The sequence below is a fragment of the Proteus columbae genome (assembly GCF_009914335.1).
Classification (GTDB): domain Bacteria; phylum Pseudomonadota; class Gammaproteobacteria; order Enterobacterales; family Enterobacteriaceae; genus Proteus.
The window spans coordinates 57,672-115,342 of sequence record NZ_CP043925.1; the positions used below are offsets into that span (position 1 = coordinate 57,672).

50 protein-coding genes (2 of these 50 cut by a window edge) are annotated in these 57,671 nt (G+C 37.3%); 16 read left to right on the top strand and 34 right to left on the bottom strand.

The annotated features are described in order from the left end of the window. The 12 genes from trmL to cpxR form a co-directional block, all read right to left on the bottom strand. Window positions 1-272 carry the 5' portion of a tRNA (uridine(34)/cytosine(34)/5-carboxymethylaminomethyluridine(34)-2'-O)-methyltransferase TrmL gene (trmL, locus tag F1325_RS00260; RefSeq protein WP_160229854.1) on the bottom strand. Its footprint begins 232 nt before the window's first position, so the window shows 272 of its 504 coding nt (coding positions 1-272); its start codon is at window positions 270-272; its stop codon lies beyond the left edge, outside the window. An 11-nt stretch (window positions 273-283) separates the two neighbouring features. Next, the gene (locus F1325_RS00265; RefSeq protein WP_160229855.1) at window positions 284-1,450 is read right to left on the bottom strand and encodes a nucleotide sugar dehydrogenase; all 1,167 of its coding nucleotides are present in this window, start codon (window positions 1,448-1,450) and stop codon (window positions 284-286) included. Window positions 1,451-1,505: 55 nt separating this feature from the next. Further along, on the bottom strand, window positions 1,506-2,624 hold the full coding sequence (locus F1325_RS00270) for a glycosyltransferase (RefSeq protein ID WP_160229856.1): 1,119 nt from the start codon (window positions 2,622-2,624) through the stop codon (window positions 1,506-1,508). An 11-nt stretch (window positions 2,625-2,635) separates the two neighbouring features. After that, on the bottom strand, window positions 2,636-3,703 hold the full coding sequence (locus F1325_RS00275; RefSeq protein WP_160229857.1) for a hypothetical protein: 1,068 nt from the start codon (window positions 3,701-3,703) through the stop codon (window positions 2,636-2,638). After that, a complete protein-coding gene (locus tag F1325_RS00280; RefSeq protein WP_160229858.1) occupies window positions 3,693-4,754 on the bottom strand; it encodes a glycosyltransferase family 4 protein in 1,062 nt (353 codons plus the stop codon). Before F1325_RS00280 ends, F1325_RS00275 begins: the two co-directional genes overlap by 11 nt. After that, the gene (locus tag F1325_RS00285) at window positions 4,751-5,908 is read right to left on the bottom strand and encodes an O-antigen ligase family protein (RefSeq protein WP_160229859.1); all 1,158 of its coding nucleotides are present in this window, start codon (window positions 5,906-5,908) and stop codon (window positions 4,751-4,753) included. The genes F1325_RS00280 and F1325_RS00285 overlap by 4 nt, the downstream gene beginning before the upstream one ends. Before the next feature lie 12 nt (window positions 5,909-5,920). Then, window positions 5,921-7,162, bottom strand: coding sequence for a glucosamine inositolphosphorylceramide transferase family protein (locus tag F1325_RS00290; RefSeq protein WP_160229860.1), 1,242 nt, complete (start codon window positions 7,160-7,162; stop codon window positions 5,921-5,923). Then, window positions 7,149-8,384, bottom strand: coding sequence for a hypothetical protein (locus tag F1325_RS00295; RefSeq protein ID WP_160229861.1), 1,236 nt, complete (start codon window positions 8,382-8,384; stop codon window positions 7,149-7,151). Before F1325_RS00295 ends, F1325_RS00290 begins: the two co-directional genes overlap by 14 nt. After that, complete coding sequence (locus F1325_RS00300) at window positions 8,375-8,893, bottom strand: hypothetical protein (RefSeq protein WP_160229862.1); 519 nt, start codon at window positions 8,891-8,893, stop codon at window positions 8,375-8,377. Before F1325_RS00300 ends, F1325_RS00295 begins: the two co-directional genes overlap by 10 nt. Continuing rightward, on the bottom strand, window positions 8,886-9,929 hold the full coding sequence (locus F1325_RS00305; RefSeq protein ID WP_160229863.1) for a GNAT family N-acetyltransferase: 1,044 nt from the start codon (window positions 9,927-9,929) through the stop codon (window positions 8,886-8,888). Before F1325_RS00305 ends, F1325_RS00300 begins: the two co-directional genes overlap by 8 nt. A gap of 369 nt (window positions 9,930-10,298) precedes the next feature. Beyond that, on the bottom strand, window positions 10,299-11,690 hold the full coding sequence (gene cpxA / locus F1325_RS00310) for an envelope stress sensor histidine kinase CpxA (RefSeq protein ID WP_160229864.1): 1,392 nt from the start codon (window positions 11,688-11,690) through the stop codon (window positions 10,299-10,301). Window positions 11,691-11,702: 12 nt separating this feature from the next. Beyond that, window positions 11,703-12,401, bottom strand: a complete 699-nt coding sequence (cpxR, locus tag F1325_RS00315; protein WP_023583423.1) for an envelope stress response regulator transcription factor CpxR — start codon at window positions 12,399-12,401, stop codon at window positions 11,703-11,705. A gap of 198 nt (window positions 12,402-12,599) precedes the next feature. Here cpxR and cpxP point away from each other — a divergent pair, with 198 nt between their 5' ends. Beyond that, window positions 12,600-13,163: a cell-envelope stress modulator CpxP gene (cpxP, locus tag F1325_RS00320; protein WP_160229865.1), complete on the top strand. Its 564-nt coding sequence runs from the start codon at window positions 12,600-12,602 to the stop codon at window positions 13,161-13,163. Between the two features lie 231 nt (window positions 13,164-13,394). Here cpxP and F1325_RS00325 read toward each other — a convergent pair whose 3' ends face one another. Both F1325_RS00325 and fabG read right to left on the bottom strand, forming a co-directional pair. Continuing rightward, a complete protein-coding gene (locus F1325_RS00325) occupies window positions 13,395-14,519 on the bottom strand; it encodes a glycosyltransferase family 9 protein (protein ID WP_160229866.1) in 1,125 nt (374 codons plus the stop codon). A 214-nt stretch (window positions 14,520-14,733) separates the two neighbouring features. Further along, on the bottom strand, window positions 14,734-15,489 hold the full coding sequence (fabG, locus tag F1325_RS00330; protein ID WP_109373408.1) for a 3-oxoacyl-ACP reductase FabG: 756 nt from the start codon (window positions 15,487-15,489) through the stop codon (window positions 14,734-14,736). Window positions 15,490-16,021: 532 nt separating this feature from the next. Between fabG and pfkA the strand changes: the two genes are divergently transcribed. After that, window positions 16,022-16,999 (top strand): 6-phosphofructokinase, encoded by a 978-nt coding sequence (pfkA, locus tag F1325_RS00335; protein ID WP_075673000.1) that lies wholly within the window; start codon window positions 16,022-16,024, stop codon window positions 16,997-16,999. A gap of 257 nt (window positions 17,000-17,256) precedes the next feature. Next, a complete protein-coding gene (locus F1325_RS00340; RefSeq protein ID WP_160229867.1) occupies window positions 17,257-18,258 on the top strand; it encodes a sulfate ABC transporter substrate-binding protein in 1,002 nt (333 codons plus the stop codon). A 100-nt stretch (window positions 18,259-18,358) separates the two neighbouring features. Here the strand turns inward: F1325_RS00340 and tpiA are convergent, their stop codons facing one another. After that, window positions 18,359-19,129, bottom strand: a complete 771-nt coding sequence (tpiA, locus tag F1325_RS00345) for a triose-phosphate isomerase (RefSeq protein WP_069366847.1) — start codon at window positions 19,127-19,129, stop codon at window positions 18,359-18,361. 106 nt (window positions 19,130-19,235) lie between these two features. Beyond that, window positions 19,236-19,871, bottom strand: a complete 636-nt coding sequence (locus tag F1325_RS00350; RefSeq protein ID WP_109373410.1) for a DUF1454 family protein — start codon at window positions 19,869-19,871, stop codon at window positions 19,236-19,238. Between the two features lie 97 nt (window positions 19,872-19,968). Between F1325_RS00350 and F1325_RS00355 the strand changes: the two genes are divergently transcribed. Beyond that, a complete protein-coding gene (locus F1325_RS00355; RefSeq protein WP_160229868.1) occupies window positions 19,969-20,400 on the top strand; it encodes a DUF805 domain-containing protein in 432 nt (143 codons plus the stop codon). Window positions 20,401-20,463: 63 nt separating this feature from the next. Here F1325_RS00355 and fpr read toward each other — a convergent pair whose 3' ends face one another. After that, window positions 20,464-21,210: a ferredoxin--NADP(+) reductase gene (gene fpr / locus F1325_RS00360; RefSeq protein ID WP_160229869.1), complete on the bottom strand. Its 747-nt coding sequence runs from the start codon at window positions 21,208-21,210 to the stop codon at window positions 20,464-20,466. A 337-nt stretch (window positions 21,211-21,547) separates the two neighbouring features. Between fpr and emrD the strand changes: the two genes are divergently transcribed. Then, window positions 21,548-22,732 carry a multidrug efflux MFS transporter EmrD gene (gene emrD, locus F1325_RS00365; protein ID WP_160229870.1) on the top strand — a complete coding sequence of 395 codons (1,185 nt, stop codon included), beginning with the start codon at window positions 21,548-21,550 and terminating at the stop codon, window positions 22,730-22,732. A gap of 97 nt (window positions 22,733-22,829) precedes the next feature. On the opposite strand, the gene glpK is transcribed toward emrD, so the two are convergent. Both glpK and F1325_RS00375 read right to left on the bottom strand, forming a co-directional pair. Continuing rightward, window positions 22,830-24,362: a glycerol kinase GlpK gene (gene glpK / locus F1325_RS00370; RefSeq protein ID WP_088494086.1), complete on the bottom strand. Its 1,533-nt coding sequence runs from the start codon at window positions 24,360-24,362 to the stop codon at window positions 22,830-22,832. Window positions 24,363-24,404: 42 nt separating this feature from the next. Beyond that, window positions 24,405-25,220 carry an MIP/aquaporin family protein gene (locus F1325_RS00375; RefSeq protein ID WP_109373413.1) on the bottom strand — a complete coding sequence of 272 codons (816 nt, stop codon included), beginning with the start codon at window positions 25,218-25,220 and terminating at the stop codon, window positions 24,405-24,407. 294 nt (window positions 25,221-25,514) lie between these two features. Between F1325_RS00375 and zapB the strand changes: the two genes are divergently transcribed. Then, window positions 25,515-25,757, top strand: a complete 243-nt coding sequence (gene zapB, locus F1325_RS00380; protein WP_109373414.1) for a septal ring assembly protein ZapB — start codon at window positions 25,515-25,517, stop codon at window positions 25,755-25,757. A gap of 93 nt (window positions 25,758-25,850) precedes the next feature. Here zapB and rraA read toward each other — a convergent pair whose 3' ends face one another. The 7 genes from rraA to priA form a co-directional block, all read right to left on the bottom strand. Then, window positions 25,851-26,354 (bottom strand): ribonuclease E activity regulator RraA, encoded by a 504-nt coding sequence (rraA, locus tag F1325_RS00385; protein ID WP_100157725.1) that lies wholly within the window; start codon window positions 26,352-26,354, stop codon window positions 25,851-25,853. 109 nt (window positions 26,355-26,463) lie between these two features. After that, on the bottom strand, window positions 26,464-27,381 hold the full coding sequence (locus F1325_RS00390) for a 1,4-dihydroxy-2-naphthoate polyprenyltransferase (RefSeq protein WP_109373415.1): 918 nt from the start codon (window positions 27,379-27,381) through the stop codon (window positions 26,464-26,466). A gap of 97 nt (window positions 27,382-27,478) precedes the next feature. Then, window positions 27,479-28,813 (bottom strand): HslU--HslV peptidase ATPase subunit, encoded by a 1,335-nt coding sequence (gene hslU / locus F1325_RS00395; protein ID WP_099073971.1) that lies wholly within the window; start codon window positions 28,811-28,813, stop codon window positions 27,479-27,481. A gap of 12 nt (window positions 28,814-28,825) precedes the next feature. Then, window positions 28,826-29,356 (bottom strand): ATP-dependent protease subunit HslV, encoded by a 531-nt coding sequence (hslV, locus tag F1325_RS00400; RefSeq protein WP_006534149.1) that lies wholly within the window; start codon window positions 29,354-29,356, stop codon window positions 28,826-28,828. Between the two features lie 112 nt (window positions 29,357-29,468). Next, window positions 29,469-30,266: a cell division protein FtsN gene (ftsN, locus tag F1325_RS00405; RefSeq protein WP_109373416.1), complete on the bottom strand. Its 798-nt coding sequence runs from the start codon at window positions 30,264-30,266 to the stop codon at window positions 29,469-29,471. A gap of 70 nt (window positions 30,267-30,336) precedes the next feature. Further along, window positions 30,337-31,332: a DNA-binding transcriptional regulator CytR gene (gene cytR / locus F1325_RS00410; protein ID WP_229578522.1), complete on the bottom strand. Its 996-nt coding sequence runs from the start codon at window positions 31,330-31,332 to the stop codon at window positions 30,337-30,339. 341 nt (window positions 31,333-31,673) lie between these two features. After that, complete coding sequence (gene priA / locus F1325_RS00415; RefSeq protein WP_160229871.1) at window positions 31,674-33,875, bottom strand: primosomal protein N'; 2,202 nt, start codon at window positions 33,873-33,875, stop codon at window positions 31,674-31,676. Between the two features lie 203 nt (window positions 33,876-34,078). On the opposite strand from priA, the gene rpmE reads away from it, so the two are divergent. Beyond that, on the top strand, window positions 34,079-34,291 hold the full coding sequence (rpmE, locus tag F1325_RS00420) for a 50S ribosomal protein L31 (RefSeq protein WP_006534140.1): 213 nt from the start codon (window positions 34,079-34,081) through the stop codon (window positions 34,289-34,291). Window positions 34,292-34,375: 84 nt separating this feature from the next. Here rpmE and F1325_RS00425 read toward each other — a convergent pair. Together F1325_RS00425 and metJ are read right to left on the bottom strand one after the other, a co-directional pair. Further along, window positions 34,376-35,586, bottom strand: a protein-coding gene (locus F1325_RS00425; RefSeq protein WP_160229872.1) for an IS3 family transposase whose coding sequence is annotated in 2 segments (ribosomal slippage) — window positions 34,376-35,244 and window positions 35,244-35,586 — 1,212 coding nt in all. Because the reading frame shifts where the segments join, the coding sequence is not laid out codon by codon here. Between the two features lie 136 nt (window positions 35,587-35,722). Then, the gene (gene metJ / locus F1325_RS00430; protein WP_006534139.1) at window positions 35,723-36,040 is read right to left on the bottom strand and encodes a met regulon transcriptional regulator MetJ; all 318 of its coding nucleotides are present in this window, start codon (window positions 36,038-36,040) and stop codon (window positions 35,723-35,725) included. A gap of 283 nt (window positions 36,041-36,323) precedes the next feature. On the opposite strand from metJ, the gene metB reads away from it, so the two are divergent. The 3 genes from metB (at window position 36,324) to ppc (ending at window position 43,501) form a co-directional block, all read left to right on the top strand. After that, window positions 36,324-37,484, top strand: a complete 1,161-nt coding sequence (metB, locus tag F1325_RS00435) for a cystathionine gamma-synthase (protein WP_160229873.1) — start codon at window positions 36,324-36,326, stop codon at window positions 37,482-37,484. A gap of 9 nt (window positions 37,485-37,493) precedes the next feature. Beyond that, window positions 37,494-39,932, top strand: a complete 2,439-nt coding sequence (locus tag F1325_RS00440; RefSeq protein WP_109373419.1) for a bifunctional aspartate kinase/homoserine dehydrogenase II — start codon at window positions 37,494-37,496, stop codon at window positions 39,930-39,932. A 932-nt stretch (window positions 39,933-40,864) separates the two neighbouring features. Next, window positions 40,865-43,501 (top strand): phosphoenolpyruvate carboxylase, encoded by a 2,637-nt coding sequence (ppc, locus tag F1325_RS00445; protein ID WP_160229874.1) that lies wholly within the window; start codon window positions 40,865-40,867, stop codon window positions 43,499-43,501. Window positions 43,502-43,583: 82 nt separating this feature from the next. Here ppc and phrB read toward each other — a convergent pair whose 3' ends face one another. Together phrB and proP are read right to left on the bottom strand one after the other, a co-directional pair. Continuing rightward, the gene (gene phrB, locus F1325_RS00450) at window positions 43,584-45,011 is read right to left on the bottom strand and encodes a deoxyribodipyrimidine photo-lyase (RefSeq protein WP_160229875.1); all 1,428 of its coding nucleotides are present in this window, start codon (window positions 45,009-45,011) and stop codon (window positions 43,584-43,586) included. 10 nt (window positions 45,012-45,021) lie between these two features. Then, window positions 45,022-46,524: a glycine betaine/L-proline transporter ProP gene (proP, locus tag F1325_RS00455; protein WP_160229876.1), complete on the bottom strand. Its 1,503-nt coding sequence runs from the start codon at window positions 46,522-46,524 to the stop codon at window positions 45,022-45,024. A 709-nt stretch (window positions 46,525-47,233) separates the two neighbouring features. On the opposite strand from proP, the gene F1325_RS00460 reads away from it, so the two are divergent. After that, window positions 47,234-48,247 (top strand): LysR substrate-binding domain-containing protein, encoded by a 1,014-nt coding sequence (locus F1325_RS00460; protein ID WP_109373424.1) that lies wholly within the window; start codon window positions 47,234-47,236, stop codon window positions 48,245-48,247. Between the two features lie 61 nt (window positions 48,248-48,308). On the opposite strand, the gene F1325_RS00465 is transcribed toward F1325_RS00460, so the two are convergent. The 3 genes from F1325_RS00465 to F1325_RS00475 are packed head-to-tail and all read right to left on the bottom strand — an operon-like array spanning window position 48,309 to window position 50,754. Next, complete coding sequence (locus F1325_RS00465) at window positions 48,309-49,487, bottom strand: M20 metallopeptidase family protein (RefSeq protein WP_109373425.1); 1,179 nt, start codon at window positions 49,485-49,487, stop codon at window positions 48,309-48,311. After that, window positions 49,487-49,936 carry a hypothetical protein gene (locus F1325_RS00470; protein WP_109373426.1) on the bottom strand — a complete coding sequence of 150 codons (450 nt, stop codon included), beginning with the start codon at window positions 49,934-49,936 and terminating at the stop codon, window positions 49,487-49,489. The genes F1325_RS00465 and F1325_RS00470 overlap by 1 nt, the downstream gene beginning before the upstream one ends. Next, the gene (locus F1325_RS00475) at window positions 49,933-50,754 is read right to left on the bottom strand and encodes a DUF3100 domain-containing protein (protein WP_023583450.1); all 822 of its coding nucleotides are present in this window, start codon (window positions 50,752-50,754) and stop codon (window positions 49,933-49,935) included. Before F1325_RS00475 ends, F1325_RS00470 begins: the two co-directional genes overlap by 4 nt. A gap of 567 nt (window positions 50,755-51,321) precedes the next feature. On the opposite strand from F1325_RS00475, the gene poxB reads away from it, so the two are divergent. After that, window positions 51,322-53,046, top strand: coding sequence for a ubiquinone-dependent pyruvate dehydrogenase (gene poxB / locus F1325_RS00480; RefSeq protein ID WP_109373428.1), 1,725 nt, complete (start codon window positions 51,322-51,324; stop codon window positions 53,044-53,046). A 62-nt stretch (window positions 53,047-53,108) separates the two neighbouring features. Here poxB and argE read toward each other — a convergent pair whose 3' ends face one another. Then, window positions 53,109-54,272, bottom strand: a complete 1,164-nt coding sequence (gene argE, locus F1325_RS00485; RefSeq protein WP_160229877.1) for an acetylornithine deacetylase — start codon at window positions 54,270-54,272, stop codon at window positions 53,109-53,111. 100 nt (window positions 54,273-54,372) lie between these two features. On the opposite strand from argE, the gene argC reads away from it, so the two are divergent. The 4 genes from argC to argH all read left to right on the top strand — a co-directional run. Then, the gene (gene argC, locus F1325_RS00490) at window positions 54,373-55,377 is read left to right on the top strand and encodes an N-acetyl-gamma-glutamyl-phosphate reductase (protein ID WP_109373430.1); all 1,005 of its coding nucleotides are present in this window, start codon (window positions 54,373-54,375) and stop codon (window positions 55,375-55,377) included. Window positions 55,378-55,397: 20 nt separating this feature from the next. Then, complete coding sequence (gene argB / locus F1325_RS00495) at window positions 55,398-56,171, top strand: acetylglutamate kinase (protein ID WP_160229878.1); 774 nt, start codon at window positions 55,398-55,400, stop codon at window positions 56,169-56,171. A gap of 75 nt (window positions 56,172-56,246) precedes the next feature. Continuing rightward, on the top strand, window positions 56,247-57,455 hold the full coding sequence (locus F1325_RS00500) for an argininosuccinate synthase (protein WP_109373432.1): 1,209 nt from the start codon (window positions 56,247-56,249) through the stop codon (window positions 57,453-57,455). A 93-nt stretch (window positions 57,456-57,548) separates the two neighbouring features. Next, window positions 57,549-57,671, top strand: the 5' end (the start) of a protein-coding gene (argH, locus tag F1325_RS00505; RefSeq protein ID WP_160229879.1) for an argininosuccinate lyase. It continues 1,260 nt past the right edge of the window; the window shows 123 of its 1,383 coding nt (coding positions 1-123); the start codon lies at window positions 57,549-57,551; the stop codon falls past the right edge of the window.

The window sequence follows — 57,671 nt, forward strand, 5'->3', positions numbered from 1 at the left end:
TTTGTCGTTAAGGAAAATACACGCGCACCTGTCGGTGATTGTGCATTATCAGGGTTTAAACCTTCACTTTCTAAAAAAGCATAATAATCGTGGTGCTGTTTAATATCTGCAAACTCACGATAATCAAGCCCTGCACGACGTAGACGTTTATCATCCCAAGTAAAACCCAAAGGTTGGATCAAATGGAGATGAAAGCCTGTGTTAGCACACAGGCGAATAATATTACCCGTATTCGGTGGAATTTCGGGTTCAAATAAGACGATATTGAGCATATGAAATCGATTTAATCGTTACCAAAGAGGTCACGAGTATAAACTTTTTCTTCAACATCGTTTAGCACTGATGACATTCTATTAGTAATAATGACATCAGAGATTGATTTAAACTCATTTAAATCACGGATCAATCTTGAATTAAAGAAAGTATCTTCTTTCATTTCAGGTTCATAAATCACTACTTCAATGCCTTTGGCTTTGATTCGTTTCATAATGCCTTGGATTGAAGATGAGCGGAAATTATCAGAACCCGATTTCATAATTAAACGATAAACACCTACGATTTTTGGTGATTTAGCAATAATAGAATCTGCAATAAAGTCTTTACGAGTGCGATTAGCTTCAACGATTGCACTAATAATATTATTAGGGACAGAGTCGTAGTTTGCTAACAGTTGTTTGGTATCTTTTGGTAAGCAGTAGCCACCGTAACCGAATGATGGATTATTATAGTGATTACCAATACGCGGATCTAAACAGACGCCCTCAATAATTTGTTTTGAGTTCAAACCATAAGATTCGGCATAGCTATCAAGTTCATTAAAGTAAGCAACACGTAATGCTAAATATGTATTGGCAAATAATTTAATCGCTTCTGCTTCTGTGGAATCAGTGAATAGAACATCAACATCTTTCTTTAATGCACCTTGTTGTAAAAGGTCAGCAAATTTTTGCGCTCTTTCTGATTGCTCACCAATAACAATACGTGATGGATAAAGATTGTCGTAAAGTGCACGGCCTTCACGTAAGAATTCAGGAGAAAAGATAATATTATCCGTATTATATTTCTCTCTCATTTCTTTGGTAAAACCAACCGGAATTGTTGATTTAATAATCATTGTCGTGTTCGGATTATATTCTAAAACATCACGAATAACGGACTCTACAGAAGAAGTGTTAAAGTAGTTAGTTTTAGGATCATAATCGGTTGGAGTAGCAATGATAACAAAATCCGCATCTTTATAAGCGAACTCTTTATCTAAAGTTGCCGTAAAGTCGAGCGTTTTGGTTGCTAAAAACTCTTCAATTTCTTTATCTGAAATTGGAGAGATTTTTTTGTTAAGTAATTCAACTTTTTCTTTATTGATATCTAACGCAACAACTGTGTTGTTTTGGGAAAGAAGTATTCCGTTAGATAGACCGACATAGCCGGTTCCAGAGATGGTGATTTTCATGGTTTAATATAGTTTAAATTTAAGGTATATGGGATTGGAAAAATCATAGGAAAAACTATTTATTATATAAATTTAGATATTGTGTTATACATTTATCCAACTGAAAATTATCAGTTACATATTGCAAACCAAATTCACTCATTGACTTTTTGAGTTCTTCATTATCTAAAATTTTTAATACTCCTTGAGCCATATCACTATAATTATAAGGTGGATATAAATATCCCATTTTATTATTTATAACAACTTCTGGAATACCTTCAACATTAGTAGCTACTATAGGTATTTCAAAAAAAGCAGCTTCTGCAAAAGTAAAACCGAAAGCTTCAAATTTAGAAGGGCATACAAATAAATCAGCATTATTATAAAATAGAGATGGTTCAGAGATCCAACCTAAAAAATTTATTTTTTCATTTAGATTTAATTTATTTGAAAGCTCTTCACACTCAGCTCTTAATTCACCATCACCTACAATGTTTAATATAAGATTGTTATTAGTTAAAGAGCATTCATGAAAAATTTTTATTAATCCTAAAGGATCTTTCTGTTGATCAAGACGACCAACAAAAAGAATATTTTTGGTATCATTATTTTCTTTGTTATGTATTCTATTTTTATTAGTAGATAATGCTTTAAAATCTAAACCGTTATAAATACATAAACTTTTTTTCCAAAACATAAATTTATAATATTTCAAATAATTTTTATTGACAGTAACGTTGGTATTACCAAATTGTAATGCTACTATTTCTAAAAAATAAAATATTATTCTAGAAAAAATATTAACTTCTTTATGGAAGGAAATACCATGCACAGTATGAATTACTTTCTTTACTCCTGCGATTTTTGCAGCAATTCTTGCAATGATACCTGGCTTGGTCGAATTTGTGTGTACAACATCAAATTTATATTTTCTAAATATATTATATAATTCAATAATACTTTTTATATCGTGAAAGCCAATTTTTCTTTTTAAATTTTTGCACCAAATTATATTTACATTTGCTTGTTTAAAATGAGTGACAAAGTCATTTCTTTGTTCCTCTGTTTCATCTTCAAATTCTGCACATATAATATATTTTTCAAAATTTGAAACATTCTTAAATATCTCTAAAGAGAATTTTTGAGCACCTGATAGTTTAGGTATAACTTGAACATGAGCTATTCTTTTCATAATTTTGTATGCTATTTTTTCTTTAGTTTTTTTTCTAGAGAGCTTCCTCTAATAAATTTTCTATAAATATTTCTTATGATGTATTCTATATTAAAGTTAAATTTAGAATTTAACATATTTAAATTCATAACATTAATAAATTCAGCAATTTGCTTGAAATTCGATTTTTTTATATTAGTAAAACAATCTTGAACATTGTTGTTTTGCTTCAAATTATCTTCTAATTGACTTAATTGAAAGTTTATTCTTTTTTCGTCAAAACTTATCATTGATGAAAATGTGGATGAATAATCAATATCTTTACTTATAAGCCAACCACTTTGAATAAAATTTGGTGAATCACGATAAAGTAGCATAGCAACAGGTCTGTTATGATACATAGCTGTTAGCATAATTGAACTTGGAGTCGTAATAACAAAATTAATTTTTTTTAGTATTTCTGGAAAACTACCGGTATTAAGATTTCTCTCAGGAGAAATGGATAAGTCAGTAATAATTTTCTCATCAAAAATTCTAAAATAAAAATTTATATTATCTTTTTCTAAACTATGAATAATATCTTTCAATAGACATATTAATCTATTATATTCATATTCATTGTAATACGCGGTATTGGCAGTTGTAATTAGAAATATATTTTCTTTATTTAGAGGAATTTTATCATTCATACTAGTATCTATAACTCTTGGTGGAAGGTAATGTACTGAGTTAATATTAAATTCATTGAAATATTTTTTTGCCGTATTGCCAATAACACCAATATTATTGGCTATTATTGGATGATAATTTTCTATACCTAATGAACTTATCTTATTGTTATTTGTAAAATTACTAAATTCACAAATACCATCCATAAGTAGAAGTGTATTGATATCTAATTCTAAAGCTTTTGTTATGACATAATTATATATAGGGGATGAATAGATTGTATAAACAATTAAATCATATTCTTTTAGTTTCTCAGGTTTCCTATAGAATTTACAGCCATTAAAAAATAATTCACAATCGAGAAAAAAATTTTTATTTAACATGTCGTTATAAAAAGATTCTTCCTCTAAAAATAAAATTTTAAAAGACATTATTAATTAATTCCTCTATGAAGTCTGATTCACTTCTAGAACAAGAGGTTATAGGAGTTTGGCTAATTTTTAAAATTTCGCATAAAATATCACCAATCTTATCTTTATCTTTGAAGTTATCGATTAATATGCCATTGTCGATATATTTAAATGCTTCTTTTGTCCCACATCGATTATAGCCAATAGGCGTTGTACCACAGGTTGCCGCTTCTAAGTAACTTAATCCATAAGATTCATTTAATTCTGAAAGTGAAATATAATAATAAGCTTTTTGATATATTTCAGGTAGTTTAGAGCGCTCAATTTTGCCTAATAAAACAATATTTTCATTTATAGGTGATCTTTTTATTATTTTTGCAAAATCCTCATAGTATGAACCATTGCCAGCGATATACCATTTAAAATCAATTCCTGATTCTTTCACTTTACAAAATGCTTGTAACATAGTGTCAAATCCCTTAGCTTTCTCTAAGCGTGAAACTGTCAGGAATGTGTTTTTTTCTTTTGATAATATATTTTTCGTACAAGAGAAGGTATCTTTAACACCACTATGTATTATTCTATACTTACTATCATCTAATTCAATATTGTAGAGTTCAGCATATCTATCTTTAATATACTCAGATACAAAAATTATTTTCTTTGCCATATTTATAGCTTTTTTAAAATAATTAGAGAAGTTCAGTTTATTAATAATAAAATGTTTTTTATTTAAATATTTCTCTTCACCATGAATTAAACATACTGTTTTAGCTAATATATCTTCGGGAAAATATTTCCCAGCATTATAGATTGCTGCTGGGTCATTACAAATTATGAGATCAAATTGTGATATATGTTTTTTTAACCAAGAAGAATAACTAATAAACCATAATTTATGGTTCATTCTTTCAGTAAAAATAAAGTTATTTTTATCTTCATTTGTTCGTGAAGAAGTAAGCAAGGTTACATTAATATTTTTTCTTTTAAATGATGTAAAAATAGATTCAGCAACAGAACCTGCTCCACCTATACAAGGAGGATATTCATGAGAAAAAAGGAGTACTTTCAATTTATATAATATCCCAATGGTTGGTTAGATGATGATAACTTTAGTTTTTTTATCAGCAAAGGTAAGAATATTAATAGCAGAAGAGGAACATCTAACGGACTTACTATATATGCTCTTTCGAAATTCATTATGAATATATAGCACAAAATAAGAATAAAATATAAATATTCTTTTTTGAAAAACGCTCGTGTAAGATTTTTAATTAGTGCGAATAAAATAAATAGAGTAATGAAACCATATACAGATGCTGACCATATAATTGAATTATGGGGGTTTTTACCAATTACACGAGGCAAATATGCACATTGATCTCTTCCTGCCTCATGTAGGCCAAAGATAAGTTGGCTTATTTCAAAGTTATTATAATAACAAGACCACATAATAAATCGACTGCTTTCTAATCCACTATTCTCACCAGATTTATTTAATCTTTCTGTTAAAAAGGAAAAATCTACAAACAAGATAAAAAACATACCAAAAATAGTTATAAGGGAGAGGATTAAATATCGCTCTTGAAATGAATAACTAGAAAATAGATAAAATACAAAAACTAATAATGATGCTGCCTGAGCTGCTCTACTATTTGATAAAATCATAATAATAACTGCTAATATAAAGAATGCATGATTGAATTTTAATCGCTCATTTTTAGATTTTAATAAAATTGTTAAGGTGGAATAAATATAAAGAAAGCATAAAACTATTGGATGCACCGAGTTTCTATTAATATCGACACCAAATAAATTGATATAATCAACTTTTACTAATCCTCCAACTTTCAGTTCCATTATGAAAATTAACATAAATATGATTAAACCAATATTTTTTATATCATTTTTTATTTTATTTAGCTTAAATCTATCACCTTTTAAAACTAAAAAGTAGATATAAGAGAATATACTAATATTGGAAATAGCTAAAATATAAAGAGAAAAATAAGATTCAAGGTATCTATCATGAGAACCAACACAAACTAATATATAAGATATAGTAACTATTAGAAGCATTGTCATACTAAGCTTAAAACGTAATGCATAAGGAATAAATAATAGCCCAACTAATGAGCTTAGTGCGTAGAAAATCGCTCCTCCAGGTATTGCTATTTTAAAAAAATATAAAGAAAAGTAAGTTGTAAACAGAAATCGATATGTCATATCATTAACCAGTTAGAAAAACAAACCATATTTTTTTTTCTTTAAATCAATAATAGTAATATTATCAATAGTATTATATGTGTGTATGCCAGAATAACCTTTTGGAGGATTAATTACATATAAATCTTCTTTATTAATTAAATTTTCACCATAAGATATAGCACAGTCTTGATATAATGCCATTTTGGAATCTTTTAAATTCCCAGCATTTCTTGATCCTTCGTCCCCTATACGGGTAATAATGGCATCCTCTAGATTTAAATTTGCATTTAATAAATTTGAAATATTCCATTCTAGCAAACATCTATTACTATCTTTTGCATGAGAGTAAATTGATGTGGTTATTTTGATATCATTCTTTTGAAAGTAAATATTAGTATCAGAAAAATGAAGAGTTTTACTTTTAATTAAAGTATGTATTTTTCTCCATTTATTGGGAAAGGATGTACACTCATAGAGATCAATCGAAAAGTTATCACCTTGTGGAATTAGATATATTTTATTTTGATATTCAAAAATATTTGGATAAGATAGATGATAGTTTTCTTCTAATATAGGGAATTCTTTATTATCTTTTATATTTTTAGCAACGAGAATTCCTTTACCTCGTAATAATTTACATTTTTCATAAAAAATATAATAGTTATCATCCTTTTTAAAGAGAAAAGGATCTGCATTAAAATAACCTTTATCGTTGCCAAGTGAAATAAATTTATTGAAATTTTCATGAAGCTGTTTAGGATTTATTCTTTCTTTTGCAAATAATATCAGCCATTCATCCCTTATAAAAAATCTATTAAGGATTCTATTTAATAAATTTTTTATAAAAAGAAATTTATTGTTCTTATTATTTGCCTTTTGAGATAAATTACACTCAATAATCGGAGTGTCCAAATTTAATTTGAAATTTAATAATAAATATAAATCGAATGAAAGGCTAGAAATAAAAGTATTAATAGATTTATTATAAATTCGTTGCTTAAAATAGTAATTTATTTCACTGAAATCTGAATATATGATTTTAAAGTATACGGTAACAAATTTATTTACTAATAAATCGTTTTTTAGATTCTTGTCTTTACTCTTAAAATAAAAATCAATATCTATTGATTGAATATTATTCTGTAATAATGGTAATAAAAATACTTCCCCATTAGAAATTTTTACACTAACCTTTTTAGCATTAGTAAAATCTCTATTCATGTTTACGATAAGAGAAGAATAATAGTCTTTAATTAAATTAACATTGATCATTTAATATGTTTCTCTTGTATAAAGCACATATGAAATACAAAAACAATATCCCTGCAGTAATATATACTATTTTTAGAGCGTTAAAGATATCTTCTGGATTAAAAAATAATATAGTCGTAGATATTAAGATTAAGGAAATCAAACCTAAGAGTACATTATATATAGCTGATAAATTTAATTTATTTAAATTCAAAAATAATGTAGGTAGAAAAGCTGATGTATTCATAAATGGAATGAATAATGCTAACTGTAGGAATAATATATAGGAAGTTTGATACTCATTAAAAAAATTAAAATTAAAAAGTATGGGTTTGATTAGATAGCATATACCAACTATACAGTAAGAAAGTAAAAAATATATACCAACGATTGATATATATTTTTTCCAAGCGACTTTCTTTGAAATTTCAGTATTACTAAATATTCTCATTCCTAATAACTGACACGTCGTAGCAATTATGGTTAATAGAGATAAAAATTTGAACGTTATTTCATATTTAGCATAAATATCGTTAGGGAAGAACCATGGTAAAACAAGCAACGGTAGTTGGGTGTATAATATATATCCAAATGCATTAAAAAAATGGAAATTTAATCCAGAGAGAAGCATTTTTTTAAAAAGAGTAAAGTCAAAATGAAATTTGAAATTTATATCTTTATTTAAATTATAAAAAAAAGAAAATGCTAGTAATAGAGACATCAATGATAATAATGAAATAAATAGATATTTAGAAGGAAAGAGATAGATGAGTAATATAGATAATAAAAGTATAAATGTTTTTACTATAATTGTTATTTTATTCATTATACTCGTATCTCTTTTCCCAATGAAAAGAGAAAGCATTTGCTGCTCAAGCATAAGCCCAGGAATTAATATTATGGAAAATATAAAATATTCAATTTCAATGCTTCCATTAGGAAGGAAATATTTGTATATAGGATAAACTAGTAATAAAATAGATAGAGTGACTAATAGTGAATATATAAAAAATATGCTAATTACATTTGAAATCTTTGAGTTATCATCAACTACAATTTTATAACCTATTTGACCTAAGCTTAGATATGATATTGTAAATATTGTTGTCATCCATGAAATACTAATTGCAATTTGTCCTCTTTGCTCAAAACCTAATGTTTCAGTTGATAATAATAAAAGTACAAGTCCTACAAATGTTGAATAAAATCTTGAAAAAGCAAGGAAGATAAACTTTATAAACATAATAGATATTTATTTTTAAAATAAGATCGAGTTTTTAATAGGGAAAAATACCTTATAAAACCAGCATTCTCTATTTTTCTTAATGAGATAAGGTTGTTATCTTCTACGGCAATAAATAAATTATTAAAATGTTGGTTTATAAGATGATTTAATAGAAAACCATATAAGCCTTTATTTCTATATTTTTCTATGGTATTAGCTGCATATGCATAATACGTTGAATCAGATAATTCAATCTCTATATTTAATTCAGTAATAATATTTTTAATGTTATTTGAACAGAAAATATATGCACAGATTTCTTCATTTTCTTCGATTAAATATAACACACTACCTAAAGATAACTCTTTTAATATTTGATTTTTATAGGAGGATGGTACTTTATATTTAAAGTCTTCTATTCTATTTATTTTTATTATTTTACTATACTGATTAGTGGGCAATGGTCTATGTAAATTGTATTTATAGAAGTGTAGTTTTCTTGTTTTAAAGAAATTTAAATTAATCACTCTGTTTTACCTTAGATAAAATACGACGTAATGCTATGTATGTAATGTAAATATATCCTTTTTTATTAAGAGATATTAATGCCTCTTGATTTTTTAATGTTACAGATGACCAATTTTTTTTGTATAATTCACCACCTCTTAAAAAATCAAACGTTTTATAGTTTTTATTTTTATAATGTTCGATTAAAGATAAAAGTAAAATATTACCAACGGCATACTTTGAAAAATCCCTATTAAATGTCGGTATATAATAATAGACTGTATCATTATCACTTAAACCAAAGTGAGCAGCAATAATATCATTATTACATTTTATATAGGAGTAATCATATTGAATACCATTTTTAATAGATTCTAGTAATATTTTAAAGTTTTGAGGAATAGATAAATCATGTTTACCATAAGTATCTTCTTTAATATTCATGATTACTTCTAAATCTTTTTCCTCTATTTTCTGATTTACAAAAATTTCAACAGAATAGTTTTCCTCTAATCGTTTTAAGCATCGTAATGTATCTTGTTTATTCTTTTTTAATATATCTATTTCACTACGATCTAAAATAAGTTTTGGGCATTCTGAACGAGGAATAATATAATATTTTTTAAAGTTAAATCTTAGTTGACTTAATATTTCAGTAGATACATGACAATTTTGTTGTAGGTTATCTAGATCTATGCAGTCTATATTTTTTATACTATTTATAGCTCTAATGAAATACTTTGCTATTTGAGATGCTTTTTCTTTTTTTGTATATATAATTCCATTATAATCAGCAATATTATTATTGATAAATCTAAGTGTTGTAATTTCTCGCATTAGAAATTTTTTTTTGTCAATTCTTAATGCACATGCGGCTATAAATTTATTTTTATTTTTTATTAGTATAAAAATATTATTTTTATCATAGGCATTTGCCATGGATAAAACCCAATTATATTCTAAAAAAGGATTGCTATATATATCTTCACTCTCAGAAAGATATTTATATGCAGCAATAACTGACTCATCAATTGTATATTTTATAATAACTTGCATTCTATCAACCATATATATTAATTATAGTAATTAAATATAAAATTTCTTAAAGCTACCGCACTGGGTTTACGGCCCCCAGAGCGCCAAAATTTATCTCGAAAAACTCTTATCTATATGTAATATAAGAGTTTTGTTATATAAGCATACTTTAACAATATGCAAAAACCGCACTGAGAGTAGACTCTTCAAACCAGACGGTCAAGTGATAGCTAGGTATTTTAGCATTGATTGGGTATATATAAATATCGGAATAGAGGTCGATTCAGCCAGATCATTCTGAATTGCATCGTTAGACGCTAACTAAAAGAATATGCCACCTATTCTTCAATAGATGGCAGTATATTTTGATACAACAGTTTAATTACTCTATTAAGCTGCTGGTGATTTATTACCCGCTCCTGCTCTTGGCAACCAAATCTCTACTCTTAACCCACCTAATGGACTATCGTCAGCTTTAACATGGCCTCGATGTTGGCTAATTGCGGTTTCAACAATCGCTAAACCTAAGCCTGTGCCTCCAGATTCACGATCTCTTGCTTCATCAGTACGATAGAACGGTCGGAAGATATGCTCTCTATCTTCTGGGCTAACGCCTGGGCCATCATCATCAACAATAATGGTGATACCTTGGTTCTGCTCAGTAAAGGCAACTTCAATGCGAGAGTTGGAATAACGTAAGGCATTACGAACGATATTTTCAAATGCACTAGCCAGAGAATATGGATTACAGTAAATAGGCCATGCTCCCGGCGGTGTTGTCACTTGTAGTGTTTTATTACTTTGTTCGGCCTCAAATTTAGCGTTATCTAAAATATCATCCCACAATTCATTGGCTTTTACTGTTTCACGTAATAACTCGTTTTTATGTTGATTACGAGAAAGAACCAGCAAGTCATTAATCATGCCATCAAGCCGCTGAGTTTCAGTTTCAATACGCTCTAGCTCTTTACTTTCTCCACTACGACGGCGTAACAATGCGCTAGCTAATTGTAAGCGTGTTAATGGTGTTCGTAACTCGTGAGAAATATCAGAAATTAAACGTTGTTGTGCTTCAACCATACGTTCAAGAGCACTTATCATCTGATTGAAACTGGTGCCTGCTGCTAAAAACTCTTGAGGACCAGTCTCTAGCTCTGGGTGAGGGCGGAGGTTACCTTTAGCAACATCATCGGCCGCATTTTTAAGTTGTCTTGCAGGTTTTGCTAAGCTCCAAGAAAGCCATACTAATAATGGTGTGCTGATAAGCATGGTGAATATGAGTAGCAATAGCGGTTTATCAAATAATAAGTTGATAAAGTCAGATTGAGGGCTACTTGAAGGACGTACGAGATAAAGTTGGTAATGATCTTCACCATCTCTTACAGAAAAGGGCCCTAACATCTCAGAACGACCATACTTTTTCTTTTTAGGATGATCGGCGTTATCAGATTGACCAATAAAGTTTCTGACAACCTGCATCTCATTACGTTGAGCGCCGATGATACGGCCTTCACTGGTCACGATAATTAAGCGTTGACCAGGTGGTGCCCATTTATCAATAGCACGAATTAATCGACGCCACCAAAGGAGATCGTTAGCGGGATCTTGAGCTAATTCTGCTTCTATATGTTGTTCTAGCATAACGCCTTGACGGTATTCACTCTCTAAAAGAGGGGTAAGCTGGCGCGAGTCCAGCTTTGGAACCATCATAACTAGCACAAGAACTAATGCTAGCGTCAGCCAGAATATTGCGAAAATGCGCGCTGACAGACTATTTATCATAAAGAATATTTATCAAGTTATTGAAACCATCAGATAACCACGGCCACGTAACGTTTTAAACCAAGGTTGTCCATCTGTTCTTTCTGGTAATTTACGGCGTAAATTAGAAATATGCATATCAATCGCTCTGTCAAACGGTGTTAAGCGCTTGCCAAGTACTTCTTGGCTTAGATGTTCACGAGATACGACTTGTCCTAAATGCTGAGCAAGTAAATAAAGCAAAGTAAACTCAGTTCCTGTTAACTCTAGCGGTTCATTATCAAAACTTGCTTCTTGTCGACCAGGATTAAGTTGTAGCTTATCGACCTGTAATGTTGGAGATGTATTGCTGTCAGTCTGTTTTTGTTCGCTCCAATTAGAACGACGCAAAATAGCTCTGATACGTGCAACAAGCTCTCTATCATTAAAAGGTTTTGGTAAATAGTCATCAGCACCTAGCTCTAAGCCAAGTACTCGGTCAAGATCACTGCCTCTTGCCGTTAACATAATGACAGGGGTCTGGAAATTTTGGCGTAATTCTTTGAGTGTCTCAATCCCGTTTTTACGTGGCATCATGATATCCAGTAATAACAAGTCGATAGAAGCATCCAAAAGTTTAAGTGCTTGTTCGCCATCAGAGGCGATTACAACATTAAAGCCTTCCATTTCAAGCAGTTCTTTCAATAGCGATGTTAATTCGCGATCGTCATCCACTAATAAGATTTTATGCATTCGTCAATTCCTCCAAGAGAAAAATACGATAATAAATAGCGCGAATCTATGACTTTACGTTCTTTTACACGCTCTGACGCTAGTTTGCAGCCGCAACGGTATAGTAATCCACATAGCAAAGAATTACACATATGAATTATACACATTGAAGTCATATTAATTAGGTCGGTATTAATTTACCGAATTAGGAGTGAAGCAATGCGTAAAGTAGCAGTAGTTGCACTAGCATCAATGTTTTTGGCAGCTCCGACGATGGTATTAGCTGAAACTACAAATACCAATCCGCCTACTGAGCAACAGTATAATGGTAATTACCACTGTGGTTATGGCAATGGAATGCATGGCGACCATGATTATAGAGGTCACCGTGGACAACGTGGTCATATGATGAATAACGGTGGACATATGATGGGGAACGGCTACGGCGACTCCTATATGTTTAACGGAATTACATTAACTGAACAACAACGTACACAAATGCGCGATTTAATGCGCCAGCATCATCAAGACAGATATAACGGAGATTTCCGTCAGCGTCATGAGAATATGCATAAATTAGTCACAGCTGAGAAATTTGATGAAGCGGCTGTAAGAGCACAGATGCAAGATATGGATAAACAAGCAATTGAGCGCCATGTTGAAATGGCGAAAGTCCATAACCAAATGTATCAGCTGTTAACCCCAGAACAGAAAGCGCAGTTGGAAAAGAATTACCAACAGCAAATGTCATCTGTTGACCAACAAGGTCAACAGAATCAGTAGTGAAGTAAGAGTGTAGTAAAGCAGTACCTAGTTAGAGAGTAAGTAGCAACAACGAAGTTTTTTCCTTGCCATAGACACCATCCCTGTCTTTTGCAGCCCCTCTGGAGAGGGGCTTTTTTTTATTGAGTAACTCTATTTAAAATTACAAGATAAGAAATTTCAAAAGTGCCTTATATTTTATCTGAGTATTTTTTTATTATTTTAGTAGTTCTTTTATAAAGAGAGTTACTGCTATTTTGGGGCTAAATATTTCTCTGATGCAGCTATTATTTGTTCAACAATATTATTGTCTTCATATGTTTTTGCATTAGAAACGAAAATCTGTTGAGAATTATCATAGCCGGGTCCCCACAATTTATTATTGTGGATAGCATCTTTATATATTGCTACTAGAGGGCGTCGGAATGTTGCAGAAATATGCACAATAGAGGTATCGGGTGATATAACAAGATCTGCTTTTGAGATCAATGCAATAGTGTGTTGTAGTGATTTTGGTATATATATTTTTGCATGGTTAAATGTATTGTCTGGTATTACTTTTTTATGATCTAAAATAATAATATTAATATCATTATAGAGGGAATTTAATTTTTCATCTATTTCTTTAGCTTGAGTTAAAGATAAACAACGGTCATCACTACCAGCAAATATATTTATTATGATATTCTTAGTGTTTTTAGGTAGAGTAAATAAATAACTCTCTATTTCTTCATCAATATCATTGGGATAGCAAATATCATAATCTATGCTTTCCTCATTAATATTAAATTCTGCTAATAATAGCTCATATGATTTTTTTATATGATCTAAATTATAATCAAAATAAATTGATTTACTATAATGTTTTAACCAACTTTTCTTATTAAAACTAATAACGTTTTTTGCTGAAATTTCTTTTAAAAGCCTAGGTCTATGTATAGGAATATTAAACATAGATGGATCTATGATTAGATCATAATTATTTTCATTTAATTTTCTCACAACGTCCTTACTAACATTGTGATTGTGTTTCTTCATGAAATCATTAAGACTTATATTATTGGCAATATATATTTTTCTTATATTATTATTATATTTTAATATCGAGTCATTTGTTGATGTAACTAAAATATCAATTATATAGCCGTGTTGAGATAGTATCTTTATAATAGCCGTATCTACAATGACATCACCTATTTTTCCTTCATTGCGCAAAATTAGTATTGTTTTTACTGAGTTGAAATCAATAGTTGTTTTTTTAGATTTATCCCAAAGGATTTTTTCTATAAACAAGTTGAAATAATAGCGAATATCTTTCATTACATAATTTCGTTTTCTATTCCAAGCTCTTAATGTTGCAAATTTTTTTTTCTTCATAAAAATACGGCTAATAATAGATATTGTTAATGTATATAGACATGGTTACATGCAACGGTAACACATAACAATAAATGATTGTATAGTATTTTAATATACAGCTTTGATTCTAATTTAATCCATTGATTTAATTGAACTAAATCAGGTGTGTAGCTGGAGAGTAATTAAGGTAGTATAGAGATATCATAAAAATAATATCTCTATACTATATAAGCTACAACAACGCCTCTGGAGATTCAGGTAAAATCTGCCCGCCATCCACGATAATTGTTTGACCTGTAATATACTTGGCTTCATTCGACGCAAAGAATGCGGCGGCATAGCCGATATCTTCTGGTTCACCTAAAGTATGTGTTGGGATAGACGCTTTCATCTGATTTAAATAGGCTTCACCTTGCGCCTGTAAGCCTTCGGTGAGGATATTTCCTGGCATCACAGCATTGATGGTAATACCATGACGTGCATATTCTAGTGCTGCGCTACGCATAAAACCCAATTGTCCTGCTTTACTTGCACCATAGTGGCTCCAACCCGGATAACCCGTAATAGCGCCTGTAATAGAAGAAGTGATAATTACACGACCTTGTTTTTGTTTTTCCATTACGCGAAGGGCTGCTTTTACTAAGAAAAACATCCCCTTGAGGTTAACGGTATGCATTTTATCCCAATCGGCTTCCGTCATCTCTTTAATAGTGGCTTGAGGGAAAATACCGGTATTGGAACAAAGAATATCGAGTTTACCGTACTCTTTCACGACATCATCAACCACTTTTTCGCAGGCAGATTGATGAGTGACATCAAGGTGCATAAACTCAACATCCAATTCTTGCTTTGTTTTATTGCCTGCAACATCATCAATATCGGCAATAATCACTTTCGCACCACTATTTTTTAGGGCGATAACGATACCTTTACCAATGCCTTTTGCACCACCTGAAACCAAAGCGATTTTACCCGTTAAATCAAACATAAAACCTCCTATTAAGTGTGAGTTCCACTGTATCAGTCTAGATTGAAAAGCGGTAAATCAACCAGAGAACTTTGTTGCTGGTCACAAATGTACCCTAGATCATCTTTTTCTTTGAAAGGATGACATCACAAAATAGAGAGATAAACGGTAGATAGAGCATCACACCAGAGAAAACTGAATATTTATCAAAATATGCCGATGCTATTTTTTAGCGTAAATAGCGTTTTTTTGAGATGAATGCAAAAAGGCAGTAAAGTGTCTGTATAAAAAGTGTTAACTTATTGGCGAAATGCGTTTGAGATAGACTAGTATAATATTTATACAGGCTACCTGATTAGTTTAATGCGCATCAAGTTTATGAAAAAAAATGTACGATAATGATGAACTGGTAAAAAATATGCGTACAATGGTATTGTTGAATCAATTCAGCATTTACGATATCGGAAAATTACACCAGATAAGCCGGTATTGAAATAAAAAGTTATTCCAACAATTTTGCAATAATTACATCGAATAAGAATCAGAGGTAATCATGGTCAATGGGATCAAAAGAATTGGGGTTTTAACAAGTGGTGGTGATGCACCAGGTATGAATGCCGCGATCCGTGGTGTTGTCCGTGCCGCACTAAGTGAAGGTTTAGAGGTTTATGGGATTATGGATGGCTACATGGGGCTATACGAAAATCGCATGAAAAAACTCGACCGTTTTAGCGTGTCAGACATGATCAACCGTGGTGGTACATTCCTTGGTTCTGCTCGTTTCCCTGAGTTCCGTGAAGACAATGTACGTGCTGTTGCTATCGAAAACATGAAACAAAATGAGCTTGATGCCTTAGTTGTTATTGGTGGTGATGGTTCTTATTTAGGTGCAAAAAAATTAACGGAAGCAGGTTTTCCATGTATCGGTTTACCAGGCACAATCGATAATGATGTTGCTGGTACTGACTACACTATTGGTTATTTCACTGCATTAGAAACGGCTGTTGAAGCCATTGACCGCTTACGTGATACTTCAACTTCTCACAAACGTATCTCTATCGTAGAAGTGATGGGACGTTACTGTGGCGACTTAACACTGTCTGCGGCAATCGCAGGGGGCTGTGAATTTGTTGTTCTGCCTGAATCTGAATTACCTTTTAATCGTGATGAGTTACTGGCAGAAATCAAAGCGGGTATTGAACGTGGTAAACGTCACGCCATCGTTGCAATCACTGAACACGTTTGTGATGTGCATGAATTAGCGCGTTTTATTGAAGCTGAAACTAAACATGAAACGCGTGCAACGGTATTAGGTCATATCCAACGTGGTGGTTCTCCAGTTGCTTACGACCGTATTCTTGCTTCTCGCATGGGTGCTTACTCTGTACAACTGCTATTAGAAGGCTATGGCGGTCGTTGTGTCGGTATTCAAAACGAAAAACTGGTTCACCATGATATTATTGATGCGGTTATGAATATGAAACGTGTCTTTAAGGCTGATTGGTATGAAACCGCGAAAAAATTGTACTAAGCAATAGCCTCACCGTAATACCAAAGCCTTTCTGAGTTCTATCCTTATTCGTGAACTGCTCTGATACTTTTTTGTGTCAGAGTAGTTTCTCGAGTGAAAACATTTCATTTAGCGATCTCTATCCTCTTTTATTTCTTCTGATCCCCTTTATATTGATAGATATATTCCTGTTGTGTATATCCATCGGCTTTTTGTTATTTCATCGTTATAAAACTTTCTGTCAGCCTAATTAAATACTTAACGATAGGGGGATAGATATGTTTAAACAATGGGGTGTGTTATCAACCGCTTTAATGGCATTACTTTTTTCCAATATTTTATGGGCTAAAGATATTCAATTATTGAATGTCTCTTATGATCCAACGAGAGAACTTTATCAGCAGTATAATCAAGCATTTAGCCAGTATTGGGAGCAGAAGACGGGAGATAAAGTGACTATTCGTCAATCACATGGTGGCTCAGGAAAGCAAGCAACATCGGTAATAAATGGTATTGAAGCGGATGTTGTTACCTTAGCACTGGCTTATGACATAGATGCAATTGCTCAAAGAGGGAGTATTGATAAACAGTGGCTAAAACGACTTCCTGATAATTCTGCCCCTTACACGTCAACAATCGTTTTTCTGGTCAGAAAAGGAAACCCTAAACAAATAGTCGATTGGGATTCATTAATCAAACCAGGTATTTCAATTATTACCCCTAATCCAAAAACCTCAGGCGGTGCGAGATGGAATTATCTTGCAGCGTGGGGATATGGATTAAAAGCCAATCATCAAGACAGTGAAAAAGCCAAAGCCTTCGTCAAAGCACTTTATCAGCAAGTTGAGGTGTTAGATTCAGGTGCAAGAGGAGCCACAAATACCTTTGTTGAACGGGGCATTGGTGATGTATTGATTGCATGGGAAAACGAAGCTTTATTAGCGATTAATGAATTAGGGGCTGATAAATTTGAAATTGTTACTCCATCAGTTTCTATTCTTGCAGAGCCAACCGTTTCAGTCGTTGATAAAGTGGTTGATAAGCGAGGCACACGAGAAATCGCTACCGCTTACTTAGACTATCTTTATTCACCACAAGGACAAGAAATCGCTGCGAAAAACTATTATCGCCCTAGAGATAAAGCGATAGCGGAAAAATACCAAAGCAGTTTTCCAAAACTAGAGTTATTTACACTTAATAATGTTTTTGGCGATTGGCAATCTGCACAGAAAACACATTTTGCGACAGGCGGTGTGTTTGATGAAATAAGTCGTCGCTGATCGCACGACTAGAAACAAAAAAATCACCTTCTGCTTTATCTTCAGTAAGGTGATTTTCTCTATTTTTATCGATTAATGGCATAGGCCAGAAAGATAAAAATTATTTTTTCGCTTTAGCTTGTGCTGCTGCTTTAACGATAACGGCAAATGCGTCCGCTTTCAGTGAAGCGCCACCAACTAATGCGCCATCGATGTCTGGTTGACCAAACAGTTCTGCTGCATTTTTATCGTTAACAGAGCCACCGTATTGAATGATCACTTGTTCAGCGATAGCGGCATCTTTCTTCGCAATATGATCACGAATAAATTTATGAACAGCTTGAGCTTGTGCTGGAGTTGCAGATTTACCTGTACCGATAGCCCATATTGGCTCATAAGCGATAACCGCGTCTTTAAATGCTGCTGCGCCGTGTGCATTTAACACAGCATCGATTTGGCGAGCGCATACTTCTTGAGTTTTGCCAGCTTCGTTTTCAGCTTCAGTTTCACCAATACATAATACTGGTGTTAAACCTAACTCTTTTAACACGCCGAATTTTTGAGCGATAAACTCGTCAGATTCTTTATGATAAGTACGACGCTCAGAGTGACCAATGATAACGTATTTAACATCAACGTTTTTCAGCATTTCTGCTGAAGTTTCACCAGTGAAAGCACCTGATAAGTTAACACCTGTATCTTGAGCACCTAATGCAATACGGCTTCCACCAATTTCATGGCGTGCTTGGCATAGATAAACTGCTGGTGGTGCGATAGCAACATCACAACCCGCAACACCGCTAACTTCTTTACGTAATGCAGCAATTAATTCATGAACCATATGAATGCTGCCGTTGAGTTTCCAGTTACCCATGACTAATGGATGGCGCATAACTTTTCCTCCAACCGAGTGGTTTAAATTTAGTTTGCTAATAAACACGAATTCTGTTGATGCACAACAGTATAGAGAACAATGAATAGAATAGCTTTGTTTTTTATCACGGAATAGCTGAAACGATCTTGCTGTTTAAAGAAAGCTTAATCGGTTCAATGGCGAAGGTGGTTAATTGATTATCTTCATGAGCAATAATATAGCGAATAGCACCCACATCATGGCTAATATAATCAGAATTTTGATTTTTAAATGCGAATAAATTGAGAGCCTCTTGAATTTGCTCTTGGGTTATTGATGAGTCAAATTGGGCGATCAAAGTGATAATGTATTGCGTTGTGATCTCGCGATTTATCTTTTCTAATTCAGGTGAATCTGGGGAGTGGATCAGCGTGAGTTGTAAACTTTTTATTTTTTCGCTCCCGCGCTCTAATATTGCAGATGAATAGAGATAAGGCGTGATACGCGTTGCGGCTCTAACAAGAGGGATCGCAATATCGTGATTAGTAATAATTTTATATTCGTTAAGCGATAACAATGGATTTTGTTGATTGAACTTAGCTCTTAGCTCTGGAATGGTTATTTCAAAAACAGGTGCATCTTGTTTAAGATAGGCAATATCATCTTTAGTGGGCTGTTTTTGTGCGACAGACATTTCTGTTGCAAAAACAGAAGCTGGCAAACAAAGAGCAATACTTATGATTATCAGGTATAACGTAGAAAGTGTGTTTGCTTTTATCATCTGTCCTCCGCTTATCTGTGCTGTTATTGGCTAGTCTGTATTATTTGATACCAAATGGACAGTGTAATTCACAAATTAAGTAAATTATTGAGAATTTATGACCTTACAACATTGGGCATTTTCATTCAAAGGACGAATTGGACGTCGTGATTTTTGGGCTGGTTTAGGGGCTTGTTTTGCTCTTTTTTTAGGCTTATTTATTATTAATGATATGATTTATCCCTTACCAGCTATTGTTACGTGGATACTCATCTTTTTTATTCTTTATCCTTTATGCGCGATTTTTACAAAAAGACTGCATGATAGAAATAAAAGAGGAATATGGCTCTTATTACTCTTACTTGCCGTGATGTTAGGATTAGCCGATACCAGTAGTTTAGAACCTTTTTGGCAATGGGCGATTGGACGTTTTCTTCCTTCTTTTATTGGGATGATTATGTTGCTTGATTGTGGTGTATTTATTGGTAATGACGGTGAAAACTATTTTGGTAAACAAACTGAGCAAGTGGACTATCGTCGCTGGCGTTAATTGATGTTATTAAATCAAACAAATAAGGGTGAAATAAATAAGTTCACCCTTATTTTTGCCTTATTACCAATATTGCTCACTGGTGATATGTCCGGGTTTTCGTCGTAAGTGCTTACGCATTTCTCGTTGCTCTTTTAAGAGTTGTTGAGTGTCTCTGACCATTTGGGGATTACCACACAACATAATATGGCTCTCTTCTGGGTTGATGGTTAGACCTACCGTTTTTTCTAAAGCGCCACTTTCAATGAGTGCAGGAATACGTCCTGTTAATGAGCCAATATGATTTTCACGGCTGACAACGGTTTGAATGCGTAATTTGCCTTGATAACGTTCAACGAGTTTTTCCATTAAAAGTAAATAGCTTAAGTCATTAGCATATCGAACAGCGTGGACAAGAACGATATTTTCAAATCGAGAGAGATCTTCACCTAATTGTAAAATAGAGAGGAAAGGGCCGATAGCGGTGCCTGTCGAAAGCATCCAAAGTGTATTCGCGGTGGGTACTTCTTCTAATACAAAAAAGCCACTGGCTTGTTCGGTCACAAGAACTTCATCACCTATTTTTAGCGCGCACAATTTAGGGCTTAATTTTCCATCAGGCACAGTCACCAGATAGAACTCTAAATTGGGATCATTAGGTGCATTCACATAAGAGTAGGCTCGTTGTACTCGCTCGCCATCAATATCTAATGCTAATTTTGCAAATTGCCCAGCTGTAAACTTATCAATAGGAGCATTGATGACAAGACTCATTAATGCATCAGTCCAGTGATGAACTTGAGTAACTTTTCCATTCACCCAATTAGCCATAGAGATTATCTCCTTTTGATAAACATGCTTACGTTGGTTATTTATTCTAAATAGAAAGCGATTTTTTATTTATCAAGATGGTGTGGTGATGTTATTTATCTGAGATTTTGTCAATCAATGACACAATATGTACATTTATATTGACAGCTATGGTGTTTTTCTCTGACATTAGGTGTCATACAAAAATTGCTGGCTATCTCGCAAATTTCTCCAAATTTGTTAACTTAGTCTCATTCTGAAAAGGCATGCATTTTGCGGAGTTTATTTTTATAAATTCTCTGTGGTGTGTGCTTGTCCGTTAATTTATTTATCTGAAATTCTTGAGCAAAGAAAAGAAATGAGAAAGTTAGAGCATGCAAATCTATTATTATTGATAATTGCACTGGTTGCTGTGGGTCAAATGACTCAAACTATTTATGTTCCTGTTATTGCTGATATAGCCGTTTACTTTGGTGAGCCAATCGGAGCGGTACAGCAAGTTATGGGTGCCTATCTTTTTTCTTATGGTTTTTCACAACTAATTTATGGACCTATTTCCGACAAAGTAGGGCGCCGTCCTGTTATTTTAGTCGGTATGACTATTTTTTGTTTATCAACACTCGTGGCGATTTTCTCGCAAAATTTAACCACACTGGTGATTGCAAGTACCTTACAAGGGATGGGAACTGGTGTTGCAGGTGTAATGACACGTACCCAACCTCGTGATTTATATACAGGAACTGCATTACGTTACGCCAATAGCTTGTTAAATATGGGCGTTTTAGTTAGCCCATTATTAGCGCCGATGATTGGTGGTGTGGTCGCTCACTTCTTTGGCTGGCATGCGTGTTATATCTTCTTATTATTATTGGGAAGTAGCGTTCTTTTCTGTATGTATCGTTGGATGCCTGAAACACGTCCTGTACAAGTTGAAAAGCGTAAAATGTTATCATCATTTTACTTACTGCTTTCAAACAGTACCTTCAGTGCATTTTTAATTATGCTGATTTGTGCGTTATCAGGTATTGCCGTCTTTGAGGCATCAAGCGGTGTATTGATGGGTGGCGTATTGGGATTAAATAGTATCACTATCAGTATATTATTTATTTTGCCTATTCCTGCTGCATTTTTTGGTGCTTGGTATGCAGGTCGTGAAGGCAAAACCTTTGTACAGCTGATGTGGCATTCTGTGTTTTGTTGTTTATCCGCAGGGATTTTAATGTGGATCCCTGGTTGGCTAAATATTATTAATATTTGGACTTTATTAGTACCCGCAGCACTGTTTTTCTTTGGTGCAGGTATGCTATTCCCATTAGCAACAACAGGGGCGATGGAGCCATTCCCTTATTTAGCGGGTTCAGCAGGTGCGCTGGTGGGTGGTTTACAAAATGTAGGTTCCGGTGTAGCAACATGGTTTTCTGCTTTACTGCCACAACATAATCAATTTAGTTTAGGTATGATTATGTTTGCTATGTCAGTGGCGATTATGCTTTGTTGGCTTCCTTTGGCTCATCGTTTTAGCCATGAAGAACATACTATTTAATTGATGCAGTGACTGAAATAAAAAATGCCGAGATAAAAGTCTCGGCATTTTGGTTTTGTAGCCTAGGCTACTTCTCTCTCAAACTGTTTTACTGCAATTAACCGCGATCTTCCCACTCTTGAGCGCGAGCGACGGCTTTTTTCCAACCATTATAGCGATAGTTACGCTCAGTGGTTTCGATGCCAGGGCGGAATTCTTTATCAATAGCGGCTTTGTTTTTCACTTCTTCTAAATCATTCCAGAAACCGATAGCAAGACCTGCAAGGAATGCTGCACCTAATGCGGTACTTTCACGAACAACAGGGCGTTCTACACGAGTACCTAAAATATCGGATTGGAATTGCATTAAGAAGTTGTTAGCAACAGCACCACCATCAACACGTAGTGATTGTAAACGTGCACCTGAATCAGCTTGCATTGCATCAAGCACATCGCGTGTTTGATAAGCGATAGATTCTAAGGTTGCACGAATAATGTGATTACGGTTAGCGCCACGGGTTAAACCAAAAATAGCGCCACGGGCATACGGATCCCAATATGGTGCGCCTAAACCTGTAAATGCAGGAACAACATAGACGCCATTAGTATCATTAACTTTAGTTGCGAAGTATTCAGAGTCAGTGGCTTCATCAATGAGTTTTAACTCATCACGTAGCCATTGAATGGAAGCACCACCAACGAATACCGCACCTTCTAGGGCATAGTTCACTTCACCGCGAGGACCACAACAGATTGTTGTTAACAAACCATGATTAGAGCGAACCGCTTCTTTACCTGTGTTCATCAGTAAGAAGCAACCTGTACCATAGGTATTTTTTGCCATACCGCTTTGTACGCAAAGTTGACCATAAAGTGCAGCTTGTTGGTCACCCGCCATACCCGCGATAGGAATACGTGTACCCCCTTTACCACCAATGTTTGTTTGGCCATAAACTTCTGAAGATGGCACAACTTTTGGTAGCATATTGCGAGGAATATCCAGCAGATCGAGGATTTTTTGATCCCAATCTAAAGAGTGGATATTAAATAACATGGTGCGTGAGGCGTTAGTGAAATCTGTAACGTGAACGCGACCTTGTGTCATTTTCCAAACTAACCAAGTATCAACAGTACCGAATAACAATTCGCCTTTTTCTGCTTTTTCACGAGCACCTTCGACGTTGTCGAGGATCCATTTTAATTTTGTACCAGAGAAATAAGGGTCAACCATTAAACCCGTGTTTTGACGGATATATTCTTCAACACCTTCTTTATCTTTTAAGCGAGTACAGAAATCCGCAGTACGACGGCATTGCCATACAATTGCATTATAAACAGGTTTACCCGTTTCTTTATCCCATACAATAGTGGTTTCACGTTGGTTTGTGATACCAATACCTGCAACGTGGTCGGATGGAATATCTGCTTTTGCTAATACTTCAACTAAGGTTGCACTTTGTGTCGCCCAAATTTCCATTGGATCGTGTTCAACCCAGCCTGGCTTAGGATAGATTTGGGTGAATTCACGTTGTGAAATACTGACGATATTGGCATCGTGGTCAATGACTACGGCGCGTGAACTGGTTGTACCCTGATCCAGTGCAACAATGTATTTTTTCTCGGTATTCGATGTATTTGTTTCTGTTGTCATGTTAGTAACCTGTTCTGATAATCAACAATATTGCTCTTAACTTTATTTATCGTCTTCAATTTTGCAGGTATCGCAAGGTAAGTGACGGCCAATTAATTTACGGTAAGCCAATGCACCTAAGATACCACCGATAAATGGAGCAATCATTGGAACTAAGAAATAAGGGATATCACGTCCACCAGTCAGCGCAATATCACCCCAGCCAGCAAAGTACGCAACCAGTTTTGGACCAAAGTCACGAGCTGGGTTTAAGGCGAATCCAGTTAATGGGCCAAATGCACCACCGATTACGGCAATTAAGATACCAATTAATAAAGGTGCTAATGGGCCTTTAGGTACACCGTTGCCATCATCAGTTAAGGCTAAAATTAAGCCAACTAATATAACGGCAATGATAACTTCAACAAAAAAGGCATGTACAACGGAAATTTGAGCTGCAGGATAAGTTGAAAATACACCAGCAGTGAAGAGACTTTCTTGTGAGCCTCTGACAATGCCATTAACTTGTTCGTAGTCGAGGAAAACACTGTAGTACATAAAGTACACAATAGCCGCGGCAAAGAAGCCACCTAACATTTGTGCAATAATATAAGGAACGACTTTTCTGCGCTCAAAGCAAGCAAATAGCCAAAATGCAACGGTAACAGCAGGGTTCAGGTGAGCACCAGAGGTGCCTGCGGTAAGATAAACGGCTAAGGCAACACCCAGCCCCCAGATAATACTTATCTCCCATAGTCCTAGCTCTGCGCCTGCAATACGTACCGCAGCAACACAACCAAGACCAAAGAAGACTAGCAACGCAGTTCCGATAAATTCAGAAATGCATTGACCCATAAGAGAGGTTTTCGTCTGGCTCATATATTCTATCCTGAAAGAGGGTTATTTATTGTTAGTATTCTTTTCGAATTGAAAAGATAACTGTGAATTTATCGTTAATGAGCGTAAACGAGAATAAGCGAAATTGAAATTTGTGTGTCTCATCAAGAAAATGAGTGAAAACGCTCTTAATTAGTGACTTGTTCGACATTTGTAATGTGATCTGACCAGTATTTTTGATAAATTGAAAAAAGAATGTAATTCCTCGGAAGATGCTAGACAGTTGTTGATAGGCTACTTACAATCGGAAGTATCGATTATATGGGGGATTACAGTATGTCATTTGAAGTTTTCGAGAAGTTAGAATCAAAAGTACAACAAGCCATTGATACCATCACGTTATTACAGATGGAAATCGAAGAGTTAAAAGAAAAAAATAACGCGCTAAGCCAAGAAGTTCAAGAAGCAGCAGGATCACGCGAAGCCCTTGTTCGTGAAAATGAAGAACTGAAACAAGAGCAATCAACTTGGCAGGAGCGTTTACGCGCGCTGTTAGGCAAAATGGAAGATGTGCAATAATTGTCTTTATTTGCTTAAAGTCTAAAAAAACAAAAGCCACCGTTAGGTGGCTTTTGAGTATTGAAATCGTAAGAACGCAGGTAAAAGTAACAATTACTCTTCAATCAAATCTTCATCTAAGCCTAATGGCTCTTCAGATAAAATGATCCCTGTGTTATCAGCATAAAGATAATCGCCAGAGAAGAAAGTAACACCACCGAAGTTAACACGGATATCACTTTCACCAATGCCTTCACTTTGGCAACCCGCAGGAATAGCAGCCATTGCTTGAATACCTAAATCAAGCTCTGATAATGCATCAACTTGGCGTACGGCGCCGTAAACGACAATACCTTCCCATTCATTAGAAACAGCAAGTCGCGCTAGTTCAGCATCAACTAAGGCTTTACGTACAGAGCCACCGCCATCGACCAAAAGAATACGACCCTTGCCATTTTCTTCGAGTAAGTCATAAAGCAGGCCATTATCTTCAAAACATTTAACGGTGATGATTTGCCCGTTAAAGGCACTTTGACCACCAAAGTTTGAGAAAAGCGGTTCTACGACATTGATATCTTCTTGATAGATATCACAGAGTTCAGAAGTATCATATTTCATAGGAGATTACGTCAGGTTGCCACAGGAAAATCCAGTATATCCCTTAACAGGGGCGGTTGGCAAAAGACTCACTGAAAATTCAGTGAGTCAAATCAACAATCGAGTGAAATTATTCTAAAACTAAACCTAAAGAGAAAAGAACGTTAGTTAACAGTGCTGCTTTTACCATATGTTCGAGTAGTGGACGCATCGCCTCACCTGAATGATCGGCATTCACACGTTTGATATGCAGTAAAAGCATAGGGGTGGCGAGTAAAAATAACCACGCGGTCCAGCGATGCATATAAAGTAGAGTGAAGATAATTAAGCAGGCAATAGAGAGAAAAATAACACACGTATGGTAAGTTCGTGAGCCAGCAGGACCTAAGCGAACAGCTAATGTATGTTTACCTGCCTGAATATCACTTTCTAAATCGCGCATATTATTAATGTTTAGAACAGCGACAGAAAGTAAACCACAGGCTGTGGCAGGAAGTAGGGTAACAATATCAAAAGTGTTGGATTGTAAGTAATAAGTTCCGATGACACTTAACCAGCCAAAGAAAATTAAAACAGAGATATCACCCAGCCCCATATAACCATAAGGGCGCTTACCCACGGTATAAGTAATCGCAGCAACAATAGCGAGTAAACCCATCACTAAGAAGCCAATAGCGTCTTCTGGCTTTTTACAGGCGACAATAATCAGTGCAATACCGCAGATACAGGAAATAATAACATTTAGGATCAGCGCTTTTTTCATTTGAGCCGCTGTTATTATGCCTTTTTGCATTCCACGAAGTGGCCCTAAACGCTCTTCAGTATCTGTTCCTTTTACGGCATCACCATAGTCATTGGCAAGGTTTGATAAGATCTGTAACGTTCCTGCTGTCAATATAGCAAGCAGTGCAATAGGTAGCTCAAAATGACCCATCCAATACGCTAATGCGGAACCAGTCACAATGGCAATTAACCCTAAAGGTAGAGTTTTGGGTCGTAAACTTTCAAGCCAGGCTTGGGTCCGGCTAGTGGAATTTAGAGAGCTCATGCTGAAATTCGATACTCATGTTCGTTGTTATTATAAAAATAAGAATGGGAGGCAAGCCTCCCACGTAAATATTGCTGATAAGGATCGCACAAGTTGATTATAAAATAAATCGACTCAGATCTTCATCTGCGACAAGCTCATCCAGATGCTGTTTCACATATTCTGCATCAATCAATACTGATTGACCTTGACGTTCACTTGCATCGTAGGAAATTTCTTCCATCAAACGCTCTAAAACAGTATGCAAACGACGAGCACCGATATTTTCAGTGGTTTCGTTTACGCGCCATGCTGATTCAGCAATTTTGCGAATACCGTCTTCGGTGAAGCTAATAGACACACCTTCGGTTGCCATTAATGCTTCATACTGTTTTGTTAACGATGCATTAGGTTCAGTTAGAATACGCTCAAAATCTTCTGCTGTCAGCGCTTGAAGTTCAACGCGAATTGGCAGACGTCCTTGTAATTCAGGAATTAAATCAGAAGGACTTGAAACTTGGAAAGCGCCTGATGCAATAAACAGAATATGGTCTGTTTTTACCATACCGTGTTTTGTTGAAACTGTACAACCTTCAACCAGTGGTAAGAGGTCACGCTGTACACCTTCACGAGAAACGTCAGGGCCAGAACTTTGTCCACCACGTTTACAGATTTTATCTACTTCATCAATAAAGACGATACCGTGTTGTTCTACCGCATCAATAGCTTGTTGTTTAAGCTCTTCAGGGTTAACTAATTTAGCAGCTTCTTCTTCAACAATAAGCTTAAACGCATCTTTGATTTTCATCTTGCGCGCTTTTTGCTTTTGCCCTGCCAAATTTTGGAACATAGATTGTAATTGGTTCGTCATCTCTTCCATTCCTGGAGGAGCCATAATTTCAACACCCATTGGTGTTGCAGATAACTCAATTTCAATCTCTTTATCGTCTAATTGACCTTCACGTAATTTTTTACGGAAAGATTGACGTGCAGCTGAAGGTTCTGATGCTTGTTCTGTTACGCCCCAGTTATTTTTTGCTGGTGGAATAAGTACATCAAGGATACGTTCTTCAGCCATTTCCTCAGCGCGGAAGCGATTTTTTTCAATTGCTTGGCTACGTACCATTTTTACCGCAGAGTCGGTTAAGTCACGGATAATAGAATCGACTTCTTTACCCACATAACCCACTTCGGTGAATTTAGTTGCTTCGACTTTGATGAAAGGTGCATTTGCCAATTTTGCTAAACGGCGTGCAATTTCAGTTTTACCTACACCGGTAGGTCCAATCATCAGAATATTTTTAGGTGTGACTTCATGGCGTAGCGCTTCATCAAGCTGCATACGACGCCAGCGGTTACGTAGGGCAATCGCCACAGCACGTTTCGCTTTATCTTGACCAATAATAAATCTATCAAGTTCACTGGCAATTTCGCGAGGAGTCATTTCAGACATGCTCTCTAATCCTTACTCTTTTGAAGAGAGTTCTTCAAAGTTGACATTATGGTTAGTGTAAATACAGATATCTCCAGCGATGCTAAGTGCTTTTTCAGCAATTTCTCGTGCAGAAAGTTCAGTATTTTCTAGCATAGCTCTAGCCGCTGCTTGTGCATAAGGGCCACCGGAACCGATAGCAATTAAATCGTTTTCTGGTTGAACCACATCACCATTACCTGTGATGATAAGAGATGTATTTTCATCTGCAACAGCAAGCAACGCTTCTAATTTGCGTAGCATTCTGTCTGTGCGCCAATCTTTAGCAAGTTCTACCGCAGCTTTAGTTAAATGCCCTTGGTGAAGTTCTAATTTGCGCTCAAACAGTTCAAAAAGAGTAAAAGCATCAGCAGTGCCGCCAGCAAATCCCGCAATGACTTTGTCGTTATAAAGACGGCGTACTTTGCGAACATTGCCTTTCATGACGGTATTACCCATCGTCGCCTGTCCATCACCACCGATTACAACTTGGCCCTTACGGCGAACACTTACGATTGTAGTCATGAGTCAGCCCCTGGTTTAATCAATAAAAATGAGACGGGAAGTGTCTTTATTTAAGATAAAGCACTGCCCGTTGTGTGAATTAGAATTATAGGTGGGGGAGAAAATTTATTTTTCAACCCCCAGAAGAGCGAAGAATACAACCTGATACGCCAGCTCCAGCTGCTTGTCTGCTCACAGAGTTGGCTTGTTCTTTACTGTAAGGACCTGATAAGACGCGGATCCAACCATCATTTCCTTTCGTTACTCGGCTTTCAACACCAGAAAAAGCCAGAGTTGCTCTCACTGATTCAGCTTGTTCGGTATTTTTAAATGAGCCGCATTGCACTAAAAAGTTTGCTTCAGTAACAGCGGGTTTAGGCGGTGTAACAATTGCAGGTACAGGTACTTGCGGTGGTTGAGTTTGTACAGGCTGTTGTGCAACAGAAGGTGTTGTTGTTGCAGGTGGTGTTACAACCACTTGTGAGCGCGGTACTTCACCATTGTAAGGCACTTCTGGCAGTTGAACAGCAGGTTGACGCTTATCCGCTTCAATTTGTTGTAAAAAACGTAACTGCTCAGGCGAAAGTGTTGCTTTCGGATTAATCTGGCTACCCGATGAAGGATATTCAGGCTGTAAAGGCGTACCTACCTGACGATTTTCCAATTCTTTAATATATTGCCAACGCTCTTGCGGTTTTGGCGGTAGGCTATTCGCTGGATGTTGCCCAGTGATGGTTGGCGTTGTTTCTACGGCTTCTTTTTTATCATGTGTAATAAAATAGAGGCCGCCGATAAACAGCGCCACAATAGCGATTGCCGCAATAAGCGTCGTTAAAGGCAGCCCTTTAGCAGCCTTTTTGCTTTTACTTTTCGTTGTCTTTTTACGACGAGCAGATGTCTGCCCTCGTCCCACATAGTCTCGTTGTGCCACAGTTCGATTCGCTGATAATTAAAGGAATAGGTATCACAAACGATATGTTACTTAACATAGTGTGTTTTGCCTAGCTTTTAAGCCGACAGACACTGTCTCTTATAATTAGCTCACAATCTAATAAGCGAGAACCAGGTGCAACAGGTCTACCTTGTAGTTGGTCGAGTAATAACAACATAGATTCACGACCAATTTGATAACGAGGTTGCTCCATTGTTGTTAGGGCTGGTTCGCTATAACGTGTGATATCAAGATTATCAAAACCAATCACAGAGAGATCTTTAGGGAGCTCTAATCCTAATTTTTTCGCCTGCCACATAACGCCAATTGCCATAATATCACTATGACAGAACACGGCTGTTGGTGGCTCTGGTAAAGAAATCAGCTTTTTCAGACTTTCTGCACCGCTTTCATGGGTAAAATCACCACGGATAATATAATCTTCACGCAAAGGTACGCCTGTTCTACGCATGGCTTGAATATAGCCTTGCAAGCGATAACGACATAAAGGCATATCTTCTGGGCCTGTAATACATGCAATACGCTTATGACCCATTTGCTGTAAATAGTGTGTTGCTCTAAAAGATGCCGTGAGATTATCAATATGCACGGTAGGTAATTCAAGTTCAGGCGCAAACTCATTTGCCATGATCATCGGCGGTAAATTTTTCTGTTCTTCTTTGGAAACATCAAAAGGAATGTGTGAGCCAAGAAGTAACATACCGTCAATTTGTTTGGTGATAATGAGATTAATAAAGGCATTTTCATGTTTTTGCTGATGTTTACAATCACCAATTAACACGAGATAACCATGTTGAGCAGCGGTTTCTTCGATGCCACACACAACATCAGTAAAAAATGGATCGCTGATGTTAGGTACGATCACAAGGATCGTTTTTGACTCGTTACGCTTAAGGTTTTTTGACAGGTTATGTGGGTAATAGCCCACATCAAGAACAGCCTGTTCAACTTTCTGACGGGTTTGTGAGGATACTTTTTCCGGATTCATTAAAGTACGTGACACAGTTGCTGTGGACACGCCGGCTGCAAGGGCAACATCTTTCATTGTTGCTTGCGTATTATCTTTATTATTCTGTTGCAAACCCCATACCTCCCTTCTGGATGGTTTAGTTAAACGATTGCTTTTTTGTTGCAAAAAAACCGCCAATATTTAAAAAAGGATTTTATCGACGGTTTTTAATTCAAGAAATATTCTAAATTGTTATTCTACCCACTTTTTAAATAGATACTGTTACCTAGTTTGCATAAAAAGTGTGATACCAATCGTTTTTATGAGGTAGTTCGCAAAATTGATAAATAATCTCGGGCTGTAACAAGTATTCAAGCGAAATAGTATCCGCAGCATAAGTCTGACTAAAATATCCCCCATTTGAGCAGGAAAGATCCTTAACAGTCTGTTGGGTCAACATCAATATTCCATTTTACTTTTTTACTCTCAGGTAAGGCGACAATCTGAGGATAAGTGACAGACATCAATTTTTGTAAATAACCCCGTGAAGGATGCTGGAGCAATAATTGCCAACGATAATTTCCACCTCGTTTAGCTTGAATTGCTGGAACGGGTCCCATTACCCATAAATTCGCGTCTCGCATTGGGTGTTGTTCAAAAAACTGTTTGAGCTGTCGTAAGAACTGAGGTGCACGCTGATTATTGTGATCTTCAGAGCGGATCATAATATGGCTAGAATAAGGCGGTAAAAAAGTCGCTTGTCGCTCCTGCAAAGCTTCTTTAGTGAAAGCGTCATAACCTTTTTCTAATAGTGTCAGCAACAGAGGGTGATCAGGCTGGTGAGTTTGTAAATATACCGCGCCTTGTTTACCTGCACGACCCGCACGACCTGATACTTGTATATAAAGCTGAGCAAAGCGTTCGGCTGCACGAAAATCACTGGAGAACAGAGCGCCATCCACATCAAGTAAAGCCACTAAGGTGACATCAGGAAAGTGATGCCCTTTGGCTAACATCTGTGTACCAATAAGAATACGTGAGCCACCCTGATAAATATCTTCCAGTTGTTGCTCTAAAGCACCTTTGCGACTTGTTGTATCTTTATCAATTCGCGTCACTGGTGTATCAGGAAATAATTCACCAATCCCTTGCTCAAGTTGTTCGGTTCCTAATCCTACGGGGATTAAATTAGTTGAACCACATTGTGGGCATTGTGCTGGAATTCGTCGCTGGCTATCACATTGATGGCAACGTAACATGCCATGTTTTTGGTGGATCGTATAATAGTGATCACAGCGAGGGCATTCTGCTATCCAACCACATTCATGACATAACAGTGCGGGTGAAAATCCTCGGCGATTTAAAAAGAGCATTACTTGGTTACCCGCATTAAGGTGCTCTTTTATTGCTTTAATCAGAATTGGAGACAACCCTGTTGTCAGCGGTTGCCCTTTTAAATCAATTAAATGCTCTGTTGCGGGTTTTGCATTGCCTGCACGTTGAGTCAGTGTGAGTTGTTGATATTTCTTTTGCTCAACATTAAAACTAGTTTCAATTGATGGAGTTGCGGTTCCCATCACGATAGGAATATTTTCTTGCTTTGCTCGGAAAACGGCGAGATCACGAGCATGGTAACGCCAACCATCTTGTTGTTTATAAGAGCCATCATGCTCTTCATCGATAATAATAATGCCAAGATGCTGAAAAGGGGTTAGAAGTGCTGATCGTGTGCCAATAATAATGGCGTTATCACCTCGTTTTGCTCGTAACCAAACGGCTAAGCGTTCAGTATCATTTAATCCTGAATGAAGCACATCGACAGGGGCATTAAAGCGTGCTTTAAAACGGCGGATTGTTTGGGGTGTTAAACCAATTTCAGGCACCAGTACCAGTGCTTGTTTACCTTGCGCGAGAATTTTTTCTAATACACTTAAATAGACTTCCGTTTTTCCTGAACCTGTAATACCCAATAATAACCAAGGTGAGAACTGGTCAGCCTGCGCGGTGATTGCACCTACTGCAATAGCTTGTTCTGTGTTTAACTTAAAACGCTCGCCTTGAACCGCAAGATCATTGTGCCAGTGTATAGGAACCGGTTGGATAGGGCGAAGATCTGCAAACTCTTTCTTTTTTAAGTTATTAAGTGTTGCAGTTGTGATTTCAAATTCATCAAGTTGATGGCGATATAAAGGTGTACGGCGAAGGGCAGCTAATGCTTGTTGCTGTTTTTTCGCACCTTTTAAACTATTGAGATCGAGATTAATTCCCTCTTCAGTAGCATACCATTGCCATAATGGTGTGAATTCTGCGGGTTTTCCTTGTCGTAATAAAATCGGCATAGCATGAAATAGCACTTCCCCTAAAGGATAGTGATAATAAGCCGATGCCCAATTTAACATATCCCACAAAACACCCGGAAAGAGTGTTTCGCTATCAAGGATCTCATCAATTGGCTTTAGCTTTTCGATAGGAAACTCACTGTGTGTACTGAGTCCTTTGACAATACCAAGAGAGCGGCGTTTATTACCAAAAGGCACGATCACCCGACTGCCGATAACAGGCGCATCAATCCCTTCTGGTAACAGATAATCAAAAGAGGAGAATAGTGGTACAGGTAAAATTACCTGAACTATGGTCATATCAGGGTTTCCGAGAGTTTTAGCGAAAAGATGACGCTAAGAATATCACAAAAAGTGTGCAGATTTCATTGCGCGTTTAGCGGATATTCTGTATGATCCGCCCCCTTTGGTAGATAAATTACCAAACACTTAATTTCAATCAACACGACGTGTGGTGTTCGGCTGTGGGCTGAATGGCGACACGGCCTTAGTAGAGGTTTTCCATGCAAAAAGATATCCATCCTAAATATGAAGAAATTACTGCATCTTGTTCTTGCGGTAACGTTATGAAAATCAACTCCACTGCAGGTCATAACCTGAATCTGGACGTTTGTGACAAATGCCACCCATTCTATACTGGTAAACAACGTGATGTTGCAACTGGTGGTCGTGTTGATCTGTTCAACAAACGCTTCAAAATTCCAGGCAGCAAATAAGATATTTGTTGTCACAAGATGTCAGCCTAGTCTGACATCTTGCAGACAGTTCGGTGACTAGTCCTGATATAGGTTGACAACTTTTCAGGCATAAAACGCTCGATGTACTTCATCGGGCGTTTTATAGTTTAACGATAAGTGTGGCCGTTTTTCATTATAGAGTTGGATTGATTCTTCTACTAATTTTCTTGCTTGTTCCAGATTACTCGGTTTTATCAGTAGATACTCCATTTTTAATATTCCATTAATTCGTTCTGCTAAGGCATTTTGATAACAATCATACCCATCAGTCATAGAACATTGAATATTATGCTCTTTATGTATCTCCTGATATTCCGAAGAACAATACTGTATCCCTCGATCTGAATGATGGATTAACGAAGTTGTCGAAGTCCGTTTTTTTAACGCCTGAACCAACGATTTCTTCACTGAACTTGTTTTCATATTGTTATCTAAATGATATCCCACGATTTTTCGTGAATACGCATCCGTAATTAAACTTAAATAAGTATCACCTTCATGCGTCGATAAATAGGTAATATCTGCTACCCAAAGCTGTTCTGGTTGTGTGGGGATAAACCCTGACTTAATTAAATTTGGATGCCGATAAAAACGATGATGGCTTAAGGTTGTTCGATGATAAGCCCGTTTATTAGGCACCAGTAACTGATGTTCCTTCAATAAAGAAAATAGCCGATCACGACCAATAACCATCTGTTTTTGCTTTAAAATAAAATGTAATTTACGCCCACCCAGTCGAGGTTGTAAGACTCGTTCAGATTTAACAGCATCAATGATGGCCGAATCGGCTTTCTTTCGTTCCTCAGTTCTATCCAGTCTCTTGTAATAAGCCTGTCGGCTGATCTGCATAAAACGGCAAGCAATTGTTACGGTGAGGTTTTTAACCGTTTTTTCTTTAATAACTCGGCTTTGCGCTTTTTTGACAAACGAACTCCAAAGTCTCTATCCATGACTTTAACCACTGCTTCGAAGAAATCGGATTTAAGCCGAGCCTCTTCAAGTTCCTTTTCAAGGATCTTAATGCGTTGTTCCGGCGTTTGTTGTTCAGAAGATTGGGTCATAGCTGAACCTCTATAAAAAGTATCAGGGGTACCGTTTGACCAATCTAACCTACCATGCTTACGAAGCCAAACTAAAACAGTAGAGCATCCTTGTATACCATAGCGATCTTGGGCTTGTTTATAGGTTATTTCGCCTTTTTCAACTTGGTCAACAAGCTGTAATTTAAAAGCGAGAGAATAATCGCGTTGAGTTCGTTTAGTGATTGGTTTCATTACACTCTCCAATTTCAGATTGGAAAAGTGTCAACCTTATTCAGGACGGGTCACGGAATTGAAAAAAAGCCCAAAGTTTTTGCTTTGGGCTTTTTTGTTCGTGTTAATCAAGCAATAAGTCAATACCTGACGCTGATTAATACTCCCAAGTATCGGGATCAACCCCGCGCTGGCGCATTATTTCTTTTGCCTCTTCAGGGATTTCATCGTTACGTTCTTTACGTAAGTCTTCATCATTTGGGAGAGGCTGTCCGGTAAATGCGTGCAAAAATGCTTCACACAATAATTCACTATTGGTTGCATGTTTTAGGTTATTAACCTGACGGCGAGTGCGTTCATCGGTCAAAATTTTTAGCACTTTCAATGGAATTGAAACTGTAATTTTTTTAACTTGCTCACTCTTTTTGCCATGCTCAGCGTAAGGGCTGATATATTCACCGTTCCATTCAGCCATGGATTACCTTAATTAATATCATTTAGTTGAAGTCAGAATAGGGTTAACCCACATTCTGATGGGCAATACCAGTTTATCATGACTTTTCTAAAACCACCGACTCTTCTGGCTGAAGGTGAGAGAAAAAGTAACAGTCACTGGCGATATTCTTAATCTGTGTATTATTCCATTACTTAATCTATCCGTAAAGTAGTTTAGATGGCTAGATGTATTGACGTCTTGGTGTCTAATTAGATATGCTGTCATTCGACGTTTCCACTTATCGCTGTGACAAGGTGCCTGTATGATGAAGAAAACAGCAACAATTGCTATCCATAATGGGCTAAATGAAGACACTCAATTTGGTTGTGTCGTACCGCCTATCTATCTTTCTAGTACCTATAATTTTTTAGAATTTAATCAGCCTCGTGCTCATGATTATTCTCGTCGAGGTAATCCAACACGCGATATGGTGCAAAAGGCATTAGCCGAGCTAGAAGGTGGAGTGGGGGCAGTTGTCACTAGCAGTGGAATGTCAGCTATTCATTTAATTTGTACGGTTTTTCTAAAACCTGGCGATGTGATTGTTGCGCCTCATGATTGTTATGGAGGAAGCTATCGCCTTTTTAATAGCCAACAAGAGCGTGGTGCTTACCGTGTGATTTTCGTTGATCAAAATGATGATATTGCACTTAAGCAGGCTTTAGCGCATCAGCCTAAAATTGTTTTTATCGAAACACCAAGTAATCCTCTTTTAAGAATAACGGATATTCAAAAAATCAGTGAACTTGCTCATCAACAAGGTGCTTTAGTGGTTGCTGATAACACCTTTATGAGTCCTGTCTTGCAAAAGCCGTTAGCATTAGGCGCTGATATTGTTGTGCACTCATGCACAAAATATCTTAATGGACACTCAGATATTGTCGCTGGTGTTGTTATCTGTCAGTGTCAGAAACAGCTTGAGGAGCTAAGCTGGTGGGCGAATAATATTGGTGTCACATCTGGCGCATTTGATAGCTATTTATTATTACGAGGCATAAGAACATTAGTACCTCGAATTCGACTTCAGCAAGAAAATGCACAGGCATTAGTGGCGTTTTTACAAGCACAGCCATTAGTCGAAAAAATGTATTACCCCGCACTGGAAAATCATGTTGGTCATCAAATAGCAAAAAAACAGCAACAAGGTTTCGGTGCAATGTTAAGTTTTGAGTTAAAAGGGGGATTGGATGTGATTAAACTCTTTTTATCTCAATTAACACTCTTTACACTGGCAGAATCTTTAGGTGGGGTAGAAACCTTAATTTGTCACCCTGCCACCATGACACATGCAGGTATGTCAGAAGAAGCGAAAAAAACAGCAGGGATCAGCCCCTCATTACTTCGTATCTCGGTGGGTATTGAAGATAGCCAGGATTTAATCAATGATTTGCAAAGTGCGTTTGATGCAGCAACTAAAAGGTAACCATGGATCATGAGCGTAGTGGCGATTAAACAACAGGCGGAGCCGATTTGCCGTCAGTTACATAAATTCGGTGGTAGCAGTCTTGCGGACATAAAATGTTATCAACGTGTCGTGAATATCATGACGAACTATAGCCAACCTAATGACCTAATGGTGGTTTCTGCGGCGGGCTCTACGACGAATCAGTTGATTAGCTGGCTAAAGCTTAGCCAAAGTGATCGTATTTCTGCCCATCAAGTTCAACAAACGTTGCGCCGTTACCAGTTATCTTTAATTGAAGGGTTACTTTCAAAAGAGAATGCAGAATTACTTTCTCAAGCCTTTATTGCTGATCTTGAACGCTTAAGTTATTTGTTAGATAAACCTATTACAGACGCAACTTATGCAGAAGTTGTCGGCCACGGTGAAATTTGGTCTGCAAGATTAATGGCGAATTTACTTACAGAGCAAGGTTTACCTAGTGTGTGGTTAGATGCGCGTGAGTTCTTGTGTGCTGAAAGAGCGGCTCAGCCACAAGTCAACGAAACGTTATCTCGGCCATTACTACAATCACTATTAGCTAAACATCCTGAAAGCCGTTTTGTTGTAACTGGTTTTATTAGTCGCAATCAACAAGGTGAAACGGTCTTATTAGGTCGTAACGGTAGTGACTACTCTGCAACACAAGTGGGGGCTTTAGCCGATGTTGGTAAAGTTACAATTTGGAGTGATGTTGCGGGTGTTTATAGTGCAGATCCTCGCAAAGTAAAAGATGCTTGTTTATTACCCTTGTTGCGTTTAGATGAAGCGAGTGAATTGGCTCGATTAGCCGCCCCAGTTTTACATACGCGTACACTTCAACCCGTTTCAGGCAGTAATATTGATTTACAACTTCGTTGTAGCTATCAACCAGAGCAAGGATCAACACGTATAGAACGTGTGTTGGCATCAGGAACGGGTGCTAAAATAGTGACTAGCCATGATGATGTTTGTTTGATTGAGCTCCAACTCACATCACATCAAAATTTCGAACAAGTGGCGAAAGAGGTTGATGAATTACTTAAGCGTGCACAAATTCGTCCTTTAGCTACTGGTGTGGATAAAGACAGTCAACTTTTACAACTTTGCTATACCAGTGAAGTGGCTAATAGTGCATTGGACGTGCTACAAGATGCAGTTTTACCGGGTAAATTACATTTACGAGAAGGCTTCTCATTAGTGGCTTTAGTGGGTGCGGGTGTTTGTAAAAATCCTCTGCATTGTCATCGTTTTTATCAACAACTTAAAGACCAACCAGTTGAATTTATTTGGCATGCGGAAGATAACATCAGTTTAGTTGCGGTATTACGTAATTATACTGAGCACTTGCTGCAAGGTTTGCATCAAACATTATTTAGAGCTGAAAAACAAATTGGCTTAGTGCTGTTTGGTAAAGGGAATATTGGTTCACGTTGGTTAGAATTGTTTGCTCGTGAACAAGAGCCTTTATCAGCACGCAGTGATTTTGAATTTATCCTTGCGGGTGTGGTCGATAGCCGTCGCAGTTTGCTGGACTACCAAGGGATTAATCCTAGTCGCGCTTTGGCGTTCTTTGATGACGAAGCAACTGAACATACGGAAGAGTCACTCTATCTTTGGATGAGAGCACATCCTTATGATGATTTAGTGGTGGTTGATATTACTGCCAATGAGTCTCTTGCCGCTTCTTATGAAGATTTTGCTAGCTACGGTTTTCATGTTATCAGTGCAAATAAGATTGCTGGCTCGGCTTCAAGTGTACGCTATCGTGCCACACGAGATGCGTTTTCTAAAACAGGTCGCCATTGGTTATATAACGCTACAGTGGGTGCGGGTTTACCTATTAATCATACGGTGCGTGATCTGCGTGAAAGTGGTGACACTATTTTATCCATTAGCGGTATTTTCTCTGGCACACTTTCTTGGTTATTTTTGCAATTTGATGGCACAGTTCCTTTCAGTGAGCTGGTGGAACAAGCTTGGCAACAAGGATTAACAGAGCCTGATCCACGAATTGATTTATCAGGGCAAGATGTAATGCGTAAACTGGTTATTCTTGCTCGTGAAGCAGGTTATGACATCGAGCCAGAGCAGGTGCGCGTTGAATCTTTAGTACCTGTGCAAGCTGAAACTGGTTCGCTAGAAGAATTTTTTGATAACAGTGCGCTGATTAATGAACAAATGGCACAACGATTAGCTGCTGCAAATGAAATGGACATGGTATTACGTTATATCGCCCGTTTTGATGCTAATGGTAAAGCAAAAGTCGGTGTTGAAGCCGTGAGAAAAGATCATCCCCTCGCTTCGCTATTACCAGGGGATAATTTATTTGCGATTGAAAGTCGTTGGTATCGTGATAATCCGCTTGTGATCAGAGGGCCGGGAGCTGGCAGAGATGTGACCGCAGGCGCAATTCAGTCAGATTTAAACCGTCTTTCTCAATTACTGTAATTTAATTATTTCTTTTTTATAAAGGTTATCAGCGGGTTATTTTCTGCTGATAACCTTTTGTCATTTTTGTGTCATATCACCCAATTTTTTTAATTTTTTTGGCTATACTTAATTTATCTCTAGTCACAAAGGAGCGATTGATGTCAAAGGTAGTAAGACAGATTGTCCCACTAAGAAATGAAATGACGGAGGTGAACCATCAAGCTAAAGAGAACTTTTGTCAGTAGCTCATGATGTGAAATTTAAGCGTCTTGAGTGGAAGTTGAAGTGGAAGTTGAAGCATGGTTACAACGTGTTAGAACGTTATTTAGAGTACAATTCGATTAACCACATTATTTACAACAGACAACTTAACTTACTGAAAGAACAATTCGTTATTCTTAATTTAAAGCGCTGATATTCAGCGCTTTATTCGTTTTTATCTTATGAAAATTTTAATCGGAAAATTTAATCGAGTAAAAATGTAAAAGAGAAGAAAAATAAGGAATAAAATAGAGACATGAGTTATAGCCCACCTGTGAAATAAGCTGAAAATCAAAAAATAGACCAGACAAATTATCAATATTAAAAAAAATCATCTAAATTTACTGCCAGATAAACCCTCACGTATCTTGCCCTTTCTAGTAAAAAACGCTTCTTAGTCGATAAGAAACAAAAATATGTCCTTATTTTTGGCAAAATTGAGCCAAAACAACATGAATATTAGCCATTCTTATAACACTAAAGCCGTAATTAAATTTCAGAAAAATCCCCCAAACCGATTATTTTCTGATATGAATAGTAGGCTAAGTAAAAAAAGCAGTGTGGCTTATCACAAAAATCAAAATAAAGTCACATCAGAAATGAAAGTTAATTACACAACTGGGAGGACATGACTTTTCTAATAGGAAGAAGCATGTTGTTACCGCCACAAAGACAAGGTCAGGAGTCTTATGAATCAACAATATTCTGCTATGCGTAGCAATGTCAGTATGCTTGGCAAGCTACTTGGAGATACGATAAAAGAAGCACTCGGTGAAGAAATTTTAGATAAGGTTGAATCTATTCGAAAATTATCTAAATCGTCACGAGCAGGTAATGAAGTTCAGCGACAAAAACTGTTGTTGACGTTACAAAATCTCTCTAATGATGAATTATTACCTGTTGCTAGAGCATTTAATCAATTCTTAAACCTGACGAACGTGGCAGAACAATACCATAGCATTTCGCCTCATGGCGAAGCGGCTAGCAATCCTGTGGCATTGGCAAAACTGATCACCCGACTAAAAGATAAGAATTTTACCGACGAGCAATTAAAAGAAGCCGTAGAGCAAATCTCTATTGAGCTGGTATTAACGGCACACCCAACCGAAATTGCACGTCGCACACTTATTCATAAGCTGGTTGAGGTGAATACCTGTTTATCTCAACTGGATCACGATGATTTAGCGGATTACGAACGTACTAATATTATGCGCCGTCTGCGCCAGTTAGTGGCTCAATCATGGCATACTGACGAAATTAGAAAAATTCGCCCAACCCCAATCGATGAAGCAAAATGGGGCTTTGCGGTTGTTGAAAATAGCTTATGGGAAGGTGTTCCTGCTTTTTTACGTGAATTTAATGAGCAGCTTAGAGAGTCCATTGATTACAACTTACCAGTAGAAGCTTCTCCTATTCGTTTTACCTCATGGATGGGCGGTGACCGTGATGGTAACCCAAATGTGACGGCTGAAATCACACGCCATGCTTTACTATTAAGCCGTTGGAAAGCCGCTGATTTATTCTTAAATGATATTCAAGTCCTTGTTTCAGAACTTTCAATGACAGAAAGTACACCTGAACTGCGTGAATTAGCGGGTGGTGCTGAAGTTGCAGAACCTTATCGTGAAATTGCTAAACAATTGCGTACACGCTTACAAGTGACTCGCGATTATCTAGAGCAACGCATTAAAGGGTTGCAGTCGTTACCGCCAGAAGGCTTATTGATTGATAATGAAGAACTTTGGGAGCCGTTATACGCGTGTTATCAATCATTAACTCAATGTGGTATGCGCATTATTGCCAATGGGCAACTGTTAGATACATTACGCCGTATTCGTTGTTTTGGCTTACAACTGGTGAAACTGGATATTCGCCAAGAAAGCACCAATCACACTGAAGCACTCTCTGAATTAACACAATATTTAGAGCTTGGTGATTATGCAAATTGGTCTGAAGAGCAAAAACAAACTTTCTTACTTGAAGAATTAAATTCTAAACGCCCATTGATCCCAACAAATTGGCAGCCAAGTGCAGCGACTCAAGAAGTATTTGAAACTTGTCGTGTCATTGCACAATCACCTAAAGATTCTATTGCCTCTTATGTGATTTCAATGGCAAAAGTGCCTTCTGATGTATTAGCGGTAAAACTATTACTGAAAGAAGCTGGTGCGAATATTCGCTTACCTGTTGCTCCTTTATTTGAAACGCTTGAAGACTTAAATAACGCTGAAAGCGTAATGACCCGTTTGTTTAATATCCCTTGGTATCGTGATCTAATTGATGACAAACAAATGGTGATGATTGGCTATTCAGACTCAGCAAAAGATGCGGGTGTGATGGCGGCATCATGGGCGCAATATCGTGCTCAAGATGCATTAATCAAACTCTGTGAAAAATCAGGCGTAACATTAACACTATTCCATGGACGTGGCGGTACGATTGGTCGTGGCGGTGCGCCAGCACATGCAGCATTACTTTCTCAACCACCAGGAAGTTTAAAAGGGGGGCTGCGTGTGACGGAACAAGGCGAAATGATCCGCTTTAAGTTCGGATTACCACAAGTCACAATCAGCAGTCTTGCTCACTATGCGGGTGCAATCTTAGAAGCCAATTTATTGCCACCACCAGAGCCAAAAGCGCCTTGGATTGAGGTTATGGATTCTTTGTCTGACGTTTCTTGTGCCATGTATCGTGACTATGTGCGAGGGCAAGAAGACTTTGTTCCTTACTTTAGAGCAGCAACGCCAGAAGGCGAATTGGGTAAACTACCATTAGGCTCTCGTCCTGCAAAACGTCGTCTTACCGGTGGGGTTGAAACCTTGCGTGCTATTCCGTGGATCTTCGCATGGACTCAAAACCGCTTAATGTTACCTGCTTGGTTGGGTGCTGGTGCCGCATTACAACATGAAATCGATAGCGGAAAACAAGCGGTATTAGACGATATGTGTGAGAACTGGCCGTTCTTTAATACACGTATTGCGATGTTGGAAATGGTGTACGCTAAAGCGGATTTATGGTTAGCGGAATATTACGATCAACGTTTAGTTGAAGAGCGTTTATGGCCACTAGGAGCTAAATTACGTCAGCAACTTTCTGATGATATTAAGAGTGTTTTGGCAATATCAAAAGATGAACACTTAATGGCAGATTTGCCATGGGTTGCTGAATCTATTGCACTACGTAATGTATATACCGATCCATTAAACGTACTTCAGGCTGAGTTGTTACAGCGCTCTCGCACACATAGCGAGTCAGATCCTCGTATTGAACAGGCGCTAATGGTTACTATTGCGGGTATTGCTGCGGGTATGCGTAATACAGGCTAGCGTCATCAGTATTTAGCAATAAAAACAGCGCTTAATAAAAGCGCTGTTTTTTGTTTTTTATCTCTTATCTCTGATATTGGTTTTATTTTTTTGCTTCTTCATAAGACTCAATAGCTCTTATTCGTGCTTTTGCGTGATCAACTATGGGTAATGGGTAATCGAGAGAATTATTGGTTTTTGCTGCCCACTCATGAGGTGTATGAATATAGCGATTCGGCACATTGGCGAGTTCAGGAAGCCAATGGCGGATAAATTCACCATCAGGATCGAACTTACGACCTTGGGTAGTAGGATTAAAAATTCGAAAATAAGGTACGGCATCAGTTCCTGTTGATGCAGCCCACTGCCAACCCCCATTATTTGATGCGAAATCACCATCAATCAGTTGTGACATAAAATAACGCTCACCCCAACGCCAATCAATTAATAAGTCTTTGATAAGAAAACTTGCCGTGAGCATACGTAAGCGATTATGCATCCAACCTGTTTGATTAAGCTGTCGCATCGCAGCATCAATAATAGGAAATCCCGTAGCGCCTTGAGTCCAAGCATTAAATTCATCTTGGTTGTTACGCCAATTGATTTTTTCTGTCCAAAGCTGAAAAGCAATGTGTTTGCATAAATTGGGATTTGCCACAATTAAGTGTTGGTAAAATTCTCGCCAAATAAGTTCATTAAACCAAACAAATGCACCTGATGTGTTGTTTTCTAAGAAATCAGGTTCAGTTTGATAAAGGCGATTAAAACATTGCCGAATAGACAGTAATCCAATCGAAAGATAGGGGGATAATCGACTTGTACCATCAACTGCGGGAATGTCTCGCCATTTTGCATAATGTGGGACGCTTTCATAACAGAATTGCTTTAAGCGTTTAAGTGCCTCTTCTTCAGTAGAGATAAAAGAGGGCAAGCTTGTATTTTCAAGTGAAAATAGTGGTGCTTTTAAAGGTGATACCGCTTTTTGATGTGTCCTGATCTCTGGGATAGGTAACGAAGCGTTATTTTGTGAAAAAAAGAGCCGAAGGAATGCATTTCTAAAGGGAGTAAAAACTTTATACATCTCCCCTTGTTGGGTGACTACATTACCTGGTGGAATAAACACATTGTCATGATAAGCATAAACGGTTGTCTTATTCTTCAGTAACTCAGTGACCTTTTCATCACGACGTTGTTCATTAAGGGCATATTGGTGATTGAAAAAAAGGGCAGTGGCTTGATGCTGTTGGCAATACTCAGCCACTTTATCGGCTGCATTTGAATAAGTATCGCTAATCACGATTGTCAGTGGAATATTGAGTTTTGCCAGTGATATTGAAAGATCCAGCAAAGCATTATGAATGAACGCCTGACATGATAAAGCCATATTGTGGGTTTTCCATTGTTCAGGCGTTACGGTGAAAAGAGCATGCACCTGTGCTTGTTTATCTTGGCAAGCGTTAAAGAGTGCTTTGTTATCCGTCACTCTTAAATCATTACGAAACCAGACCAAATGAACAGAAGACGGGTGCATGTGACCTCTCTTAATCTAATTTAGGATGTTGATCGATAAGCGTTTGGCGTTTTTTCTGTAATGCCTCAATTTCAGCTTCAATATCTTCAACACGTTGCTCGATATTATCATAATGCTCAGACAGAATTTCTTTTGCCTCTGATCTATCTGATGCCGCAGGTGTTGCACCTCGTAAAGGTTTATTTGCGGTTTCAATCATCTTAATCCCTGTGATCAAACCGACAACGGCGACAATCATCAGATAATAAGCAGGCATATATAAGTCACCAGTTGCTTCAACTAACCATGCCGCTGCCGTTGGTGTTGCACCTGCCACTAATACAGAAATATTAAATGCAATAGCTAATGCACTATAACGAATATGCGTTGGGAATATGGCAGGTAAAATAGACGCCATTACTCCAGTAAAACAGTTGAGTAGAACCGCAAGAATTAATAATCCTAAGAAAATTAAACCGATTTCATCACTGTTAATCATCATAAACGCAGGGTAAGCAAGAATAAACAACCCAATACTACCACCGATAACAAACGGTTTACGGCCAATTTTATCACTGAGTAAGCCGATCACAGGCTGTACAAATAACATCCCTATCATAATCGCGATAATGATCAGTACACCGTGATCTGCCGAATAATTTAAGTTATGAGATAAATAACTCGGCATATACGTTAATAACATATAGTAGGTCACGTTAGTGGCAATCACTAAACCCACGCAGACGGTCAAACTTTTCCAATATTTTGAGGCGATTTCGCGTAATGAAATACGAGGTGGATTTTCGATAGATTTACGGTCATCGCTGTTCATTTCATCAACATGTTGTTGGAATGCTGGCGTTTCTTCTAAAGCATGACGTAAATATAAGCCAATAAGACCTAATGGTAATGCTAAGAAGAACGGGATACGCCATCCCCACTCATGGAATGCTGTTTCTCCAAGAGTAGTAGAAATCAGTACAACAACACCTGCACCCAGAACAAAACCAGCAATAGAACCGAAGTCTAACCAGCTTCCCATAAATCCACGTTTACGGTCTGGTGAGTATTCAGCAACGAAAATCGCCGCTCCTGAATATTCACCACCAATGGAGAAACCTTGTGCTAATTTAGCGAGTAATAATAAAACTGGAGCCCAGATCCCAATAGTTTCATAAGCAGGGATCAGACCAATGGCAAACGTACTGAGCGCCATAATAATGATGGTGACAGATAACACTTTCTGACGACCAAATTTATCCCCTAGCATCCCAAACACAATGCCACCTAATGGCCTTACAAGGAAAGGTACAGAGAATGTGGCAAGGGCAGCAATCATCTGCACACCTGGAGATGCGCCAGGGAAAAACACTTGACCTAAAACATAAGCGAGGAAGCCGTAGACACCGAAGTCGAACCATTCCATGGCATTACCTAACGCCGCAGCAGTAATGGCTTTTTTCAGCTTACTATCATCAATAATTGTTATATCATTGATTTGTAATGGTTTATTTCTTTTCTTCTTCATTTTCATATTAAGTGACCTTTTATTAAGGTATTCGTAATTTCTTGTTATTCAATTAATTAAAAGAAATGAAGTGACTATTTGATAGCGAGAAGAGTAAGTAATAAAAATTCACTAAAAAACAGCTTACTTCTACCTATTCTAAATAGTGGTATTAAGCTAATAGATAAGAGAATATTTATTAAGTATAGATGAGATTAAATAAGATTTTAGGAAGTTTTCTTTGTCGTTTTGATATAACAAAACATAGCCTCTAGAATTAAAATGTGATCGTTATCATAACGTAATTCTGCTTTTGTGTAAAATTTGTAGTGTGAGAGGTTTTAAATTTACGTTAAGTAAACTTAAAATATCGAAAAGAAAAATCAAAAAATAAGATCGATTTTTATCATAAATAACAATTGGTTAATCTAATTTGTTGTGTTTTTTGATACAGGCTAACGCATTTATATGAGCATTATGCATAATACAAATACCGAAAGGTAAATAGAAAATAATAACGCCTTATTTTACTTTATTATTCTTTCGAATAGTGAAGATGAAAATGTGGATAATAGAATAGATCTCGCTATTCTTATTATTGATTACATCAAGTTAGTATGACGGGATATCATGACAGAGATATTAAAGATAGCCTCGTCATTCCCCATATTTAGAATAACAACTTATAAATTTAATAATTAACCGCGCATTTGTGCAAATTAACCCAGGTACCTCTATGAACATTAATCAACTGAAAAGCTTTGTTGAAGTCGTGAAAAATAATTTCAACATTACTAATGCGGCTGAAAAACTTTATACCTCACAACCGACAATCAGCAAGCAACTAAAGATATTAGAAGATGAATTAAGTGTATCGCTGTTTGTACGTAAAAATAATAACTTATTAGCATTAAGCCCGATGGGTAAAGAAGTCCATAAAATTGCTTGTGATATTCTTGGGCAAGTTGACCGAATCAAAAGCATTGTGGCGGAAGAAGATCGTAATAAAAAAGTCGATTTACATATTGCGACAACGCATACGCAAATTCGTTATTCATTGCCGAATGTGATTGATCACTTTCGTCGCTATTACCCCAATATTTCTCTACATTTTCATCAAGGCGCACCGGCTCAATTAGCGGAAATGGTTAAAAATGGCGATGTGGATTTTGCGATTGCCACAGAATCTATGCACCTTTATGAAGATTTAATTACACTGCCTTGTTACCGCTGGACTCGTAGTTTATTAGTCCCTTATGACCATCCTCTTGCTTTATTGAAAGACGATGAGCTGGTTACCATCGAGCAGATGGCAGAGTATCCACTGATTACTTATGTTTTTGGTTTTACAAGAGGATCTAAATTAGACAAGGTATTTTATAAAAATAATCTTAAGCCTAATGTGGCGTTAACTGCGACGGATACAGAGATTATTAAATACTATGTTAAGCGACATTTAGGTATCGGCGTTATTGCAGCTGCTTCATATGATGAGACAGAAGATGGTGGCGCACTAAAATGTATTAATATCGATCATTTAGTGCAACCGAGTTATACCCATATTTGTGTCAGTAAACATACCCATATGAAAGATTATATGCATGAGTTTATTTCTCTCTATGCGCCCCATATTGATAGAAATATTATTCAGATGCCAGAGCAGTGGGAAACACAATGGCACAGTAAAGAGGTCTATCAGGGATTGCCTGATTTGCGTTCTGTGAATATTAATAATATCGCGACAGAATAAAAGTAATAATAAAGCCCGTTTTGCGGGGGCAATAACGGGCTTAGGCAGAACAAGAGAAAGATTAGCGAGTCAGAATATTCACAAAAATCTGAGCACCCACTAATAAACAATCATCATCGACAAAATAAGGATTGGCGTGAAGGTAATTATTAATCCCTTTCGCTTGGTTACCACTTCCTAAGAAGAACATGGCACCCACTTTACCTTTCGTGGCGTTAACCATATAGCTAAAGTCTTCACTGCCTGTCATTGGCTTACCGTTTGATTCAATATTCTCTTCTGGTAAGAATTTACGCATCGCATCTAATAAACGCTGATGTGCAGTTGGATGATTCACAACAGCTGGGTATCCGCTATAGCTTAATGTGGTTTTAAATCCACCAGCCGTACTGCGGGCAACAATTTCGTCGAAGCTGGCTTTCAGTATTTGGTCGGTATTTTCATCCATAGAACGGATAGTACCGCGTGCTTGTACGTGATCAGCTAATGCATTAGGGATTGTTCCCCCATTGATCATGCCACAACCAAATACCGCAGGGCTAAATGGATCCGTCTTTTTCGCAACAACATAATCCATATAGTCAATTAAGCGCGTTGCTTCACGAATGGCATCTAACCCTTTGTGTGGTGTTGAACCATGTGCAGAAACACCATAAACATCTAATGTCCATGCTGAACCATAAGACGACATCACACCATCATTAAAGCGAACACAACCTGTTTCGATAGCGGCATCATTATGAAGTGCGTATGTTTCATCAACGCCTTCCATACAACCCATTTCCACCATTTTTTCAGCGCCAGGTACACGCATATCTTCTTCCGCCATTTGGAAAATAAAGCGGACATTTGACGTCATCTCTTCTTTATTTTCGGCAAGATACTTAGCACTGGTTAATGCCATGGTCATATGGGTATCGTGGCCACAGTTATGCGCACAACCTTGGTGAACTGAACTGTGTTCATTATTGGTTAAGTCTGGCATTTCTAATCCGTCCATATCAGCACGGATAGCAATTAATGGAAATTCAGAATTAACAATTAAGTCTGCTGTGAAACCAGTATATCCATCAAAAGTTTTAATTTTATAACCAAAACTTTCCATTAATTCACGACAGTATTTAGATGTTTTATATTCTTCACCTGATAGCTCAGGTATTTTGTGCAGGTCTTGTCGTGTTTTTTTACTAAAGTCATTTAATTGAAAGAGTTTTTCACTGACATTATAAATATTATTCATTAGATAACTCCCTGGATACTAAATCCAATTTGCGCGACGATTGATGCTCCAAAGAAACAACAAGTTGAAACAATCATGAAAATAAGAATAACTTTCCATGACATTTTCTTAAGTTCTTCTAATTGACCACCAACAGATAAACCCGCAAATGCTAATAAAGGAACACAACAAGATAAGAAAGAAACTTTACCAATAGAACTAATAAAGAAATCTCTTACCGGAGTTTCGGGTAAACAAATAAGTATCCCGATAATTGTTGCATAAGCAAATGTGGGTAAAGATGAAGGTAAATAATGTTTTGCAACGAGTGAAATAAATACCACTAATGACATAGCAATAAAGCTATCCCACATTGCATAAAGAGCGATCCCTGATGTTAATGTTTGAGTAAACATTGCCAGTAAAATAGCAACGAATACAAACTTCATATCAATAATTATATTTTTCATGCAGTTTTGCCTCTGGTGAAAATTTTATAAATTTTTTCTGAAAGAGGTAAACCTAAATAGGTTAATGACAGTGCGCCTAATGCGGAAGATAATAAATTAGATGCAGCGGCAACACTTAATACTTGCTGTGCTAATGCTTCATCAAGACCATTAATTAATGCACCTGATGCAGCACTTAACATTGAACCAGAACCGACACCAGAGCCTGCTGCAAGAGCAAGTGGATGTAATCCAGTTAGTGGAGCAATACTACCTAATACGCTAAACCATAAAGTACCGATAACAGAACCACATAAATAAATGGCTAATACACCAATATATTCTTGAGAGCCTGTACCAAATTTACCTTGGATAACAGCGATAGACGGTTCACGGCTAATAGATGAACAGGCACCAATTGCACGACGACCAAATCCAAATTTAATGGCTAATGGAACCGCAATTAATACTGGTAATAAGTTACCGAGTTCCTGAACAAATAAAGGAATACCGACACTTAAAATCATTTTAATATTAGGAACAATCATTCCCGCATATTGCGTACCTAAAATAAGTAGGCTGAAACCTACCATTTTACCGCAGAAGCCTTCTTCTTTTTCTGTGAATAATTTACCCCATACTTTAATTTTTTTACGGGTAAATCCAGCAGATATACACATACCAATAATTACAGCAAATAGCATTGGTAAAATAGGTATTACCGCAATGCCAATCTTAATTTCTTTTTTACCAATGACATATTGTGAAATAAAAATTAAGAAAAGGACTGCAAGAATACTAATAAAGAAAACCTTTATCGGACTTCTACTTTTGTCCATCCGTTAATCTCCGTTGAAAAATAATCAGGCTTTATTCTAGAGGACAAAAAGCAAAAGGTAGCGTGACCAATGTCATGTTTATTTCATACCTCTTTTTCATGGTGCATGAAATAATACAATGGTGATAAATTTATTAACAAATAGGAGAAAGTTAAATTTTTTAATAAAGACAGTGAGTAAGGCTGAAATGAGTCAGCTTAATTGTTAATAAAAATGTGAAGAGAAAAATCATAATTAAAAATTATTTTAATTATTAAAATAATACTATAAGAAAGTATTGTCTATAATTTAATAAAGAATAATACGTTATTAATGAGATGTATTCTTATTTGATGCGGTTATTATAAATTTAATGAATGTATTTGGAAGTGATATTTTATTTTTTGTATTTTTGAGGGCTGATTTTATCCCCACAGTGACATTATAGTGATTGGTGTTATTCTTTATATTTGAGTTAGTAAGATAATTTTCTCTGCAAGCTGATGAGGAAGAGAAACAGAATATGGGAAGGAGATAAGTGTAGCTCGCAGAGGCGTAATTCACCCAAAACTGAGGAAAGACATCACCATGAGTAAGCAAACAGTTGCAACTTATATTGCTAAAGTACTCCATAATGCAGGTGTGAAACGTATTTGGGGCGTGACAGGCGATTCTCTCAATGGATTAAGTGATAGCTTGCGAAAGATGGGAACGATTGAGTGGATGGGAACCCGTCATGAAGAAGTCGCGGCTTTTGCCGCAGGAGCAGAAGCGGCAGTTAATGGTCAATTAGCGGTTTGCGCTGGCTCTTGTGGACCAGGAAATTTACATCTTATCAATGGGCTTTTTGATTGCCATCGTAATCATGTTCCAGTGTTAGCCATTGCTGCGCATATTCCTTCTGCTGAAATTGGTAGTAATTACTTTCAAGAAACACATCCTCAAGAACTTTTTCGCGAATGTAGCCATTATTGTGAATTAGTCTCAAACCCAGAGCAGATCCCTCAAGTGCTTGCTATTGCAATGCGAACCGCTATTTTGAAAAAAGGAGTCGCTGTTGTTGTTTTACCGGGAGATGTTGCACTAAAACCAGCCCCAGAAGATGCGCATGAAAACTGGTATCCGTTGCAATCTCCACTCATCATGCCAAATCGTTTCGAAATCGAAAAATTATCCGATGCGCTAAATAATGCAAAAAATATCACTTTAATGTGCGGTGCTGGATGTGCTCAGGCTCGCGACGAAGTGATTAAACTGGCTCAAACATTAAAAGCCCCTGTTGTACACGCATTGCGAGGGAAAGAGTACATTGAGTGGAAAAATCCCTATAGTGTAGGAATGACAGGATTAATTGGTTTTTCATCGGGTTATCATGCGATGGAAAATGCTGATACGTTAGTGTTATTAGGTACGCAATTCCCTTATCGTGCATTTTATCCATCAAAAGCCAATATTATTCAAATTGATATTAATCCAAGTAGCCTTGGTTCGCATTGCCATGTCGATATGGCGATGATTGGCGATATTAAAGCCACACTCAATGCGATACAGCCTCGTTTAAAAGAGAAAACAGATACCACTCATCTTGATGCTTCACTGAAACATTATGCTAAAGCACGAGAAGATCTGGATGCACTTGCACAACCGAGTGAACGTGAGCTTATTCATCCACAATATTTGGCTCGTCGATTAAGTGAACTGGCAAATGATGATGCTATTTTTACTTGTGACGTAGGGACACCAACAGTATGGGCAGCACGTTATGTGGGCATGAATGGAAAACGTCGTTTACTGGGCTCGTTTAATCACGGCTCTATGGCAAATGCGATGGCTCAAGCCATTGGTGCACAGGCGTTAGATAGAAAGCGTCAAGTTGTGGCAATGTGTGGTGATGGTGGATTTACCATGCTAATGGGTGATTTTATCTCATTAGCTCAAATGAATTTACCCGTCAAAGTGATTATTTTTAATAACAGTGTATTAGGCTTTGTCGCGATGGAAATGAAAGCGGGTGGTTATTTAACCGATGGTACGGATTTACATAATCCAGATTTCGCGGCTATTGCTAATGCATCTGGTATCAAAGGCATTCGAGTAGAAAAAGGTGAAGATCTGGATAATGCACTTAAAGAAGCCTTTGAACATGATGGCCCTGTGATTGTGGATGTGGTAACTGCCAAACAAGAGCTTTCAATGCCTCCTGAAGTGAAGTTTGAACAAGCAAAAGGGTTTAGCCTGTATATGATGAAAGCGATTATTAATGGTCGAGGAGATGAGATTGTTCAACTTGCCAAGACTAATTGGTTACGCTAGTTATTAAGTCAGATTGAAGATAAATAACCCTATCAAAATAAATCGATAGGGTTATTTTATTATTATTGGGCTTTCTCTGTTAAACAGAAGTTTTCAATTAATTGCCCCATTAATTCACGAGTCGGCTCAATAAATGCCATATCAATAAATTCATCAGGTTGATGTGCTTGCTCAATAGAACCTGGGCCTAAAACTAAGGTAGGGCAGAGATCTTGAATAAACGGCGCTTCGGTACAGTAATTCACAGTTTGCGCTTTCTCACCCAATAGTTTTTCGATCACGGCAACCATTTTATGATCGGTTGGGCACTCATAACCCGGAATAGGATCGTGTAATGCCTCAACACTTAAACGACCCGGCCAACGTGCTTTGACTGGCGCTAATGTTTCGTGAAGTAAATCATCCAAGTCTTGCAGTGTTAATCCCGGTAATGGGCGAATATCCATATGTAATTCACAGCAAGCACAAATTCTATTTGCTGCATCACCGCCATTAATATAACCAAAGTTCATTGTTGGATAAGGGATAACAAACGCAGGGTTGTTATAGCGAGTTTTTAACGTATCGCGCAGTGTACTAAGGTGAGTAATAGACTCATGCATCAGTTCTATCGCGTTCACTCCTTTTTCTGGATCACTAGAATGCCCTGATTGCCCAGTAATGCGTATTGCATTTGATAAATGCCCTTTATGAGCACGAATAGGCTTTAACGATGTAGGTTCGCCAATAATGGCAAAATCAGGGCGGATTGCTGTATTAGCGGCAAAATAACGCGCCCCTGCCATAGAGGTTTCTTCATCAGCGGTAGCAAGTATATAAAGTGGATGCGTTAGTGTTTTAGTATCCACGTCACGTAATGCGTCAAGAATAAAGGCAAAAAAGCCTTTCATATCCGCTGTACCTAAACCGTATAACTTATTTTCTTTTTCTGTCAGCGTAAAAGGATCTTGCGTCCAACGGCCTTCATCAAACGGCACAGTGTCAGTATGACCACAGAGTAATAATCCGCCTTTCCCCGCCCCTAATGTTGCGAGAAGGTTAAATTTGCCTCGCGTTTCGGGTACAGGTTGAATTTCAATTGAAAAACCTAATGTTTCCAACCAATTAGCAAGCAGGTTAATCAATGCTTCGTTGCTTTGATCGTTTTTAGCGTCTGTTGCACTGATAGAGGGAGTTGCAATTAATTGACGATAAATCTCAATAAATGTAGGTAATTTAATATTCACTGTTGACAGCCTTTCTTCATAATAGTATCAATATTCATGCACTTTTTTTGAATAAAAATACATTAATCGGTTTGTGTTCATAGTACAAGGTAAGAATGACATGTTAAATACTCTGATTGTAGGAGCAAGTGGTTACACTGGCGCTGAATTAGCCGCCTATCTTCAGCAGCATCCTCATGTGAATTTGAGCAGACTGATGGTATCAGCTCAAAGCGCAGATGCAGGAAAGTGCTTTTCCGAACTTCATCCACAATATCGTGGTTTAGTAGATCTCCCACTAGAGCCGATGGTTGATGTGGCTAAAGCTGTTGAAAATATTGATATCGTTTTTTTAGCAACAGCACATGAAGTCAGCCATGACATTGCCCCTATTTTTCTAGAGCAAGGTTGCGTGGTGTTCGACTTATCTGGCGCCTATCGAGTACAAAACAAGCATTTTTATCAACAATACTATGGATTCGAGCATAAGAATACTGATTGGTTATCACAGGCAGTTTATGGGTTAGCTGAATGGAATGCCGACATTATTAGTCAGGCTCAATTAATTGCAGTGCCGGGTTGTTATCCAACAGTGTCTCAGTTGTCTCTAAAACCGCTTGTGGAAGCGGGACTTTTAGATACAGCACAGTGGCCAGTGATTAATGCCACCAGCGGTGTGAGTGGTGCTGGTAGAAAAGCCTCTTTAACCAGTAGCTTTTGCGAAGTGAGCTTGCAACCTTATGGCGTGTTTACGCATCGCCATCAACCTGAAATTGCAACACATCTGGGTATTGATGTCATTTTTACACCTCATCTGGGTAATTTTGCCAGAGGGATCTTAGCCACTATCACCTGTAAGTTAAAAGTGGGTGTGACACAAGAGGATGTAAGAGAAGTCTTTGAAGATGCTTATCAAGATAAACCATTAGTGCGTGTTTATGAAAAAGGGTTACCTGCATTAAAAGCCGTTGTAGGAACTGCATTCTGTGATATCGGATTTGCTCAACAAGGTGAACATCTGATTGTGGTCGGTGTTGAAGATAACTTGTTGAAAGGGGCTGCTGCACAAGCGGTGCAATGTATGAACATTCGGTTTGGTTTCGCTGAAACCGAATCACTTATTTAAATAATGAGTAGGGAAGTTTCATGGAACCATTAATTATCAAACTGGGTGGTGTGCTCCTTGATAGTGAAGAAGCGTTAACGCGGTTTTTCACTGCATTACAACAGTATCGTTCAACACATTCTCGCCCCTTAGTCATCGTACATGGTGGTGGCTGTTTGGTGGATGAATTGATGGGTAAATTTCAATTGCCTGTGGTGAAAAAGCAGGGGCTTCGTGTCACACCGGCTGATCAGATAGACATCATCACAGGAGCACTTGCCGGAAGTGCCAATAAAACCTTGCTATCGTGGGCAACTAAGTTTGGGCTTAATGGTGTGGGGCTTTCTTTGGGTGATGGACAATTAGCTAAAGTCACTCAAATCAATGAAGAGCTAGGTCATGTAGGAAATGCAAATCCCGGCTCTCCTGATTTACTCAATTTATTATTGGGTGCCGGCTATCTACCTATTATCAGTTCTATCGGTATGACTGAAAAAGGTGAACTGATGAATGTGAATGCTGATCAAGCGGCAACCGCTATCGCTGAAACGTTAGGTGCTGATTTAGTGTTGCTTTCAGACGTCAGTGGCATTTTAGATGGTAAAGGCCAGAAGATAGCTGAGATGTCAGCAGAAAAAGCACAGACATTAATCGATCAAGGCATTATCACTGACGGCATGATAGTGAAAGTAAACGCGGCATTGGAAGCGGCTAAAACGTTAGGACGACCAGTTGAAATTGCAAGTTGGCGCCATGCTGAAAAACTAACGGCTCTGTTTAATGGTGTTGCAGTCGGAACCCGTATTTTAGCTTAAAAATCTTTCTAGAAACCTTATCGCTATTTGATAGTTGGCAGAATTTAAACAAATTAGGAATTGAAGGTTATCACTATGACTAAAGGTATAAAAAAAATCGTACTGGCGTACTCTGGCGGATTGGATACTTCGGCAATCATTCCTTGGCTAAAAGAACATTATGATAACTGTGAAGTTATCGCTTTTGTCGCGGATGTGGGTCAAAGCCGTGATGATTTAGTGGGTGTGGAACAAAAGGCCTTAGCATCAGGTGCTTCTGAGTGTCATATCGTCGATTTACGTGAAGAGTTTATCAAAGACTATGTTTACCCAGTATTAAAAACAGGCGCGTTATATGAAGGTAGCTACTTATTAGGTACTTCAATGGCACGTCCTGTTATCGCTAAAGCGCAAGTTGAACTAGCCTTAAAACTCGGTGCCGATGCAGTGGCTCATGGTGCAACAGGTAAAGGTAACGATCAGGTTCGTTTCGAAAGTACTTATGCGGCACTTGCTCCACAACTTAAAGTGGTCGCGCCTTGGAGAGAGTGGGATTTACGTTCTCGTGAAGCGCTACTGGATTATCTGAAAGTTCGTAATATCCCAACCACAGCAACGCTTGAGAAAATTTATAGCCGTGACGAAAACGCATGGCATATCTCAACAGAAGGTGGTGTATTAGAAAGCCCGTGGAATGCCTCAAACGAAGATTGTTGGGCATGGACGGTTGATCCGAAGAAAGCACCAGAAACACCAGAACTCGTTACTGTCACCGTAAAAGCGGGGGAAGTCATTGCTGTAAACGGTAAAACACAATCACCTTTTGAATGTTTAGATACCTTAAATGCATTAGGCGTTAAACATGGTATCGGTCGTATTGATATTGTTGAAAACCGTTTAGTGGGAATGAAATCTCGTGGCTGCTATGAAACTCCGGGGGGCACTATCATGATGGCGGCTCTGCGTGGTGTTGAGCAACTTGTACTCGATAGAGATGCTTTTAAATGGCGTCAACAGCTAGGCTTAGAGATGTCTTATGTGGCTTATGACGGTCGTTGGTTCACGCCAATTCGCGCTTCACTGCAAGCGGCGGCAGAGTCATTGGCAAAAGATGTGAATGGTGAAGTGGTATTAGAGCTGTATAAAGGTCATGTTAATGCTATTCAGAAGAAATCAGATAACAGTCTGTATTCTGAAGAGTTTGCAACCTTTGGTGAAGATGAAGTTTACGATCACAGCCATGCTGAAGGGTTTATCCGTTTATATTCTTTACCATCACGTATCCGTGCATTGAGTAAGAAATAAGGTTAAACAATAGAGTGATGCTATATATCTATATAAGTATATAAGGCATCACTCTCACTCTTTTATTACACAGAATAAATATAGGAAGCGATTATGGCACTCTGGGGTGGACGTTTTAGTCAGGAAGCTGATCAACGGTTTAAACAATTCAATGATTCACTGCGGTTTGATTTTCGACTGGCACAACAGGATATCTTTGGCTCAGTAGCTTGGTCT

Bases quoted from the DNA above. Each gene is read 5' to 3' on its own strand.
- F1325_RS00265 (WP_160229855.1), bottom strand. From the start codon at position 1,450: ATGAAAATCACCATCTCTGGAACCGGCTATGTCGGTCTATCTAACGGA.
- F1325_RS00270 (WP_160229856.1), bottom strand. From the start codon at position 2,624: ATGAAAAGAATAGCTCATGTTCAAGTTATACCTAAACTATCAGGTGCT.
- F1325_RS00275 (WP_160229857.1), bottom strand. From the start codon at position 3,703: ATGTCTTTTAAAATTTTATTTTTAGAGGAAGAATCTTTTTATAACGAC.
- F1325_RS00285 (WP_160229859.1), bottom strand. From the start codon at position 5,908: ATGACATATCGATTTCTGTTTACAACTTACTTTTCTTTATATTTTTTT.
- F1325_RS00290 (WP_160229860.1), bottom strand. From the start codon at position 7,162: ATGATCAATGTTAATTTAATTAAAGACTATTATTCTTCTCTTATCGTA.
- F1325_RS00295 (WP_160229861.1), bottom strand. From the start codon at position 8,384: ATGTTTATAAAGTTTATCTTCCTTGCTTTTTCAAGATTTTATTCAACA.
- F1325_RS00305 (WP_160229863.1), bottom strand. From the start codon at position 9,929: ATGCAAGTTATTATAAAATATACAATTGATGAGTCAGTTATTGCTGCA.
- cpxA (WP_160229864.1), bottom strand. From the start codon at position 11,690: ATGATAAATAGTCTGTCAGCGCGCATTTTCGCAATATTCTGGCTGACG.
- cpxR (WP_023583423.1), bottom strand. From the start codon at position 12,401: ATGCATAAAATCTTATTAGTGGATGACGATCGCGAATTAACATCGCTA.
- cpxP (WP_160229865.1), top strand. From the start codon at position 12,600: ATGCGTAAAGTAGCAGTAGTTGCACTAGCATCAATGTTTTTGGCAGCT.
- F1325_RS00325 (WP_160229866.1), bottom strand. From the start codon at position 14,519: ATGAAGAAAAAAAAATTTGCAACATTAAGAGCTTGGAATAGAAAACGA.
- fabG (WP_109373408.1), bottom strand. From the start codon at position 15,489: ATGTTTGATTTAACGGGTAAAATCGCTTTGGTTTCAGGTGGTGCAAAA.
- pfkA (WP_075673000.1), top strand. From the start codon at position 16,022: ATGGTCAATGGGATCAAAAGAATTGGGGTTTTAACAAGTGGTGGTGAT.
- F1325_RS00340 (WP_160229867.1), top strand. From the start codon at position 17,257: ATGTTTAAACAATGGGGTGTGTTATCAACCGCTTTAATGGCATTACTT.
- tpiA (WP_069366847.1), bottom strand. From the start codon at position 19,129: ATGCGCCATCCATTAGTCATGGGTAACTGGAAACTCAACGGCAGCATT.
- F1325_RS00350 (WP_109373410.1), bottom strand. From the start codon at position 19,871: ATGATAAAAGCAAACACACTTTCTACGTTATACCTGATAATCATAAGT.
- F1325_RS00355 (WP_160229868.1), top strand. From the start codon at position 19,969: ATGACCTTACAACATTGGGCATTTTCATTCAAAGGACGAATTGGACGT.
- fpr (WP_160229869.1), bottom strand. From the start codon at position 21,210: ATGGCTAATTGGGTGAATGGAAAAGTTACTCAAGTTCATCACTGGACT.
- emrD (WP_160229870.1), top strand. From the start codon at position 21,548: ATGAGAAAGTTAGAGCATGCAAATCTATTATTATTGATAATTGCACTG.
- glpK (WP_088494086.1), bottom strand. From the start codon at position 24,362: ATGACAACAGAAACAAATACATCGAATACCGAGAAAAAATACATTGTT.
- F1325_RS00375 (WP_109373413.1), bottom strand. From the start codon at position 25,220: ATGAGCCAGACGAAAACCTCTCTTATGGGTCAATGCATTTCTGAATTT.
- zapB (WP_109373414.1), top strand. From the start codon at position 25,515: ATGTCATTTGAAGTTTTCGAGAAGTTAGAATCAAAAGTACAACAAGCC.
- rraA (WP_100157725.1), bottom strand. From the start codon at position 26,354: ATGAAATATGATACTTCTGAACTCTGTGATATCTATCAAGAAGATATC.
- F1325_RS00390 (WP_109373415.1), bottom strand. From the start codon at position 27,381: ATGAGCTCTCTAAATTCCACTAGCCGGACCCAAGCCTGGCTTGAAAGT.
- hslU (WP_099073971.1), bottom strand. From the start codon at position 28,813: ATGTCTGAAATGACTCCTCGCGAAATTGCCAGTGAACTTGATAGATTT.
- hslV (WP_006534149.1), bottom strand. From the start codon at position 29,356: ATGACTACAATCGTAAGTGTTCGCCGTAAGGGCCAAGTTGTAATCGGT.
- cytR (WP_229578522.1), bottom strand. From the start codon at position 31,332: ATGAAAGATGTTGCCCTTGCAGCCGGCGTGTCCACAGCAACTGTGTCA.
- priA (WP_160229871.1), bottom strand. From the start codon at position 33,875: ATGACCATAGTTCAGGTAATTTTACCTGTACCACTATTCTCCTCTTTT.
- rpmE (WP_006534140.1), top strand. From the start codon at position 34,079: ATGCAAAAAGATATCCATCCTAAATATGAAGAAATTACTGCATCTTGT.
- metJ (WP_006534139.1), bottom strand. From the start codon at position 36,040: ATGGCTGAATGGAACGGTGAATATATCAGCCCTTACGCTGAGCATGGC.
- metB (WP_160229873.1), top strand. From the start codon at position 36,324: ATGATGAAGAAAACAGCAACAATTGCTATCCATAATGGGCTAAATGAA.
- F1325_RS00440 (WP_109373419.1), top strand. From the start codon at position 37,494: ATGAGCGTAGTGGCGATTAAACAACAGGCGGAGCCGATTTGCCGTCAG.
- ppc (WP_160229874.1), top strand. From the start codon at position 40,865: ATGAATCAACAATATTCTGCTATGCGTAGCAATGTCAGTATGCTTGGC.
- phrB (WP_160229875.1), bottom strand. From the start codon at position 45,011: ATGCACCCGTCTTCTGTTCATTTGGTCTGGTTTCGTAATGATTTAAGA.
- proP (WP_160229876.1), bottom strand. From the start codon at position 46,524: ATGAAAATGAAGAAGAAAAGAAATAAACCATTACAAATCAATGATATA.
- F1325_RS00460 (WP_109373424.1), top strand. From the start codon at position 47,234: ATGAACATTAATCAACTGAAAAGCTTTGTTGAAGTCGTGAAAAATAAT.
- F1325_RS00465 (WP_109373425.1), bottom strand. From the start codon at position 49,487: ATGAATAATATTTATAATGTCAGTGAAAAACTCTTTCAATTAAATGAC.
- F1325_RS00470 (WP_109373426.1), bottom strand. From the start codon at position 49,936: ATGAAAAATATAATTATTGATATGAAGTTTGTATTCGTTGCTATTTTA.
- F1325_RS00475 (WP_023583450.1), bottom strand. From the start codon at position 50,754: ATGGACAAAAGTAGAAGTCCGATAAAGGTTTTCTTTATTAGTATTCTT.
- poxB (WP_109373428.1), top strand. From the start codon at position 51,322: ATGAGTAAGCAAACAGTTGCAACTTATATTGCTAAAGTACTCCATAAT.
- argC (WP_109373430.1), top strand. From the start codon at position 54,373: ATGTTAAATACTCTGATTGTAGGAGCAAGTGGTTACACTGGCGCTGAA.
- argB (WP_160229878.1), top strand. From the start codon at position 55,398: ATGGAACCATTAATTATCAAACTGGGTGGTGTGCTCCTTGATAGTGAA.
- F1325_RS00500 (WP_109373432.1), top strand. From the start codon at position 56,247: ATGACTAAAGGTATAAAAAAAATCGTACTGGCGTACTCTGGCGGATTG.